Raw genomic sequence first — 55,459 nt, 5'->3', positions numbered from 1 at the left:
TGGCCGCACCGCTACCTCAACACCCTCTCCGCGGCCGGAGAGATCGACAGCAGCACGGCCATTGTCGTGCTGTCGCACGATCCCACCTTCGAGATCCCGCTCCTCACCGTGGCGCTACGACTACCCGAGCTCGGCTATCTCGGCGCCATGGGCTCGCGCCAGGTGCATATCCGGCGCATCGAGGATCTCCAGGCAGGCGGTTTCGGCCCGGAGACGCTCGCGCGGCTGCATTCGCCCGCCGGATTGGACATCGGCGCGCGCACCGCGCCAGAGATGGCCGTGGCGATCGCCGCCGAACTGCTGGCCGCCCGCGCCGCGCAACCGGCGCGACCGGCCGACCCATACAGCGGCGAGATCCCGATCACGCCGCGAACCGCTGTGGGACTTGGTATCTGATCACTTCAGGCCGGGATTCTCGGCGTAGACCTCGCGCAGCACGGACAGATCGAACAGCTGCGCGGCCTTGATGTCGATCTTCGCACTGCGGAGCGCGGCGACGTTCTGCTCGATCAGCGCGTCGGTCATGGAGAGCAAACCGTTGGCGGCCGTGTCCGCCGAGACCACCAGATCGTTCTGCGCGACAGCCTCTTTCGTCTGCTCGGCCAGGTCCAGCTTCTGATCCTTGCCGTACACCTCCACCGCGAGCCGCGCCGATTCGGCCGGATCCGCCACCGCGTCCTTCCACCCCTTGATCTCGGCGGCCAGGAACGCTTTGAGCTTGTCACGCTCCTTGTCGATGGTGGACTGCGCGACCGTGAGCGTCTCGGCGACCAGCGGCAGGTTGTAATCGGCGAACAAGAAGTGCGCCGTCGGAAAACCCTTCGCCGCGAGCGTGATCGGTTCGTTGGTCACGTAGCTGACCCATCCGTCGACCTCACCGTTGGCCAGCGGCGTGGGGTCGAATTGCGCGGGCACGATGGTGACGTCGCCCGGCTTCATCCCGTTGGCGGTGAGCAGCGCGGTGAAGATCAGCTGGTTGGTGTCCTGCACACCGATCTTGCGGCCCTTCATGTCCTCGGGCGTCTTGATCGGTTTCGCCGCGGAGGACACGATCGCGAACGGGTTCTTCTGATACGTGGTGGCGACGATCTTGGCGGGCAGGCCCTCCAGGATCGCCGGTGCGGTGGTCTGTGGCGCGGACAACCCCAGCCACACCTTCCCGGTGTCCAATCCGGCCTCCACCGACGTGCTCGCCGCGCCGCCCGCGATCAGGTCGACCGAGCCGAAACCCGCCTCTTTGAAATAGCCTTTCGAATCGGCGAAGTATTCGCCCGCGAATTCGATGTTCTTCAACCAGGACAGCTGAACCGCGACGCCGCCGTATTTCGAGCCGTCCGCGGTGGTGCCGCCGGACGAGTCGCCGGAGCTTCCGTCGCAGGCGGCCAGCGCCCCCGCGCCGCCGAGCGCTGCGCCGGCGAACGCGGAGTAACGGAGAAACGAGCGTCGGTTCAGGTGCCCGAACGTGGAGCGGTGCGCGGGTGTCATGGGCCGAATCTAGGGGCAGCGCGTTTCATTTTCTTTACTTTGGCGTTCCGGGCGAGGAATTCGCCGGTCTGTTCGCTCAGAGTCGTCCGGCTTCCGGGCCGAAGCGGGCGAGCACCAGGTTCTCGACCACGCCGACGATCGCGTAGAGCGCCACCGAGACCAGCGTGACGATGACGATCGAGGCCCACAACTTGCTGTACTGGAACGTCGGGATCGCCCGGATCAGACTGGCGCCCAACCCGGTGCCGCTGCCGAGCCATTCCCCCAGCAACGCGCCGATCAGCGCACCCGGCACCGAGATCCGCGCGGCGGCGAACACCGAAGGCAGCGCCGCGGGCACGGCCACCATGCGCAACCCGGTCCACCGTGAACCGCCGTACGCGGTCACCAGTTCCAGCGCCTGCCGCGGCGCGTTGCGCAAGCCCGCCATGATCATGACCAGGGCGGGGAAGAACACCACGATCGCGGCGAGCACGGCGACCCCCGCCAGACCACGGCCGAACACCAGCACGATGATCGGCGTGAGCGCCACCAGCGGCACCGAGCGCAGCAGCATCGCCACCGGGAGAAAGGTCTGCTCGACGGCGGCGAACGACACGAACAGCGCCGCGACCACCAGCGCGGCAAGCATGCCCGCGCCGAACCCGATGGCCGCGTCGCGCAGCGTGATCTGCAGATCGTCCAGGATCGCCTGCCGCGCGGCGGCGGCGTTTGGCGCGGTCACCAAGTAGCTCCAGATGTCGCCGGGCGTCTTGCCGACCCGCGGCCCGACCTGCGGGAACGCCCGCAGGAAGACGTACCAGATCACCAGCATCAACAGCAGCGAGGTGGCCAGCGGGAACAGGAAGATCCCGATGCGTCGCAGCAGTTTCATCGGGCGTCCTTCCCGTGCCGGCCCGGCCGGACGTTCATCGTGCTCCCTGCGCGGTCCACGGCGCGGCCAACCGTGCCGCCAGCGCCACCAGCGCGTAACCGAGCCCGGCCAGCGCCGCGGCGGCCAGCGCCATGCCCCAGGTGCGCGGCACGTTGTAGGAGGTCTGCGCGGCGGTGAGCGCCACCCCGATCCCGCTGTCCACGCCACCGAGGTACTCGCCGATGATCGCGCCGAGCACCGCCGACGGCGCGGCGATCTTCAACGCCGCGAACGTGCTGGGCAGCGCCGCGATCGCCCGCACCCGGTACAGCTGCTGCCAGCGTCCGCCGCCATAGGCGCGCACCAGATCCAGGCTGGTCCGGTCGGCCGAACGCAACCCGGCGACGGTGCCGACCATCGTGGTGAAGAAGCAGTACATCGCCGCCAAGAACACCGTGGGGGTGCGTCCGCCGAAGACCACCAGGATGATCGGGCCCAGCGCGAGCAGCGGCGTGCAGTAGCTCAGTATCGCCAGCTGGGTGGCCAGCGACTCGATCGGCGGCACCAGCACGATCAGGACGGCGAGCGCGATGGCCAGGCCGTTGCCCCAGACGAACCCTTGCAGCGCGCCGAGCGCGGTGATCCGGAAGTTGGGGCCGTACAGCTCCCATCCGTCGGTGTACATGGTGTGCAGCACCTGCCATGGGCTGGGTACGGTGCCGCCCGCGACCTCGAACGCCGCGAGCGCCCACCACACCGCGACCAGCCCGAGCACGCCGAGCACACCGCCGAAGCGCTTCATGCCGTGTCTCCCGTCCGTCGCACGCAGCGTGCGAAGAGATGCCGCCGCATCGGCCGGATGTGCGCGCTCGACCGCTGCCCGCCCGGTTTGCCGTGGCGCGGGCAGCGTTCGGGTCGGTGCTCGTTCATGCGACGCCTCCTTTGCCCGCGGTCCCGAACAGCAGCTCCGACAGATAGTCGTGCAGCTTGTGGAATTCCGGCGTCCGCATCATCTCCGGCAGCCGCGGGCGCGGAAGATCGATCTCGACCAGTTCCAGCACCCGCCCCGGCCGGGGACTCATGACGGCTACCACGTCGGAAAGGAACACCGCCTCCGCGATGCCGTGGGTGACCATCAACGTCGTCGCGGGCTTCTCGGTCCAGATCCGTAGCAACTCCAGATTGAGCCGCTGCCTGGTCATGTCGTCGAGCGCGCCGAAGGGTTCGTCCAGCAGCAGCACGGCAGGCCGCACCACCAGCGCCCGCGCGATCGAGACGCGCTGGCGCATGCCGCCCGACAGCTGCGCGGGCTTGGCCTTCTCGAAACCCTCCAGCCCCACCAGCCCGATCAGCTCGTCGATCTGCCCCGGCTCCGGCCTGATGCCCGCGACTTGCAAAGGCAACGCGATATTCGAGGCCACCGACCGCCAAGGCAGCAACGCCGAATCCTGGAACGCGATGCCGAGCGCATGCCTGCCGCGCAGCTCGCCGGGCGTCGCGCCGTCGATCAGCGCCGTGCCCGCGGTCGGCGTCTCCAGGCCCGCCAGGATGCGCAGCACTGTCGACTTGCCGCAGCCGGACGGGCCGAGCAGCGAGAGGAACGCGCCCTGTTCGGTGTGCAGATCGACACTCGCCAACGCCTGCACGGTCTTCCGCCCGACCCGGAAGGTCTTCGTCAATCCGCTGAGATGAATTCCGGTCCCCCCGGCGGTACCGCTCTCCGTGCTCATGACGGCCACGATAAGAGCACCCCGTTGCACGGACATTGCGAATCGCGCCGCCAGATTGCGCAATCGTTACGGTCCGCACCGCGGCTGCGAGGTGGATTTCGATCGCGGCGATCCGATCGGATGAGATACGCCCCGCGGCGGGTTACACGACAGGTGAACCCGATCATCACGCTGCTCGACGCCAAGCTGCACGTCGCGGGCTCGGAGATCCTCTGGCGCGAGGTGATCGGCAACGGCTTCGGTTTGGCGTCCGCGATCGGCGGCATGCGGCGGCGCGTGTGGGCCTGGCCGGTGGGCATCGCCGGGAACGCCCTGCTGTTCACCGTGTTCGTCGGCGGCGTGTTCCACACCCCGCAGCAGCTGAACATGGCGGGACAGGCCGGACGCCAGCTCATGTTCGTCGCGGTCAGCGTCTACGGCTGGTGGAGCTGGTACCGCCACGCGGCGCGGGAGACCGGTTCCACCCATCGCGGCGTCGACCCGCGCTGGGCGAGTACGCGCGAACGCGTGGTGCTCGTGGCCGCGATGCTCGCGGGCACGGCGGTGTTCGCTCAGATCTTCGCGTGGCTGGGTTCGTACGGTCCGTGGGCCGAGGCGTGGATCTTCACCGGCTCGGTCCTGGCCACCTACGGCATGGCACGGGGCCTGGCCGAGTTCTGGCTGATCTGGATCGCGGTAGACCTGGTCGGCGTTCCACTGCTGCTGCGGGCGGGCTACTACCCCTCCGCCGCCCTGTATCTCGTCTACGCGGGCTTCGTGGCCTGGGGATTCCTGGTCTGGCGGCGCGGCATCCGTCCCATCGCCGAGGCTTCGCGACCGCTGACGTCGGCCACGGCGAAGTAGGCCCGGGCGGCTACACCACGTCGACCCGCACGCCCGCCGCTCGGATGGCCTCCACGGCCGCCGGATCCGCGCCGGTATCGGTGACCAGCACCTGCACCTGCTCGATGCCGCAGATACGAGCCAGCGCGGTGCGCTCGAGTTTGTCCCCGGTGGCCACCACGATCACCCGGCCGGAACGCCGCACCATCTCGGTGGTGACCCCGGCCTCGTCGATGTGCCTGCACTGGGCGCCGCCCGCCACGGAGATCGCGTTCACGCCGAGCACGAGATCGTCGAGCCGCAGTTCGGCCAGCGCCCGTTCGGCCAGTGGCCCGTGCAACTCGTAGGATTCCCGCCGGGCCACACCGCCGAGGACGATCGTGCGCATGTGCGGCCGCAGCACCATCTCCCCCGCGATGTTCAGCGCATTCGTGACGATGGTGAGCTGCTCGTCACCAGCCGATCCGAGATCCGGGCGCCCGGCCAGCGATCTGGCCACCGCCGTGGTGGTCGTGCCGCCGTTCATCCCCACCACCGCGCACGGATCGACCAGGGACGCGGCGTGTTCGGCGATGCGCTGCTTGGCTTCGCCCGCACTCTGCCGATAACGGGCGGGCAGGTCATAGGCCACCGAGGTCGCCACCACACCGCCGTGCGTCCTGGTGGCCAGCTGCTGTTGGGCGAGCGCGGTGAAATCGCGGCGCACCGTCGCGGCGGACACGCCGAGCCGGTCGGCGGCCTCCTCCACCGAGAGCCGCCCGGATTCGGCGAGCAGTTCCAGCAACCGGCTCCACCGTTGCGGACGATCCGTGGGTCCGGTCATCTCACACCGGCCCGGTCGCGCGGGAAACCTGCTGTTTCGGCGAACACGCGAACAATATGACCACACCCCCGTGCCGGCCGTAGCGATCTCCCACGACCGGAGCCGGTCCGGTCCGGCTCAAGACACATCGGCCTCGACCGCGGGTCTCTCCCGAAGCACCGGTGTGGCGGGGAGATGTCCGGCCAGATCCCCCGTCGACGGATCGACCCGCGGGTGCGAAAGGCCGGAATGCACGAAATAGGCGATCTCCGAGCAGATTTCGTCCAGACTCACCGTCGAATCCGGCGCCGTGCTCTGCACCAGTTCCTGAGCGAGGGACGTGACCGCGCCGATCACCGCCAGCGCGAAAAGATCGAAGCGGCGCGGACCGGTCTCGCCGCGGCCGACGGCGCGCTCGGCCTCGCTGATCAGCAACGCCGACAGCAAGCGGCGCTGCTGCCTGCGCCACTCCTCCACTGCCGCGCTCACGCCGACCACCTCGACATAGCAGACTCGCGCCCGCCGGGCATCGGCACACGTGACACCCAGGTACGCGCGGAAACTCGCCACTATGCGCACGGGCAAGGGCTCGTTCTCGGTCGCCGCCAGGGCCGCGAGCGCGTACTCCAGCGCGCGGGAGGTGATGCGATTGCCCAAGGCGATGAGCAGGGCCTCGCGGCTGCCCATGTCCTCGTAGAAACTGCGCGTGGAGACGTTCGCCAGGGCACAGAGGCGTTCGATCGAGGTGGCCGCGTAGCCCTGGGTGCCGAATAGTTCGAGGGCGGCATCGATGAGGCGGGTCTGCCGCTGGGCAACCCGCTGCTCCTTGGACAGCCCGCCGTAGCTGCGACCGTCCTTGGGTCCGTGATCCCGCCGTGTCACCGTTCGATGCTACCGCGCGGCTACCTCCCGCCCGCGCGTGCGACGGTGCGGGCGTGGCGATTCCGTCCTCCGCGCGGTCCGGCGCGGGCACTATTTCACGCTACCCGCGGTCAGTCCCGCCACCAGGCGCTTCTCGATGACCGCGAACAGCAGCACCACCGGGATGATGCCGACGGTGGAAATCGCGAACACGTACTGCCACGCGGTGTCGTACTGACCGACGAACTTGGTCAGCGCCACCGACAGCGGTTGGTTCTCCGGCGTGGTCAGCACGACCAGGCTGGCGGCGAATTCGTTCCAGCACGCCACCAGCACGAAGATCGTCGCCGTCACGATGCCCGGCCAGACCAGCGGCAGACTCACCCGCAGCAGCGTCTGCGCGCGGCCGAGTCCGTCGAGCATGGCGGCCTCCTCGATCTCGACCGGGATCGCGGCGAAGAAACTGTGCAGGATCCACACCGCGAACGACAGGTTGAACGCGGCGTTCACCAGGATCATCGCCAGCCAGGTGTCGTTGATGCCGAGCGCGAAGAACTCCCGGATCAACCCGGTGACCAGCACCGTCGGCTGCAACATCTGGGTGACCAGCACCACCCCGAGAAACACTCCGCGCCCCGGAAAGCGGTGCCGCGCCGTGTAGTACCCCGCCGGGATCGCCACGGCCAGCACCAGCGCGGTGGCGCACACCGCGATGATGATCGTGCTGGCCAGGTTGAACGGCAGGGGCGTCTCCGGGGTGTCCCACATGGTGGCGTAGTTGTCCGGATGCCAGGAGCGCGGCAGATATGTCGGCGGAATGCGCAAGATCTCGGCCCTGCTCTTCAGCGAACCGAGCACCATCACGAGGAACGGCAGCAGGAACACCGCCGCGAGCACCACGCCGACCGCGGTGAGCTCCCAGCGGCGTCGCGCGGGCACCGCTTCGACGACCGGCGTCGCGGTTTCCCGTTCGAGCACCTCCACCTGCGCCGTCACCGGTCCACCTCGCGAGTCGGGCGGACCAGCTTCGCGTAGATCGCGATGACGACGATGATCAGCGCGAAGTTCAGCACGCTCATCGCGGCGGCCGTGTCGACCTGCTGGTTCTGCCGGATCAGTTTGAACGTCAGGGTAGTGGTGGTGTCCGCCGAGAACCCGGCGATGCTGCCGGTGATCACTTGCAGGATCGGCAGCGAGTTGAACACGTTGATGATGTTGACGACGGTCGCCACCGCGATCGCCGGACGCAGCTGCGGCAGGGTGAGATAGCGGTAACGCTGCCACGCGCTCGCGCCGTCGACCCGCCCCGCCTCGTCGATCTCCGCCGGAATGGATTGCAGCCCGGCCAGGATCGTGTAGGTGGTGAACGGCACCGACACGAACACCGCGACGCCCATCGCCACGAGGAACGCCTGCGTGGGCTGCTTGGTGAACCCGTAACCGCGGTCGAGCACACCGATGTCGACCAGGAACCGGTTCGCGATGCCGACGTCGGGGTCGAGCATGTAGTAGAAGATCGTCGTGGTCATCACCACCGACGCGGCCCACGGCACCAGGATCGCCATTCGCACGGCGGTGCGTCCGGGGAAGTCCTTGCTCAGGAACTGGGCCAGCGCCGCGGACAGCACCAAGGTGACCAGCACGACGCCGACCACCCAGACCACCGTGTGGACCAGCACCGAGCCGAGTTCCGAGATCCCGAACAGTGCCCGATAGTTGGCCAGCCCGGCGTTGCCGCGGTCCTGGCCGTAGGCGCTGAGGTCCCTGGTGCTGGTCCACACCATGTAGCAGGCCGGGAAGGCGACGACGGCCGCGATCAGGACCAGCGACGGCCCGATCCACGGCAGCGCCGCCGGCAATCCTCTGCGCCGCACGTCAGTTCGCGGCTTCCTGGATCCGGCGCAGCACCTGAGCCGGGTCCGCGCCCTGTGCGATGGTGCCCATCTGCTGACGAATGGCGCCCTGCGCCGCCGCCCATTTCGGGTTGTTGCTCGGATAGAACCGCGCCACCGGGAGCGTGGCGGCGAACGCCTTGGTCACCGGGTCCTCGGCGAGCGCGGCCGCGGCGCTCTGGGTGATCGGGATGAAGCCCTCGTGCTTGACGAAATCGGCGTACACCGCGGCCGAATAGAAGAAGTCGAGGAACTTCTTGATCGACTCGGCCTTCGCGCCGTCCTTCTTGAACGCCATCAGGTGATCGGCCACGCCGAGCGTGACCGGCGATCCGGACTTGGTCGGCGAGGGCGCGGTCGCGTACCGCAGGCCCGGGTTCTTCGCCAGGATCTGGCCGATGGTGGGCGGCAGCGCTTCGATCATGCCGATCTTGCCCTGGATGAAGGCGTTGATCACGTCCTTGCGGTCGGTCGCGCCCGGGTTCGGCTGGGTGGCACCGGCATCGATGAGCTCACGCATGGCTCGCACCCCCTCCAGGTTCGCGGGGGTGTCCACCGTGATCCGGTCGCCGTCGGCCCAGGAGCCGCCCGCGCCGAAGGTCCAGATGGAGGTTTCGCCCTGCGCCTCCTCGCTGCCCAGCGGCAGCCCGTACCCGGAGACGCCGCCGCCGAGCGCCTGGATCTTCTTCGCCGCGTCGGTCAGCTCGGCCCAGGTCTTCGGCGGCCGGGCGATGCCCGCCTTCTCGAACAGTTCGGCGTTGTAGAACAAGGTGCGGGTGGAGGCGAACAGCGGCAGCGCGTATTGCGTGCCGTTCAACGCCGCGTTCTGCGCGAAAGCGGGCTGGATGTCGGCGAGCACCGGCGCGGAGACGATGTCGGCGGCCGGGTAGAGCAGGCCGTCGCTCGCGAAACTGGCGTAGGCGTCGATGTTGAGCAGGTCCGGGGTGGTCGACGGCGACTGGAGCTTGGTGCGCACCACGTCGTTGATCGAATTCCAGGACTCCATCTGCACGTTGACGGTGATGCCCGGGTTCTGCTTCTGGAATTCGGCGACGATCCCGTCCCACAGCGCCTTGGTGCCCGTGGCGCCGTCGCTGTAGGCGGGGGCGAGGAAGTTGATCGTGGTGGCGGAGTCCGCGGCGGTTTTCGAACCGAACCCGCAGGAGGAGAGGGCCAGCGCGACGCCGGTGACCATCGCGACTCCGGCAAGCACGCGGTGAAACGGTCTTTTCACGAGCAGAACCTTTCAGATTTACCCACCCGGCGCCAGCGGAGCCGCCGATGATGGGAGGACGCACCGTCCGTGCACCTCAATGTAATCCGAATCGTGATCAAATGTGACCGATTTGATCGCATATTTGACATAAACGATCATCGGGATGAAGCTGTTCAGGTGCCTACGCCTGAGCCGCATCTGGCCACCGAAGTGGCGACCCAGCCGGACGACTGGACGCACGCCGCGACCATCGCAGCCGATCACCACGCCGCGCTACCGAGGCCGGGCGAGCGTGTCGCGGTGATCGGCTGCGGCACTTCGTATTTCATGGCACGCGCGATCGCGGCATTGCGCGAGGGCGCGGGCCGGGGGATCACCGACGCCTGGCCCGCCAGCGCCGTGCGCGCTCGCGACTACGACCGCTACCTGGTGATCTGCCGTTCGGGCACGACCACCGAGGTGGTGCGCGCCATGCGGGACATCCCCGCGCGCATCCCGCGCGCGGTGATCTGCTCCAGTCCCGGCACACCCGTCCTCGAACTGGGCGACCCGATTCTCATCGACCAGGTCGACGAGCGATCGGTGGTGCAGACCCGGTTCGCCACGACCACCCTCGCCATCCTGCGCAGCCATCTGGGCGAAGACCTCGCGCCGGTGATCGCCCAGGCGCGCGCGGTACTCGCCGAGGATCCCGCCGAATCGCTGCGGTCGGTCCGCGCTGCGGAGCAGATCAGTTTCGTCGGCATGGGATTCGCGGCGGCCATCGCCGACGAGGCGGCGCTCAAGCTGCGCGAATCCTGCCAATCGTGGACGGAGGCGTATCCGGCGACCGAGTACCGCCACGGCCCGATCGCCATCTCCGCACCGGGCCGCGCGGTCTGGGCCTTCGGACCCCTGGAGCCGGACTTCGCCGCCGACGTCACCGCCACCGGCGCGCACTTGGAACACCGCGATATCGATCCGATGGCCGACTTGATCCGGGTGCACCGGCTCTGCCTGCTGCGTTCCGCCGACCTGGGACTGGACCCGGACCACCCGCGCGGCCTGAATCGCTCGGTGGTGCTGAAGTCGTGACCGGGGGCGCGCGATGACGCCGCGGGCGGATACCGCGGTGCTGCCGAGCGACGCCCTGGTGCTCGGCGTGGACGTCGGCGGTACCACTATCAAAGGAGAGGTCACCGACGGCGCGGGCACGGTGCTGGCCGTGGGCGCCGTCGCCACGCCCCACGGCACCGCCGCCTTCGACGCCATGGGCGAATTGGGCGATCGGTTGCTGGCCGACCTGCCGGAATCCGACCGCCGCCGGGTGCGCCGGGCGGCCGTGGTGCTGCCCGGCATCGTCGACACCGCCCGATCGGTCGCGGTGTTCAGCAGCAATGTCGGCTGGCGGGACGTGCACGTGGGCGACCGCTTCACCGAGCGCTGGGGTGTGCCGACATTGATCGAACACGATGTGGCCGTCGCAGGTTGGGCGGAATGGCGGTACGGCGCCGGGCGGGGTTACGACAACGTGTGCGTCGTCGTTCTCGGCACGGGCATCTCGGGGACCCTGTCGGTCGGCGGACGATTGGTGCGCAGCAGCTACGGGCAGGTCGGCGAGTACGGGCACGTGCCGGTGCGGCGCGTGGGCGGCTTGCCCTGCGCTTGCGGCAATACCGGTTGCGTCGAGACGGTCGCCTCGGGCGCGGCCATCGCGCGGGCCTACACCCGGCGCACCGGGCGCGAGACGAGCGGCGCGGCGGAGATCTTCGCGCTCATGTCCACCGACCCCGACGCGGCCGCCGTGGTGGCGGACGCGGTCGACGCGCTCGCCGACGGGCTGGTCGGCATCGTGCACGCGGCCTGCCCCGAACTGGTCGTCCTCGGCGGCGGGCTCGCCGGCGCGGGCGCGGCGCTCACCGAACCACTGCACCGAGCCCTGTCCGACCGGCTCCGCCTGGTCCCCGCGCCCCGAGTGGTGCTGGGCGAATTCGGCGCCCGCGCCGGACTGGCGGGCGCCGCCCTGTTCGCCCGTCGCGGTGCGTTGACATGACGGGTCGCGCGGACGAGCCAGTGCTACCCCACACCGGAGAAACCGTCGCGCCGCGCCGACTTCCAGCGCGGTCCGAGGCCATTCGGCTGTTCACTCGATGCCTTCTGACCAGCACAGCCGAAACGCACGCCGACCGGTCCCGCCCGGCGGACGTCACCCACCTCGCGGGCCAGGGGGCACTGACATGACCGCACACACCGAGCTGATCATCCGAGGGCGAATCGTCTCGGCGAGCGTGGAACTCGACGACGGGGTGGTGCTGGTATCCGGAGACCGCATCGCGGCCGTGCGGTCGTTCGCGCAATGGCGAGCGGCGCATCCCGATTTACCTGAGCCGCCATTTTCTGGCACCGTGCTGCCGGGGCTTGTGGACATTCACAATCACGGCGGGTTCGGCTATCGGTTCGATACCGTACACGCCGCGGACGCGCGGGCCGCCGCACAATCGCACCATGCGCACGGCTCCACCACAGTGGTGGCGAGCGTGGTCACCGGGCCCGCCGCGGAGATGGTGGCGCAGACCGCCACCCTGCGCGAACTCGCCGAAGAAGGCGTGCTCGGCGGAATCCACGTCGAAGGGCCGTTCCTGGCGCAGGCGCGCTGCGGTGCACAGGATCCGCGATTCCTGTGTGATCCCGATCTCGGGCTGACCGACCGGCTGCTGGCCGCCGGAGGCGCGCATCTGCGCACGATGACGCTCGCGCCGGAGCGTCCCGGCTACACGGCCGTCGCGCGGCGGCTGACCGACAGCGGTGTGGTGGTCGCACTCGGCCACAGCGACACCGACTATGCCTCTTTCCGAAATGCTCTGCGGCCGCACGGATCAGGAAGCATCGTGACGCACTTGGCCAACGGCATGCCGCCGCTGCACCACCGGGGCCCGGGCCCGGTCGCCGCGGCACTGGTGGCCGCGGCGGCGGGGGACGTCGTCGTGGAGCTGATCGGCGACGGCGTGCACGTGGATCCGGGCTTCGCCGCGCTGGTGTTCGCGACCGCGCCGGGGCGCGTCGCGCTGGTCACCGATGCCATGCAGGCCGCGGGCCTCGGCGACGGCGAGTACCGGCTCGGCCCGCAGCCGGTGACCGTGCAAGACGGGGTGGCGCGCATCGCCGGCGGATCGATCGCGGGCGGGGTCAGCACCTTGCTGGAGTGCGTCGCGCGTGCCGTCCGCGAATCCGGTGTCCCGCTGCGGGACGCGGTGCGCGCGGCCACGTCGGTCCCGGCGGCGGCGCTCGGGCTCACCGACATCGGTGACCTGCGGCCCGGCCGATTCGCCGACATATTGACAGTCAGTGACAATCTCCACTTGCGCGGGGTGCTCAGACGTGGACAGTGGTTGACGTGATCCTCACCGTGTCAATGAATCCCGCGTACGACATGACCTATCGCGTCGAACGCTTCGAACGCGGGCAGGCCCATCGGGTGCGGTCGGTGGAGCAGCGCATCGGCGGCAAGGGCATCAACGTGACCCGGGTGCTGAATCAGCTCGGCAAATACGCGAGGGCCACCGGATTCTCCGACCACGCCTTCGCGGCCGCCGCCGAGCTGGAGATGCCGGTCGACTTCGTGCACGCGCTGCCCTGGGTGCGCCGCACGGTCGTGATCAGCGAGTCCGAGGACGGCACCGCCACCGCGCTGTGGGAGCCGGGCGCCAGGGTCTCCAATCCGCACGCCGCGGAGCAATTGGCCGTCCGGGTGGCGGGCCTGCTGCCCGAGATCGCCGGGTTGGTCATCTCCGGGTCGCTGCCGGGCGGCATCGAACCCTCGCTGCCCGCCGAGATCGCCCGCACCGCCATCGCGGCCGACGTGCCGACCATCTGCGACGTCGACGGCGAGGCACTGCGCTTGGCGGCGCAGGTGCCGGGCATCGTCCTCACCCCGAACAACGCGGAGTTGCGCCGCCTCACCGGCACGCAGCCGCAGACCGACGATGAGATCCGCGCCGCCGTGCAGCCGCTGATCGACAACGGGGTGCGCGCCGTGATCGCGACCCGCGGTCCCGAGGGGATCGCCGCGGTGACCGCCGACGGCGCGTGGTCGGCGGCGCTGGCCGAACCGCTCGCCGGGAATCCCACCGGCGCGGGCGATGCCGCGGTGGCGGCCGTGATCGCGGCCCTCTCGTCGGAACCGCGCCCGGACTGGCCCGCCCTGCTCACCGACGCCGTAGCCACCTCCGCGGCCGCCGTAGTCATCCCGGTGGCCGGTGAGATCGACCGCTGCCTGCGCACCCGCCTCGCCCCCACCGTCCGAGTCCGCGAACTGGACTTACCCACACCGCAGAAGGCTTCCCCATGACCGCCGCGCCCAGTAGCGCGCCGATCGCCCGTGGACCACTGCGCGCGGTCAGGCGGGACGCACGCCGCGAGGTCGTGCCTCCGTGGCCCTCAGTCCGTCTTGCGTGGCTCACCCGGCGCAGCGTCGACACGGTACGCGGTGAGCTCACCACGGACGCACCAGCCCCCGTTCCGCAGGACTGCGTCGAAGCGGCCCCGGGGTCGCAAGTACGCCGTTCGCTCTACCGAAAGCACGCACTATGCCGCTGACCTCGATACCCGACCTGATCGCCGTGGCCCGGCCTGGCGGGCTGGGCGCGTTCAACGTGATCACCCTCGAGCACGCCGAGGCGATCGCGGCCGCCGCGGAATCGGCGAAGCGGCCGGTGGTGCTGCAAGTTTCGGAGAACACCGCGCGCTATCACGGCGGCATCGCCCCGCTCGGGGCCGCCTGCCTGCGCATCGCCGCCGACAGCGACGCCGCGGTCGCGGTCCATCTCGACCACGCCACCAGCGCCGAATTGATCCGCCAGGCGGTCGATCTGGGCATCCGATCGGTCATGTACGACGGCTCCGCCCTCGACTACGCCGACAACGTCACCGCGACCACCTCGATCACCGCGTGGTGCCACCAACGCGGTGTGCACATCGAAGCCGAACTCGGGGAGGTGGGCGGCAAGGACGGCGTCCACGCGCCCGGCGCGCGCACCGATCCGGACGAGGCGGTCGAATTCGTGAGCGCCACCGGTGTCGACGCACTCGCGGTCGCCGTCGGCTCCTCGCACGCCATGCACACGCGCACCGCCGAACTCGACAACGACCTGATCGCTCATCTGGCCGCGAAGGTCCCCGTACCCCTGGTCCTGCACGGGTCCTCCGGCGTCCCCGACCACGGCCTGCGCGCCGCCGTCGACCACGGCATGACGAAAATCAACATCGCCACCCGCCTGAACATCCGCATGACGGCCGCCATCCGCGAGCGCCTCACGCAAGACCCCGGCCTCGCCGACCCGCGCGAGTATCTCACCCCCGGCCGCGCCGCCATCCGGTCGGAAGTCGAACACTTCCTCCGCCTCCTCGCCGTTTGACCCGCACGAGAACGCGTCCGAATGATTGGCTGGGGAGATGATCATTCGACACGTCACGGTCGACTGTTCCGACCCCTTCGCCCTCGCGTCGTTCTGGAGCGCCTTCACCGGATGGCCGGTAGCGGACGGCAACGGACCCGACGCCGACTGGGTCGTCCTGGAGGCGCCGGAAGGAACACCGGGACTCCTCTTCATCCGAGTACCGGAGACGAAGGTCGTGAAAAACCGCGTCCACCTGGACTGGATGCCCACCACCCGCACCCGCGACGAAGAAGTCGACCGCGCCCGCACCCTCGGCGCAACCCTCTACGAAGACCACCGAACCCCCGACGGCCTCGGCTGGGCCACCCTCCGCGACCCCGAAGGCAACGAATTCTGCATCGAACACCACCACTGACCCGCCACGAGTGGCATACCAACGAAAGGTTCTCTCGCCGGCTACACCCGCACCAGCGAGTGGCGGCGTAAGACCATCAGCTCCGGTGCGGTAAACCGCCCGAGGCTTCACCAGTCCGGGACCCCGTTGGACGGGAAGCACGATCACGGTCAAGTGAGTACCCCGACGGTGATCCGGCCCGTTTCGAGCATCCGATCGAACTTGTGCGTCTGACCCCAACGCCGACCACGAGTCGGTTCGCTCTGAAGGACCGAACTTGCTCACGTTCTGGGCCGTTGAAATGCTGCTGCTCACCTGCGATCCCGGGCGGCTCGGGCACAAGCCGGGGTCGACCTGCCCGACGATGGTGCTAGAGTCGGCGACGTGACTGCCGGGTCGGCTATACGCCGTGAGCGAGATGGGTTCCCGGCAGCTCCTTGATCGTGTGGCGGGCTCGAGGCCCGCCCCCTCCATGGCATCACCAGATCGAAGTCCATGGAGAAAGGAGTTACACATGCCGCATCCACAGGTGGATGTGCGTTTCGACCACACGATCATCGCCGCTCGAGACAAACACGAGTCCGCACGGTTCTTCACCGAGATCTTCGGCTTGCCCGAGCCGCAGGATGCAGGGTTTTTCGTCGCGGTGTATCTGACCGACGGACGGGTGCTCGATTTCGCCGAACCGCCCATCGATTTCCCCGGCCAGCACTACGCATTCCTGGTCAGTGACGACACGTTCGACCAGATCATGGAGCGCATCCGTGCGCGGGGTATCACGTACTGGGCCGATCCGCAGATGCGCAGACCCGGCGAGATCAACACCAACCACGGCGGCCGGGGCGTGTATTTCGACGATCCGGCCGGCCACCACCTCGAAGCGCTCACCGCCCGCTACGACGGCTACCCCAGCCTCACATGACGGGCCCGGGCTGCGCCAGACCTGTCCCCGGCGCAGCCCGGACCCCGGACTCCTACCGCTCGCGACAGCCGCTCGCATAAATGATCAGATGCGAGAGTTCTGCGACAACCCTGGACCGACCACCGAACCCGCAGGACGCCGCTCCTGGACTCCCCGCCACCAGCTCCCACACCTTATGCACTGAGGTAACCAAAAGAGATAACGACCAATGGTACGGACGTACCGTTGTGATCGGCCGGCGGCGCGTGCGAGGGGTTTGCGCGCCGTCGGCCGGTCGGGGTGGCGGGCAGGGCAGTTGCCCACCGGTGAGGCTGTCGATGGTCGCTTCGCATCGACGGGGCCACTCTTCCGGGTGGAGCTGTGTGTCGGATGTAGCGAAGCTGAGAGTCGGCTGGGAGATGCGTCAGGCGAGGTCGGTGGTGCGGAGTGCCGTGGTGAACGCATCCCACTCGGTCGGCGCGAACGCCAGCGTGGGTGACGCACCCGGCGCTCCTGCAAACTTGCTGTCGCGGACCTGAACTCGACCGCCGTCGAAGCAGACCTCTACGCAGGTCTGGCTGTCATTGGAATACGAGGATTTGAACCAACCGGTACTGCTCACTCGATCGACTGTAATTCAGCGGCGGTCGCTCGAATGAGCGCCAACGATTCGTCACGGGGCAATGCGGTCGATCGTGCCCGCTCGAAGACGAAACCTAAGTCGCGCACTTTGGTTTCCTTTCGGCTCTCGTCGTCAACGATGATCTGGCCGAATACCGCCGACTCGTGCCACGCGAGCGTCGGCAACCGCGGGCTGGCGAAGTCCAGTAGATGGTAAGTCGAACTTGCTGCGACGCTGTCTGCGGCGGTGAACGGAATAACCCGCAGTTCGATACTCTCGGAATGCGACTCGAGGACGTCGGCCAGGTGGATCAGTTGACGCCGTAGCACACCTGGACCGCCGATCTGCTGCCGGAGCGCTGCTTCGCCGACAACCGCCCGTAGGGAAACAGGTGCCTCGCCCGCCAGCCGTCGCTGCCGATGCAGTCTCGCTTCGACACGCTGATCGACTTCGATCGCTCGCACCGTCGCCCCTGCCGAAAGCATCAGTGCCCGAATGTATTCCTCACCTTGCAGCAGGCCAGGCATCATGAGGCCCTCATAGGTCCGGATCGATTCGGCGCCCCACTCCATCCCGTAGTAGCGAAGGATGTCGTCCCCGAACAAGGCCGAGTAACGGCTCCACCAGCCGCGTCCTCGTGCGGTTTCCCGCAGCGTCAACAGTTCCCGCTGCTCATCGGCATCGATCTCGAGGATGTCCAGCAGCCGTTCCAGCTTGTCCTTCGGGAGCAAGTTGCGCTCGTTCTCGATATGCGACCAGTACGCGGCCGAGACATCCAACGCTCTGGTGATCGACGCAGCGCCGATACCCAACTCCAGCCGTCGCTGCCGAAGCCGAAGCGCGAGCTCCCAACGCGCAACCGCAGGTGACAGCGCCATGTCAGCACGATACAGGCGGTAATGCCGTGCAATCACTTCCGTAAAGTGATTTGTATAGTTTACGATTCGAGTGTTGCGCATCACAGCGGGGGCTCTGCACGACTCCTCGCTCGGCGGGGATGGAGGGGGTTTCGATGTCTGTGCACGTCGTCGACCGGACGTGGATCGTGAGTGATCAGACGCCGCATCAGGCGCGGCGGGTCAGTGACGACGCGTGGGTCGTGTCCTATCTGCGTGGCCGGATGGTGACCACAGAGCAGGCGGCGGCGGCTATCCGAGCGGCGGAGATGGTTTCGGCGACGGAGGAACTGGCCCGCCGCGTCGGACTCACGGCGCTGGAAGCCGTGGGGCTCGTCGTCCTCGAATCGCCCTGGGACATCGAGCCATTGCGCAAACGCTACCGATTACCGCGTCCGGGCGGGCGGCATCGTCGATGATTCGCGTCTCGCGTGACGCCCGGCGCGACCATTCGATCCAGGGGGTTATCGCAGTGGAACCACTGCCGACCAAAGAGCTTGTCCTGCAAGCCTGCCGCACCGCGCCGCGTCGCGCCCACCCGATCCTGGAATCCGCCCACCTACTCGCGGGCTTGCACGAGCGCAGGCTGCGTTGCGACCTGGGCGGCACGAACGACATCGACCAGCACCGCGCCCGCCTCGTGCTCGCCATCGACCGCTGGGTCGCCACCGAGGCGCCGCCGCCGCACGGCGGCGCGCACATGCATACCGAAACCGTGGGGATGGTGGTCGACCGGCTCGCCCAGTTCTTCGCCTGCGCGCACGAAATCCTGTCCGGGGCGCCGGAATGGGCGGTACACAACGCCTGGGAGCGTCTCGCCGAACTGGCCATCGGCTACGAGGATCTCGCCTACGAAGTCGCGGCGGGCGTGCGCCGCCTGCCCTACCTCAGCGGCCCGCGCGAACAGACCTGACTCAGGCCGAGTCCGGGTCCGGCCAGGCGTTGGCCTCGACCCGGGCGCGCACCCGGGCCACGTCGGCTTCGGACGGCATGTCGTTGGTGATCTTGGTGATCATCACCTGGATGTCGGTCTGGTCGATGTCCGCGCCGCCGGAGCCGGTCAGCTCGGCGGCGATCCGGGCCACTTCTTCGTCGGACAGACGGCGGCGCAGCAGGGCGAGCAACGGGATGTAGTCGGCCTCCGGCACGCCATCGGGATATCCGGCCCGCAGCCAGCCGATGATCGCGCTGAGGAAGGGGTGCATCGGCGGCGGCTCGGTCAGTCGGAATCGGCGGGCGGATCGGCCAGCGGCCATCCCCCCGCGGCGAGGTGGGAGGCGACGCGTGCGACGTCGCCGTCGTCCGGTTGTTCCTTGGCGAACCGGGCGATGGCCTCCTCGATCTCCGCGTGCGTGATCTGGCTGGACGGATTGGACGCGACCAGTTCCTCGGCGATCGCCACCACCTCGTAGTCGGTGAGGTGCCGGTGCAGCACGGCGAACAGGGCTACGTAATCCGACTGCGGAACGCCCTGTGGGTAGCCTGCCCGCAGCCAGCCCACGACTTTGCCGAGCAACTTCGGCCGGACCGGGACCGGTTTCACTGGATCCGTCACGCTGGCACTCCTCACGCCTGGCCGAACAAATGGATGCCGAGTCTGGCGGCTATGAACGCTTTCGCGGTGTACAGGATCCCGCCGACGATCGCCACGACGACCAGCACGAAGCATGCCAGCGCGACCGCGAGCGCGGGATAGTTGCGCCGCACCGTGCCCGTACCCGCGTCGGTCGTCACGGTCATCGACCAGAACCGCACGCCGACCGCGAAGATCATCGGCAGACCCGCGCCGAGCACCACCCCGGCCAGGGTGACTTTCCACAGCGCGTTCAAATTCGTGACGAGAGTGTGCACGCTGATCCTCCTACACCTGTGATCGGTTCGAGTCCGCCGGTGCGGGCCGGTCCGGCGCGACCGCGGGCGAATCAGCCCCGTCACCTGGCCACTCGTTGACGTTGCCGGTGTGCACCGGGTCGCGCCGCGACCGCAGGTACATCAGCGCCGACAGCCCGATCAGGATGCCGAAGACCACGAGCACACCGGCCAGCCCGCCGATGAGATGGGCGATGGCCCAGCAGATCGCCCCGGCCACGGCGGCCAGCGGCAGCGTGAGCAACCACGCGACCACCATCCGCCCCATCACGGCCCAGCGCACTTCGGCGCCCTTGCCCAGGCCCGTGCCCAGGATGGAGCCGGTCGCGGTCTGCGTGGTGGACAGCGGCAACCCGAAGTGCGCCGAGGTCAGGATGATCGCGGCCGAGGCGGATTCCGCCGCGAGTCCCTGCGGTGAGTCGATCTCGACCAGGCCCTTACCCAGCGTGCGGATGATCCGCCAGCCGCCGAGGTAGGTGCCCGCCGCGATGGCGAGAGCGCACGCGGCCATCACCCACAGCGGCAGGTCGTCGTCCTTGGTGAGCGTGCCGTGCGCTACGAGCGCGAGGAAGATCACGCCCATCGTCTTCTGAGCGTCGTTGGTGCCGTGCGCCAGCGAGACCAGCGAGGCGGAGCCGATCTGCCCCCAGCGAAAGCCTTCGGTGACCTTCTCCTCCTCGGCGGCGCGGGTGATCCGGTACACCAGCCAGGTGCCGATCGCCGAGACCAGCGCGGCGACGACGGGTGCGAGCACCGCGGGCAGGATGATCTTGGCGAGCACGCCGTCGGACCCGGACGCCCAGATCACCCCGCTCCAGCCGAGCGCGGCCAGCGTCGCGCCGATCAGACCGCCGAACAGCGCGTGCGACGAACTCGACGGCAGTCCGAACAGCCAGGTGAGCAGGTTCCACAGGATCCCGCCGACCAGGCCGGCGAACACGATGACGATCAGGTCCTGGCCGCCGACGGCATCCAGCCGCACGATGCCCTTCGCCACGGTGGCCGCCACCGCCACCGACAGGAACGCGCCGACGAGGTTCAGCGCCGCCGAAAGCGCGACCGCCACTCTCGGCCGCAGCGCGCCGGTGGCGATCGAGGTCGCCATCGCGTTGGCGGTGTCGTGGAAACCGTTCGTGAAATCGAAGGCGAGTGCTGTGACGATGACGATCAGCAGAACCAGTAATTCGACGGTCACGCCTCCAGTGTGCTGCACCCCCGAACGCGATGGCCATGCCGGTTACCGGAAGTTCGTCCGACTCGCATGAACTAGTCTGGTTCGCCCCGCTCAGCCGGTTCGCGTGCAGTTCGGGGCGACCGGGCGACCGGCGAACCGATCGTCGATCCACGAGTTCGCGCCGGGGATGCCGCTGAGGCCGACCACGAAGTGTTCGCCGAGATAGACCTGGAAGTCCACCGGCGTCCCGGCGCCGCACCAGTCCGCGTAGAGCTTCTCCGCCCCAGCCAGCGGCACCCACGGGTCGTGCGTGCCGTGATAGAGGAACACCGGGACCGTCGGCGCGCTCGCGCCCAGCCGATTGGCGGCCAGGATCTCCCTGACCATCGGCAGCTCGGTGGGCGCGGCGGCATGGGTGAGCGCCTGCACCGGGATCGGCGCCACGACACCGCCGAACTCCTCCGCGACCATGCACAGGTCCTTGCCGATCTGGGCCAGCCGCCAGCCGTCGTCGTTCATCAGATCGAGCAGCTCCGGGTATTCCCGCGCAAGGCCGAGCGTCGCGGCGAGAAAGACTCCGGACGCCGCGTTGCGGCCGTTCATGGTGGACAGCAGCAGGTCGAAGTCGGCGGGGACACCGCCGAACGCCGCGCCCACCAGATTCAGCTCCGGCGCGTACCGCGGGGCCAGCTGGGCGGCCCACCCGCTCGCGATGGCCCCGCCGGAGTAGCCGGTGACCACGGTCGGAGCATCCGGTCGCAACCCGAACTCCGGCGTGTGCACCACGGCCCGGATCGAGTCGAGCACGGCGTGCCCGGCCATCAGCCCCGCCGCGTACGCCTGCCGCGGGCCCTGATGGTCTGGCACGAGCACGGCGTAGCCCTTGGACAGCGGAATCTGGGCGGCCCACAACTCGGCCCACAATTCGTTCCTGAGCTCGTACGACGGTGCGCAGCGATGCCCGAGCGAGTCGATCGCGGCATTCAGCGACAGCACCGGGCGCGGCCCCGGCCCGGGCCACGGCGCTCGTGGCACGAGCAACGTCGCGACCACGGGCACTGGACGATCCTTGGAATCGGTGGAACGGATCAGCAGTTCGGTCGACTGCAACGGCAACAGAGTCAGGCCGGTGCCGCCCCGGCGGGACGCCAGAATCGTTCCCGGCGGCAGACCCTCGAACCCTGGCGGCGGCGTGTAGAACGCATCGCCCAGGGGCGTGGGCAGGATCCCGGAATACTCCCGCGACGGGGTGAGGAACTGTTCGATCGGATTCGCCTGCGCGGGCGTGCCGACCGCGCTCACCGCCACGGCGCCCAACAGCGCCACGACCAGCCGGACAGACCGCCTGCACCGCAGAATTCGCATCATCCCACCCACCCGCCGATTCCTTGTCCGGAAGTACGAACCGGCCGGACCACTGCATTGTGGCGGCCATCCGGAACCTTGCGCTGCCCATACTTACAGTGGCTCGACGTGCTCGGCACGCCGACACGCGCCCGCTGCGGGAGCGTGCGCGCTTCACATCACGGCAGCAGCGCGCGAACGGTATCGATGGTGTCCGCTTCGGCCGGTTCTTTGTCGGGGCGGTACCGCACCACACGCGCGAACCGCAACGCGACACCGCCGGGATAGCGCGGGCTGACCTGCACGCCGTCCAGGGCGATCTCCACCACGAGTTCCGGCCACAGATACACCGTGTGCTGATCGCGCGAGCGCTCGTGGCGCGGGAATTCGGTGGTCTGCCACTGCAACAGCGCGTCGGTGAGTCCTTTGAACGTCTTGCCCACCATGACCGGCTCGCCGGTTTCCGGGTCACGCGCGCCGAGGTGCAGGTTCGACAAGTAGCCCGTGCGGCGGCCGTAACCCCATTCCGCGCCGAGCACGATCAGGTCGAGGGTGTGCGTCGGCTTGATCTTCTGCCAGGCCCGGCCCCGCCTGCCCGCCGCGTACGGCGCGGTCAACGACTTGATCATGACGCCCTCGTGGCCCGCGGCCAGCGCGGCGTCGAAGTACTCCGCGGCCGCCTCGGCATCCGGGCGCAGCAGTGCGGGGATGGTGTGCTCGCCCGCCACCCGCGTCAGCGCGGCGCGCCGCTCGGACAGCGGAGCGTCGAGCAGGTCCCGGCCGTCCAGGTGCAGGCAGTCGAAGAAGTACGGATGCAGCAGCAACTCCCGGGTGGAGCTCACCTCGGCGAAGCGGCTCATGGTCTCCTGGAACGGACGCGGCCGCCCGGCGTCGGTGAGCGCCAGCGTCTCCCCGTCCAGCACGACGCTCGTGCAGTCCAAGCCCGCGACCAGCTCGACCAGCTCGGGGACGCCCCCGGTGATCTCGCGCAGCGTCCTGGTGAAGATCCGCACCCGGTCGCCGTCCCGGTGCACTTGGATGCGGGCGCCGTCCAGCTTGTGCTCGACGCTCACCTCCCCCGCGAACTCGGTCATCGCCTCGTCCAGGGTCGCGCCGGGGGAGGCGAGCATGGGCTGGATCGGACGGCCGACTTCCAGCCGGAATTCCGCCAGCGCGGCGGCGCCGCCGGTCAGCGCGGCGACGGCGGTGACCGGTAATCGGCCCGACAGCATGTACGCCCGGCGCACCAGATCGGGCGGCACCTCGGCGGCGACCGCCACGGCCTCGGCGACCACGGCGGTGAGCGCTCCTTGGCGTAGTTCCCCGGTGAGCAGGCGCAGCAGGAAGCCCTGTTCGTCGGCCGTCGCCGCGGACCACAACGCCGCGAGCAACTCCTTGCGCCGGGCGGCGGACCCCGCGCCGGAGGTGCCGGCCAGTTCGGTCAACGCGGCGTGCACCGCCGCGACGGTCAGCGTCGCGACCGGCGCGGGCGGGTGGTCGAGCGTGGTGAGCGTGCGCCAGCCCGTGCCGATCCGCCCCTGCGGTAGCTCGCCGGACGCCCAGGCGACGACGGGCGCGAGCTCGTCCGGGGCGGCCGTGGTGAGCAGCCCGGCCAGCGCCGCGATCTTCGTCTTGCGTGACCTGGTCGCGCGCACGGTCTCCGAGGCCACGACGACGTCCGAGAACAACACCCTGCCGACGGTAGCCGCCGGGTCCGACACTTGTCCGCGAGGAGTGTTAATCGGAAATTGGCACGGATGCGAAAGCAGCCATAAGCTGGACGCATGGCCAAGACTTTCGTCGGCGCTCGGCTGCGTCAGCTGCGGACCGAACGCGGGCTGAGCCAGGTCGCGCTGGCCCAGCAGCTGGAGATCTCGGCGAGCTATCTCAACCAGATCGAGCACGACGTGCGCCCGCTCACCGTGCCGGTGCTGCTGAAGATCAGCGACGTGTTCGGCGTCGACGCGACCTTCTTCTCCGCCCAGGACGACACCCGGCTCATCGCGGAGCTCCAAGAGGTCGTGATGGACGAGGAGCTGGGCATCGAGGCCGACGCCCAGGAGATCGCGGATATGGTCTCGGCGCACCCGAGCATGGCCCGCGCGCTGGTCAACATGCACAACCGCTACCGCAACACCTCCGCCCAGCTGGCCGCGGCCACCGAGGACCGGTTCGCCGACGGCGCGGGCAGCGGCGCGATCAGCAAGCCGCACGAGGAGGTGCGCGACTACTTCTACCAGCGCCAGAACTACATCCACGAGCTGGACACCGCCGCCGAGGACCTCACTACCCGCATCCGTTTCCACGGCGGCGACGTGAACAGCGAAATCGCCAGGATGCTGCGCGGCCACGACGTGCGGATCACCGAACGCATCGACCTCGGCGAGGGCGTGCTGCACCGCTACGACCCGCAGACCCGCAACCTGGAGATCGCGCCGCATCTGTCCGGCGGGCAGCGGACCTTCAAGCTGGCCGCCGAGCTGGCCTACTTCGAGTGCGGCGAGCTGCTGGAGAAGCTGGTCGAGGAGGGCAATTTCGCGTCCGAGGACGCCCGCAAACTGGCGATGCTCGGGCTGGCCAACTACTTCGCCGCGGCGACGGTGCTGCCGTACACGCATTTCCACGAGGTCGCCGAGGATTTCCGCTACGACATCGAACGATTGTCGGCGTTCTTCACGCAGAGTTACGAGACCATCTGTCACCGGCTCTCCACGCTGCAACGACCGTCGCTGCGCGGCGTGCCGTTCTCGTTCGTGCGGGTCGACCGGGCGGGCAACATGTCCAAGCGCCAGTCCGCCACCGGTTTCCACTTCTCCTCCAGCGGCGGCACGTGCCCGCTGTGGAATGTCTACGAGACCTTCGCCTATCCCGGCAAGATCATGACGCAGATCGCGCAGATGCCCGACGGCCGCAAATATCTCTGGGTGGCTCGCACCGTCGAACGTCGCGCCACGCGTTTCGGACAGCCGAGCAAGACCTTCGCCATCGGCCTCGGCTGCGAGCTGCGCCACGCGGGCCGCGTGATCTACGCCGACGGCATCGATCTCGACGAAGTGCAGCCGACGCCGATCGGTGCGGGCTGCCGGGTCTGCGAACGCGCCAACTGCCCGCAGCGCGCGTTCCCGCCGTTGGGCAAGGTGCTCGACATCAGCGAGCACCGCAGCTCGGTTTCGCCTTACGTGCTGAAGTAGCAGGTTGTCGCGTGACCGGACCGGATGATTCGCGGTACCCCATGCCCGCCTCGATAGTGCTGATCGCGACGCCGGAGGGTTGGCGCCACAGCGTCCTGGACACGCGAGACGGACTGCTCTGCGGCCATCTGACGAGTGTCCCCGCCGATGCCGCGCCCGACCAGGCGCGGGCAGCCGCGGTCGCGATGCTGCGAGAGATGGCCCGGGAATTCCACGGCGTGGCGATCGAGGTCGCCTGGTACGGCCGGGAAGCGTTGAGCGGCGAAGTGATTGCGGTAGGTAGCTGGTCCTGAACACACGTCCGGCCGGTCTCGCGACAGCGAGACCGGCCGGATGCCATGGTCAGGCGGCTTGCGCCCGGCGTTGCATACGGAGACCGACCACCGTCATCCCCAGCGCTGCGACGAGCAGCAGTGCCAGCGTCCAGGCCAGAGCCGCGAAACCGTGGGGTGCGGCGGCGGCCGCGACCAAGGGACCGATGGTCGCGCCCACATAGAAGCTGAACATCGCGACCGACATGGCGGCGGCGCGGGATTCGCCGCCCAGCTCGCCCGCGCTCTGCAACACCGCCGGTGCGATGATGCCCAGACCGCCGACCAGAACGGCGAGCAAGACGGCCAGGACGACCGGATGGGCGCCCTCGAAGGTCGCGATGACCATCGCCGCGGCGGCGATCAGCACGCCCAGCACGATCTGCCCGTGCTTGGACAGCCTGGCCAGCGGCACCGCGAGCAGCGGAAGCGCGACCATCACCGGCAGCGCGCCCGCGCGCAACGCGAGCAGTTCACCGGAACCCCGGACCACGCCGGTCAGTTCCAGGCCGGTGTACACCCCGACCATCACCGCCATGCTCATCGCGCCCGCGATCAGCATCGGCACCAGCGCCCGGATGCGCAGCACCGCGGGAATCGCGGCGTAGCTGTGCCGCAGCGGTTTGTCCCGGCCGGTGGGCGCGTCGGCCAGCAGCGCGGACCACAGCACGAGCGCGAGCACGGCGAAGCCGAGCGCGGAGGCGACGAATACCGTGCGCCACGGGAACGCGCCGACCATCCATTGGGACACGATCTGCGCGACCACCGTCGCCGCGAGGAACGACGTGGCCACCGACATGGTGGCCACGGCTCGGTGCGCGGGCGCGATGCGCGTCGCCACATAGGCCATGATCGCGGGCGGAATCGAGCCGACCACCAGGCCCTGCGCCACGCGCAGACCGACGGCCAGCGGCGCGCTGAACGCCAAACCGGTCAACAGTGTGACCACTGCGGCGACCAGCATCCCGGTGACCAGCACCCGCCGGTGACCGTAGCGATCCGAGAGTGGGCCGAACAGGACGAACCCACCGGCGTATCCGAAGGCGAAGGCGCTGATGATCCAGGTCATCGCCGCCGAGCCGACGCCCCAGTCGGCCCGCATGGCGGTGAAAAGCGGGATCGGAACGTACATCTGGCCGGTGGCCAGCAGGGCTGCCAGGACGAAGAAGGGCAGGGTGCGCCCGGTGTGGGCACGCGCCGAGGGGTCGCCGGTGCGCGTCCGGGCCGGAGCCGCGGAGTGGAAGGTGGACATTGCCATGGGACGAAGGTAGGCCCGGAAGACTCATGTTGTCAACCAAATAGTTGGTTTAATGGAATGGTAAAGTGTCCGTCATGACGGCCACGATGAAACGCAGTGACGCGACCAGGCAGGCCCTGTTGCGCGCCGCCCGCGACGAATTCGCGCAGTACGGGCTGGCCGGCGCGCGGGTCGACCGGATCGCGGAGGCGGCGGGCGTCAACAAAGAGCGGATCTACGGGCTGTTCGGCAGCAAGGACAAGCTGTTCGACGTCATCCTGATCGAGACGCTGCGCGAGTTCATCGAGGTGGTGCAGCCGCTGGCCGACACCGAACCCGGCGCGTATGTCGGCAAGCTGTACGACTACCACCGGGACAACCCCCAGCTGTTGCGACTGATGCTCTGGGAGGCGCTGCATCGCGGCGCCGACGCCCACGACATCGACGGCTGGCGCGCCGCCCACTACGTGCGCAAATTCGACCGGGCCCAAGAGCAGTTCGACGTGGACTCCGCCGACGCGGGCCGCCTGCTGCTGGCCCTGTGCGGCCTGGCCAACTGGTCACTCGCCGTTCCACAGACCACCAAGCTCCTGCTCGGCGAGGCCGCCGCGGAGGACAGGGACGCCACCAGAGCGTTCCTGATGGAGTTCGCCAGGGCGGCGATGCGCCGCGACGCGGGTGCCGGCGAACGGGAAGCACGCCTGCCCGAGGTCGAACTGGTCAATGACTTGACCGCTGGCGACGAACCGTCCGGCGTCGATCGCGCCGCACAGCGACTACGCGACGCCCAAGCCGCCGCCGACGCCGCCCGCGAAGAACTCGCCACCGCCCTACGCGCCGCCCACGCCGCGGGCGCGAGCGCCAACCACCTCGCCCGCCAGGTCTCCGGCACCCTATCCCGCCCCGTAGTCCTGAAACTCCTATCCCAGCCCTAGGTCAGAACGCGGCTTCGTCCAGGTTCATGATGTCGTTGTCGAGCGCGGCGATGATTCCGCGGACCGCGGCCAGGGTGGGCAGCGCGTTCTTGGCGAAGAAGCTCGCGACGGCGACCTTCCCGGTGTAGAAGGCGCGATCCTTCTCCGGGGTGTCGGCGGCCAGGGCGGCGGCCGCGATCTCCGCCTGTACCAGCAGCCGCCAGCCGATGAGCAGGTCGCCGACCGCGAGCAGGAAGCGCACCGAGCCCAAGCCGACTTTGTACAGTTCGGCGGGATTCTGCTGGGCGGCCATCAGGTAGCCGGTGAGCGAGGCGGCCATCGCCTGCACGTCCTCCGCGGCCGTGCGCAGCAGTGCGCGCTCGGTGTCGAATCGCCCGGTCTTCGCGTCCAGGAACGCCGCGATCCGCGCGTTGAGGTGGCCGAGCGCCACACCCTGGTCGCGAATGATCTTGCGGAAGAAGAAGTCCTGCGCCTGGATGGCGGTGGTGCCCTCGTAGAGCGAGTCGATCTTCGCGTCGCGGATGTACTGCTCGATCGGATAGTCCTGCAGATAGCCGGAACCGCCCAGCGTCTGCAGCGACTCGGTCAGGTACTGGTAGGCCCGCTCCGAGCCGACGCCCTTGACGATCGGCAGCAGCAGATCGTCCACCCGGTGGGCCAGTTCGGGGTCGGCGCCCGAAACGAGTTGCGCCACATCGGCGTTCTGATGCGCGGCGGTGTAGAGGTATACCGCGCGCAGCCCTTCCGCGTAGGCCTTCTGCATCGCCAGCGAACGACGCACGTCCGGATGACGAACGATGGTCACGCGCGGCGCGGCTTTGTCGGTCATCTGGGTCAGATCCGCGCCCTGCACCCGCTCCTTGGCGAAATCGAGCGCGTTGAGGTAGCCGGTCGACAAGGTGCCGGAGGATTTGACGCCGACCATCATGCGCGCGTTCTCGATCACCTGGAACATCTGCGCGATGCCGTTGTGCACCTCGCCGACCAGCCAGCCCTTGGCCGGGGTGCCGTGGCCGCCGAACGTCAGCTCGCAGGTGGGCGAGGACTTCAGGCCCATCTTGTGCTCGACCCCGGTGACGTACACGCCGTTGCGCTCACCGAGTTCCAAGGTCTCGTGGTCGAAGAGGAATTTCGGCACGTAGAACAGCGACAGGCCCTTGGTGCCCGGTCCGGCGCCCTCCGGCCGGGCGAGCACCAGATGGAAGACGTTCTCGGCGGTGTCGCCGACCTCCGCACCGGAGATGAACCGCTTGACGCCCTCGATATGCCAGGAGCCGTCCTCCTGGCGGATCGCCTTGGTACGACCCGCGCCCACGTCGGAACCGGCGTCGGGCTCGGTCAGCACCATGGTGCCCTGCCAGCCCTTCTCGAAGCCGAGCGTGGCCCAATGCCGCTGCTGCTCGGTGCCCACGTTGTACAGCACGGACGCCATGACCGGGCCCATGTTGAAGAACGACGCCGAGGGATTGGCGCAGGTGATCATCTCGGCGACTGCCCAGACCAGCGCCGCGGGCGCGGGGGTGCCGCCCATGCCCTCCGGCATGCCGAGCCTGCTCCAGTCCGCCTCGCGCACGGCGGCGACAGTCTTGCGCAGCGGCTCCGGGACGGTGATCGAGAAGGTGGCGGGGTCGTAGCCGACCGGATCGCGATCGGCCGCGGCGAAGGAGTCCGCCACCGGCCCCTCGGCCAGCCGCCGAACCTCCGACAGGATCTCCCGGACGGTGTCGGAATCGAGGTCGCCGTAGGCGCCGGTATCGAGGAGCTTGTCCAGTTCGAGCACTTCGAACAGGTTGAATTCGATATCCCGCAGGTTCGCCTTGTAGTGGCCCACCTTGTCCTCCTCGACTCGGTCCGCAGTTCGCCGCCGCGGCATTGGGACGGTTCAGACGTCTACGAGTCGAAGCGTGCCGCATCGCGGCGACGCTACGCAACCGTAGCCAGATCCACCCTGGCCAGCGCGTTTGCCAGGACCTCACAACTGTTCGCCGCACGTTTACGGAAAAGGTTCACACGAGCGAAACAGACGAAACGGACTTGTCATCGAGAGATATTCCGGCGCAACAACTCCTGTCTACCGTTCGCATCACGAATACAGCCGTTGTATACAGCCCCGTCTACAGCCGTGACCGGGGCGAAGACGGCGGTGTTCGACGCGGCGCCTGCCGACGCCGCCGCAACACCTGATGAGGAGAGGGTTCGCCCCATGCCAGATTTCCGTGCCACCCGTCGCTCCCCGCGCTTGGCGCGAGCGATGGCGGTGCCCACCGCGATCGCGCTCGCCGGCCTGTTGCTGACCGCCTGCGGTGCCAAGGACGACGCCTCGACCACCGGCTCGGGCGCCGCGTCCTGCGTCGACACGTCGAAGGACACGATCAAGGTCGGTTCGCTGCACTCGCTGTCCGGCACGATGGCGATCTCCGAGGTCACCGTCGCCAACTCCACCAAGCTGGCCGTCGACCAGATCAACGCCGCGGGCGGCGTGCTCGGCAAGAAGATCGATCTGGTGCTCGAGGACGGCGCCTCGGACCCGAAGACCTTCGCGGAAAAGGCCGAGAAGCTGATCAGCTCCGACTGCGTGGCGGCGGTATTCGGCGGCTGGACCTCGTCGAGCCGCAAGGCGATGAAGCCGAAGTTCGAGAGCCTGAACTCGCTGCTCTACTACCCGGTGCAGTACGAGGGCCTGGAGGACAGCAAGAACATCTTCTACACCGGCGCGACCACCAATCAGCAGATCGTCCCGGCGCTGGATTACCTCAAGCAGAAGGGCATCACCTCCCTCTACCTGGTCGGCAGCGACTACGTCTTCCCGCAGACCGCCAATCGCGAGATCAAGGCCTACGCCGCCGCCAACGGCATCGAGATCAAGGGCGAGGACTACACCCCGCTCGGCTCGACCGACTTCTCCACCATCGTGAACAAGGTCCGCACGGCCAAGGCCGGCGCGGTGTTCAACACCCTGAACGGCGACTCCAACGTCGCCTTCTTCCGCGAGTACAGCAACGCGGGCCTGAAGGCCGCCGACATGCCGGTGGTCTCGGTGTCGATCGCCGAGGAAGAGGTCGCGGGCATCGGCGCCCAGCACATCGCCGGGCAGCTCACCGCGTGGAACTACTACCAGACCGTCGATACCCCGGTGAACAAGAAGTTCGTCGCCGACTACAAGGCCGCCTTCGGCGCCGACAAGCCGACCTCGGACCCGATGGAAGCCGCCTACGCGTCGGTCTACCTGTGGAAGAACACCGTCGAGAAGGCCAAGTCGTTCAAGGTGGAGGACATCCAGGCCGCCGCCGACGGCGTCAGCTTCGAAGCGCCCGAGGGCCTGGTCACCATCGACGGCTCCAACCACCACATCACCAAGACCGCCCGCATCGGCGAGATCCGTCCCGACGGCCTGATCTACACCGTGTGGGACTCCGGCAAGGCCGTCACGCCGGACCCCTACCTGAAGTCCTACGACTGGGCCAAGGGCCTGAAGTAGTCCGCGGCTGTCCGCGGCCCAGCTACCGGTGCCCGCCGAGCGACCAAGTCGCCACGGCGGACACGCGGAGCGCAATGAGGGGGGCCGCGGGCAGCATCGGACAGGCAGACATCAACGCGGCAAATCCAACACAGGAGCCTTCCCCATGGATGTTGTGATCGGACAGCTCTTCACCGGGTTGAGTCTGGGATCGATACTCTTGCTCGCCGCGCTCGGCTTGTCCCTGACCTTCGGGCAGATGGGCGTGATCAACATGGCGCACGGCGAGTTCATCATGGCCGGTTGTTACACGACCTACGTTGTGCAGAAGGTGATCTCGTCGGCGGGCGTCTCGCTCGTCGTGTCGCTGCTGATCGGTTTCCTCGTCGGCGGCCTGCTCGGCGCCGCGTTGGAGATGGGCCTGATCCGCTGGATGTACGACCGCCCGCTGGACACCCTGCTGGTCACCTTCGGCGTCGGGCTGGTGCTGCAACAGCTGGCCCGCGACATCTTCGGCGCGCCGGCCAAGAACGTCGTCGCGCCGGAGTGGCTCAGCGGCGGCGTCACGATCCTGGGCGCGGTGGTGCCGAAGACGCGCATCTTCATCCTGGTGCTGGCGGTCGTCGCGGTGACCGCGCTGGCCGCGGTCCTCAAGGCGACGCCGCTGGGCCGCCGGATCCGCGCGGTGGTGCAGAATCGCGGCCTGGCCGAAACCTCCGGCGTGTCGAGCCGTTTCACCGATATCAGCACGTTCTTCATCGGCTCGGGTCTGGCGGGTGTGGCCGGTGTCGCGCTCACCTTGATCGGCTCGACCAGCCCGACCATCGGTCAGAGCTATCTGATCGACGCGTTCCTCGTGGTGGTGATCGGCGGGCTCGGCCAGATCAAAGGCACGGTGATCGCGGCCTTCGCGCTGGGCCTGCTGAATTCCTACATCGAGTACTCGACCACCGCGTCCATCGCGAAGGTCATCGTCTTCGTCGTCATCGTGATCTTCCTGCAGGTGCGCCCGCAGGGCCTGTTCACCGTCCGGACAAGGAGCCTCGCATGACCACGCTCGTCCAGCGGTGGCGCGCGCACTCCGCGCTGAGCGCGCTCGCCGGATTCGCCGTCGCCGCCGTGCTGTTGTTCGCGGTCGCGCCCGCCGTGCTCAGCGATTTCCGGCTCAATCTGCTCGCGAAGTTCCTGTGCTTCGCGATCGTCGCGGTGGGCATCGGATTGGCCTGGGGCCGAGGCGGCATGCTCACCCTGGGGCAAGGCGTGTTCTTCGGCATCGGCGCCTACATCATGGCCATGCATCTGCAGATGGCCGACGCCGCCCGGCTCGGCAACGACGTGCCGGAGTTCATGGAGATCGCGGGCATTCGCGAATTGCCGTCGTTCTGGCAACCGTTCGCCTCGGCTCCGGTGGCGCTGCTCGGCATCCTGGTCCTGCCCGCGCTGGTCGCCGCGGCGCTCGGCTACGGCGTCTTCAAGCGCCGCGTGAAGGGCGCCTACTTCGCGATCCTCAGTCAGGCGCTGGCCGCCGCGCTGGCCATCCTGCTGACCGGTCAGCAGGCCATCGGCGGATTCACCGGCTTGTCGGATTTCCGCGCCTTCTTCGGCTTCAAGCTGTCCGACCCGGTCAACCGGCGCATGCTGTTCTTCTTCGCCGCGGGAACGCTGCTGGTGGTGGTCGCGCTGGTGCGGCAGCTGATGCGCAGTCGGTACGGCGAGTTGCTCGTCGCGGTGCGCGACCAGGAGGAGCGGGTGCGCTTCCTGGGATACGACCCGGCGAACGTCAAGATCGTGGCCTACGTGGTCGCCGCGTTCTTCGCGGGCATCGCCGGTGCGCTGTTCACGCCGATCGTCGGCATCATCTCCCCCGCCGACATCGGCGTAGTCCCCTCCATCGCGTTCCTCATCGGCGTCGCGATCGGCGGCCGGACCACGCTGCTCGGTCCGGTGCTCGGCGCGATCGGCGTCGCGTGGGCGCAGACGGCGCTGTCGGAGGAGTTCCCCTCGGGATGGACGTATTTGCAAGGCGTGCTGTTCATCGTGGTGGTCGGTTTCGTCCCGGCGGGCCTCGCCGGACTGTGGCCGTTGCTGAAGGGACTGCTGGAGAACAGATTCCGGCGAACCGCGCCGACCGCGACGGTGGTCGTCGAAAAGCTGCCGGAACCCGCGACGGAGAAGGTGGAATCGCGATGACCGAGACGACGCACGAACCGAAGCTCGGCGGCAACGCCGGAATGTCCAGCGAGTACCTCGAGATCCGCGGCCTCTCGGTGAGTTTCGACGGATTCAAGGCCGTCACCGATGTCGATCTGACGGTGTTGCAGGGCGATCTGCGCTTCCTCATCGGCCCCAACGGCGCGGGCAAGACGACGCTCATCGATGCGATCACCGGGCTGGTCCCGGCGACCGGTTCGGCGCAGAAGACCGGCGTGGAATTGCTCGGCAAGAAGGTGCACCGGATCGCCCGGCTCGGCGTCGGGCGGACATTCCAGACGGCCAGCGTGTTCGAGCAGCTCAGCGTGCTGCAGAATCTCGACATCGCCGCGGGCGCGGGCCGCTCCGCGCTCACCATGCTGCGCCGCCGCAGATCCGTGCTCCCGGCGATCGAGGAGGCGCTGGAGACCACCGGACTGGCCGACCTGCGCGACAAGCCCGCCGGGGTACTCGCGCACGGGCAGAAGCAATGGCTCGAGATCGGCATGCTCCTGGTGCAGAACGCGTCGGTGCTTCTCTTGGACGAGCCGGTGGCCGGGATGAGCGCGGAGGAGCGCGAGGAGACCGGGAACTTGCTGCGCCGGATCGGCGGCGACCGGGTGGTCGTAGTGGTCGAGCACGACATGGATTTCATGCGCGCCTTCGCCACCTCGGTCACCGTCCTCGCCGGCGGGAAGGTGCTCAGCGAGGGAACCGTCGAACAGGTGCAGGCGGACCCGAAAGTGCAGGAGGTCTACCTCGGCACCGCCGCGGCCGTCGGAACCGAGCTGGAGGACGCGTCGAGCGCGCCGAGCCCGGACTCGGCCCGGAAAGGGGACAGCGATGCTTGAACTCACCGATATCCACTCCGGCTACGGCCGCACCGAGGTGATCCACGGCGTCTCGATCACGGTCCCGGACGACAGCGTGGTGGCCGTCATGGGACACAACGGCGCGGGGAAGACCACGCTGCTGCGCACCGCTGTCGGCCTGATCGGCGCGAAGTCCGGCCGGATCGAGTTCGACGGCGAGGCCGTCACCAAACTGTCGCCGTCGCGGCGGGTACGCCGCGGGATCGCGTACGTGCCGCAGGGGCAGCAGAGTTTCCCGCAACTGACCACCGCGGAGAACATGCAGGTGGTCGCGGACGGCCGCAAACGCGGCAAGGCGCTGATCGACGAATCGCTCGACCTGTTCCCCGCGCTGCGCGAGCTGCTGACGCGCAAGGCGGGCCTGCTGTCCGGCGGGCAGCGCCAGCAACTGGCCATCGCGCGGGCGCTGATCACCGAGCCGAAACTGCTCATCCTGGACGAGCCGACCGAGGGCATCCAGCCGTCGGTGGTCGCCGAGATCGAGCGCACCATCATCGATCTCACCCGCCGCGGCGGGCTGAGCGTGCTGCTGGTCGAACAGCACATCGGCTTCGCGTTGCAGGCGGCGCAGCGCTACTACGTGCTGCGGTCCGGCCGGGTGACCGCCACGGGCGCGGGTGGGGCCGGCGCCGAGAGCGACGTCCGCTCGGCGATGGCGATCTGAGCACCGCCGTGGCCCACCACAGGGGCCGGATCCCGTTGCGCGAGCAGGTGTACGACTCGTTGCGCCGGGATCTGGCCACCGGAGCCATCGTGCCGACCGAGCGGCTTCGGGAAGAGCGCCTCGCCGAGGCCTACGGGGTGTCGCGCACCCCGGTGCGGGAGGCGTTGGCCCGCTTACAAGCCGACGGCCTGGTCGAGCGTCTCGCCGACGGCCTGTATCCGTACCGGCCGAGGCTCGACGAACTCGATCACCTCTACGAGTTGCGCCTCGTCCTGGAAACCAGGGGCATGCGACGCGTGGGGCCGCCCGGCACGGCGCCTGCGCACGATCTGGATCTCGTGCGCGCGGAGCTCGACGCCTGGCGCGCACTGCGCGACGACCCACCGGAACCGGGACCCGCGCTGGTGGCCGCCGACGAACGGTTCCACACCACCTTGCTGGCGGCCGCGGGCAACGCCGCACTCGCCGACGCGCTCACCGCCGTGCACGTCCGGGTGCGCCCGGTGCGCACGCTGGACGTGCCGACGCCGGAACGGATCGCCACGATGACCGCCGAGCACATCGCGGTCGCCGAGCATCTGATGTCCGGCGCCGTGGATGCGGCGCTGGACACGCTCACCGCCCACGTCACCACCTCGCGCACGCACGTGCTGGCCCGTGCGGAGCACGCGCTGCGCCTGACCAAACTGGGCCGAGCCGTGCGGGATTGACCGCTCAGCAGCTCTGTTGGAAGGGGAAGCACTGGGTGGGACGGTACGCGGGCGGCGACGGCGTCGGGCTCGTCGTGCCGGTCGCGGGGATCGGCTGCGCGGAGTCGTGCGCGAGCGCGGTGGCGATCACGCCGAGCACGAACAGGACGCCGACCACGGCGATGACGACGACGGACCACCCGGCATACGCCTGGCTCTTCGTCGCGACGCCGGGCGTCGGCTCGACTCGCGGCTTCGGTGTGCGCGCGATGGTGGTGACCGGCTCCGGCGCGTGCTCCTCGAAACCCGCTTCCAGGAGTTCCGCGCGGGACGGGGCGAGTTCCGCCAGACCGAGCGCGCCGCACGCGCCGATCACCCGGTCGGCGGTCCAGTCCCGCGGTCCCGCGGAGAACCCCTCCAGGTAGATACGCAGTTCCGTCGCGTCGGTGACGTTCCCGACGACCACGTCCAACCCCGGGCGCAGATTCGTGCGCGCCGGGCGCACCACGGCTCCGCGGAACGGGACGAGCACCACCGCGCCGCTGATGTGCCCTGGATCCTGCAGCGCCCGCTCGAGCATGCGCTTGACCGCGTACATCCCGTGCTCCACGCGCTCGGCGGGGCTCCCGGACTCCGGGTCGTCCAATTCCACCGGCGCGTCGCTGATCTTCCACGGCCCATCGGCCGGTGTGCTCAGAATGCCGCTCTGCCTGCGCTGGAATCCATGCACTTCCAGCACGGTCAGGCCACGCGGGGTCCACACCACCGCGTCGACGCGCCGATTGTCCGCCTCGATATCGACCACGGCGAGGCCGGTCGTCGGATACGACCGCAGGCACGCGACGAATTCCCGCTCGGCGCCGGAAAGCTCCGCTCCGGGCCTGATCCTCACCAGCATCTAATCCCCTGCCGACCTGTTGTCCACACCTGACGCCACGGTGACCAGCACCGGTACTGATGATGACGGGGTACCCCGCCGAAAACCACTCCGAAAGCAAAAGAATGGTGGCGCGCTGCACGGGATACTGCCAAGTAGGCTCTCTCTCGGTCGGCACCGACGCCGGCCACAGACCACGCGGAGGTGGCAACCGGCATGGTTTCAGCGCTGCAACCACGCATCTCACCCGGACGGCTCCGGGAACTCGGCCCGCTCAACTGGCTTGTCTGGCAGGTACTTTCCCGCGCCGCTGGCACCGGCGACGCCCATTTGTTCAGCACGCTCGGCCGTACCGGGGGACTGTTCCGCGGCTGGCTGCACTATTCGGGCAAACTCATGCCGGGCGGGCGGCTGCCCCGCCACGAGTCGGAACTGGTCATCCTCCGGGTCGCGCATCTGCGCGGCTGCGACTACGAGATGGACCATCACATCCGGCTCGGCCGGCGCGCCGGGGTGACGAGCGAGATCCTGGAGCGGCTGCGCGAGGGCCCGGCGGCGGCAGGCTGGTCGGACAAGCATCGGGCGCTGCTGGCCGCCGTGGACCAACTTGTCGAGACGCGCGACCTCGACGACGACACCTGGGCCGAGCTGGCGAAGCACTACGACGAGCGCAGCCTGATCGAAATCGTGCTGCTCATCAACCAATACGACGGCCTGGCCACGACCATCACCGCCCTGCGCATCCAGCGCGACGGCGTCTAGCGGTCGGCGGACGGCCCCTCGATGCGGCGCGCCAAACCGTCCAGCACCAGCGTCAAGCCGAACTCGTAGGCGTGCTCGGCGCTGTAGGCGGCGTCGTGCGCCTGGCCCGCCGCGGCGCCGACGCGCGCGGCCAGCGGGTAGCGCTCCGCGTCGAAGACCCGCGCGAGAACCGGCGCGGCCCGTTCCCACCACTGCCCGTCGGACATGGCGCTGTCGGCCGCCGCACGCGCGCTGTCGATGGCGATGCGGGCGACGGAGGTGACGAAGCCGAGCACGAACGTCAGTGCGGCGTCCATGGCGACGTCATCGAGGCCGAGTCCCGCGAACGCGGCCAGCTCGTGGTCGTATTTGGCGGCGAGACCGGGTCCGAGCGGCGGCCGGGTGGTCGGCAGATACGCCACCCACGGATGCCGGGCCAGCATGGCGCGGTTCTCGGCCGCGATCCGGATGACCCGCTCGCGCCAGGACAGGCCGGTGAGGTTTCCGCGCTCCATCTGCGCGTACACCGTGTCCAGCATCAGATCGATCAGCTCGGCCTTGCCCGGCACATACGTGTAGGTGGCCATGGGGGTCAGGCCGAGCCGGTTGGCGACCGCGCGCATCGTGAGCGCTCCGATGCCGTCCGCGTCGGCGATCTCGATCGCGGCGGCCACGACCGCCTCGACGCTGCTGCGCTGTTTCGGGCCCCGGCCCGACTCGGCCGGCACTCGCCATAGCAACTCCAGCGTGCGCACCGGGTCGCCCGCACCGCTGCGTTCCTTCGGCTGTCCCATTGCCGCCTCCTCCATTGCCGCGCCGCACCGATGGTATCGATGTGACGCAGCTCATAGTGACTCCCGGCCGCTTTTCCTCTACAAAGTATAATGTACTTAGTACAGCTTACCGAGGAGGGCCTATGAACATCACCGCTTCCGCCATCTCGCTCAATGTCCCCGATCCGGCCGCCTCGGCGAAGTTCCTCATCGACCACCTCGGCTTCGAGGAGAAGATGTCGGCCGACGGATTCGTCTCGCTGGATCGCGCCGACGCCGGCCTGAACGTGATCTACCTGCGCACCGGACTGGCGAGTTTCAAACCGAAGAGCGCGGCGGGCAGCGCGGGCGAAGGCCTGCTCGTCGTCTTCGTCGTCGACGACATCGATGCCGAGTACGCCCGGTTGCAAGGCGAGGGAGTGCCGATCGTGACGCCCATCGAGACCGAGGAATGGGGCGAGCGGTACTTCCAGATGAGCGACCCGAACGGGATCGTCGTCCAGTTGGTGCAGTGGGTGTGAGCTGTGTTCGATCGGCCGCGACTGCGTCGCGGCGTGTTCGCATGCTCGATCTCGCTTCGCTCGAAAGACGTAGTCGAGCTGGGCTGAGCACGTATCCGGCCGAACTCGGGACGCACAGCACGCGCAGACAGCAGTCGGGCGGCGATCGGCGCCCTCGGTTGGCACTACCTGCGATGGGCCAGGCGTGGGCAACGAAGTCACCACACCTGGCCCATCGTCCTTTGGCAGGAGAAGCCACCGGAGGGGTTCAGGCGAGCGCCGCGCGGAAGACCTCGACCGCCGGGGTGGCCGGTCGCCCGAGGAGTTTCTCCAGGTCACCGGAGCGCACATCGAGGATGCCGGTGGCGATGCCCGCGTCGGCGTCGGCGAGCGCCTTCGCGTAGACGTCGGGCAGGCCGGCCTGGCTCAGCACGGCGGCATAGTCCGCTTCGGGCAAGTTCTCGTAGCGCACCGGCTTGCCCGACGCCTCCGAAATCGCCTGTGCCAGCTCGGCATAAGTGAGCCGCTCGCCGCCACCGAGTTCGTACACCCGGCCCGCGTGACCATCGGTGGTGAGCACACGGGCGGCCGCTTCGGCGTAGTCGGCGCGCGCCGCGCCCGCCACGCGCCCCTCACCGGCAGCTCCGTGCAACACCCCCGACTCCACCGCGTGCGCGAGGCCGCCCACGTAGTTCTCCCAGTACCAGCCGTTGCGCAGCAAGACGTGCGGCACGGACGATTCGGCGAGCACCGCCTCGGTGCCCCGGTGTTCCTGGGCGAGGATCAGCGGGTTGTCGGCCGCGTTCGGAATGCTGGTGTAGGCGAGCAGTCGCACGCCCGCACGTTCGGCCGCGCGAATCACATTGGCGTGCTGGGCCACGCGCGCGCCGAACTCGTTGCCTGAGATCAGCAGCACCCGGTCGACGCCGTCGAGGGCACGCTCCAGCGCGGCCGAGTCGTCGTAGGCGGCCTGCCGGACGTCGACGCCGCGTTCGGCCAGATCGGCCACTTTCCGGGGATCACGCACGATCGCGACGGGCGTCGACCCCGCGCGCAACAACTCCTCCACTACAAGTCGGCCCAGCTGGCCGCTGGCTCCGGTGACGGCGACGGTCATGACTGCCTCCCAAGGTACGATTTGCATAGTACTAACTATTCGTAAGCACTATGCATTCCGCCGCCACTGCGGTCAAGTTCGCTACCATGACGGTCATGACCACCCAGCGCACCGTCTCGGCCGAGGCCGACGACCCCACGCTGGAAGCCGACGTCTTCGCGCGCAACTGCACCTCACGGCCGGTCCTGCAGAATGTCGCCAGCCGCTGGGGCACCTTGGCCCTGGTCGCGCTGCGCGAAGGCCCGTATCGGTTCAGCGCCCTGCGCAGGCGGGTCGACGGCGTGAGCGAGCGCATGCTGTCGCAGACCCTGCAAGCACTGGAACGTGACGGTATGGTGCATCGCGAGGTGCAGGAGACGATCCCACCGCGCGTGGAATACACCCTCACGGAACTGGGCGCCGAGGTGGCCGCACACCTGGAGGCACTGATCCAGGTGCTGGAAACCAACATGCCCCGCGTGCGAGCGGCCCAGGCGGCCTACCACCGCGACTGACCGGCCGCGACGGGGAAGAGACCCGCCACGCGATGGGTTACACGGGCATGGAACTCGCCGCCGCAGTCGATTTCGCCCGCGATCACCGCAGGTCCGTACTCACTACGATCCGCCGCAACGGACGCCCGCAATTGTCCAACGTGCTGCATGTCGTCGGCGACGACGGCCGCATCCGCATCTCGATCACCGCCGACCGCGCGAAGTATCACAACCTCGTCCGCGACCCTTGGGCGGCGCTGCATGTGACCCGTGAGGACTTCTTCGCCTATGCCGTGCTCGAAGGCCCGGTGGAACTCACCCCCGTCGCCACCGCGCCCGACGATCCCACCGTCGACGCGCTCGTCGACTACTACCGCACCGCGAACGGCGAGCATCCGGACTGGGACGAGTACCGCGACGCGATGGTCGCCGATCGCCGCGCCCTGGTGCTGTTCACGCCGACGCACGCCTACGGGATGCTTCCGGCCGCCGGTTAGCCGAATGGATTCCGCGCCGCCCCTTCCGAGTCTTCCGAGGTCCGCGATCGGGCAGTGGTCGGCGACGGCGGAATCGGCGCCGGAGGCGCCCACGGCGAGTCGACCCGGCGCGGATCAGCGCGACATCAGATCGGAGACCGTGACGAATTGGTAACCGGCGGCGCGTAATTCGGCGACGATGCGGGGAATGGCGGCGATCGACGGCTCGGCGTTCCCGTGCATGACGTGCAGCAGGACGATCGAGCCAGGACGGACCTTGCCGAGGGTCTCGGCGACGATGTCGTCCGCCGTGGCGCCCGCCTTGCCCGAATCGGGCTCCACGTCCCACGTCACGGTGACCCGGTCGTGCTCGGCCAGGTAGTGCGGCAGCACCCACAACTTCTTGCCGTAAGGCGGGCGGAACGTGATGGGGCCGACGTAGCCGGTCCGCATGATCTCGGCGTCGGTGCGCTCCACCTCGTCACGAACCGTAGCGGGCGTGACGAAGACCATCCGGCGATGCGAATAGGTGTGGTTGCCGATCTCGTGGCCCGCCGCGGCGATCGCCCTGCCGTACTCCGGGTGCGCGGCGAGATCGCGCCCGTTCAGGTAGAAGGTGGCCGGAACCTGCGCCTCGGCGAGCACTCGCAGCACTTCGGGGGCCCGGTCGGACGGTCCGTCGTCCAAGGTCAGCGCGACCACCCTGGCGTCGGTGTCCACCCTGCTCACGACGTGACCGGCCAGCTGGAAGGTGCGCGCCTTCGTCAGGTAGAAGGTGCCCGTCCCCAGCAGCACCACCACGACGAGCACCGGCACACTTCCGATCAGCCACCTGCGAAACATGCACGCTGTATAGCAGACCGCCGACGCCCGCGCCGACCGCCGACTTCCCTACCGGTGCGGAAACTCTTGCCGGACAGACGAAAAGGGCGCGCGATCAGCGACCGCACGCCCTTTCTCCGCGACCGGATCAGAAGTTGATCATGTGGCCGGCCAGGCCGTGGAAGGCTTCCTGGAGGGCCTCGCTGAGCGTCGGGTGGGTGTGCACGTTGCGGGTCAGCTCGTTGACCGTCAGATCCCACTTCTGCGCGAGGGTGAGCTCGGGCAGCAGCTCGGAGACGTCCGGGCCGATGAGGTGCCCGCCGATCAGTTCGCCGTACCTGGCGTCGGCGATCAGCTTGACGAAACCGGTCGGGTCGCCGAGACCGTGCGCCTTGCCGTTGGCGGTGAACGGGAAGGTCGCGACCTTCACGTCGTAGCCCTCGTCGCGGGCCTGCTGCTCGGTCAGGCCGAAGCTGGCGACCTGCGGCTGGCAGAAGGTGGCGCGCGGCATCATCCGGTAGTCGCCGAGGGTGACGGTCTCCGCACCCGCGATGGTCTCGGCCGCCACCACGCCCTGCGCCTCGGCGACGTGCGCGAGCTGCAGCTTGCCGGTGACGTCGCCGATCGCGTAGATGTGCGGCACGTTGGTGCGCATGTAGTCATCGATCCCGATCGCGCCGCGGTCGGTGACCACCACGCCGGTGGTCTCCAGGCCGTAGCCGTCGACGCGCGGGGCGAAGCCGACGGCCTGCAGCACCTTGTCGACGGTGACGGTCTCGATCGAGCCGGACTTGTTGTCCTTGATCGCGACGGTGACCTTGGCGCCGTCGTCCTCGATGGACTGCACGGCCGCACCGGTGGTGATGGTGATGCCGAGCTTCTTGTACTGCTTGGTGATCTCCTTGGAGACGTCCGCGTCCTCGTTCGGCAGCGCGCGATCGAGGAACTCGACGATGCGCACGTCGACGCCGTAGTTCTTCAGGACGTAACCGAACTCCATGCCGATCGCGCCCGCGCCGACGATGAGGATCGAGCCCGGCAGGTCACGGGTGAGGATCTGCTCCTCGTAGGTGACCACGTTGGCGCTGAGCCGGGTGCCGGGCAGCAACTTGGTGACAGTGCCCGCCGCGATGATCGCGTTGTCGAACGTGATCGACTCGGTGCCGCCCTTGCCGAGCTCGACCGAGAGCGAGTTCGGGCCGGTGAAGGTGCCCTTGCCGTCGAACTCGTCGATCTTGTTCTTCTTCATCAGGAAGTGGACGCCCTTGACCCGGCCGTCGGCGACCTTGCGGCTGCGGTCGAAGGCGACCCCGAAGTCGAAGTTCACCTCACCGGAGATGCCGAAGGTCTTCGCCTCCTTGGTGAAGATGTGGGCGAGCTCGGCGTTGCGCAGCAGCGCCTTGGACGGGATGCAGCCCACGTTCAGGCACACACCACCCCAGTATTTCTGCTCGACGATCGCTGTTCGCAAGCCGAGTTGAGCGGCGCGGATCGCGGCGACGTATCCGCCGGGACCAGCACCGAGAACGACGACATCGTAGTGGGAAGTCACGCCCCGAGCCTAACTCCGCGATGCAACCCGCACGCACCCGTACCCCACAACTGTGCGGCGTGGTTCACACCGATCGCGGAACTTCCCCCGATCGGGAAGAACGCGCCGGTCGCGCGGCGTTAGCATGCCGCGTGAGCAGCCGTTTCGATCCGATCGCGGCACCCGTTGCCAACGACGCGGGAACACTGTCGGATCCACTCGACGGGACCGCTTCCACCCATCTGACCCGGCTGGTCCGCGACACCGCCGCGGACGCGGGAGTCCGGCCCGAGGTGCTGGCAGCCGTTCCCGGAACCGATGACGCCACACTGACCGGCGAATTGAACCGGATTCCGCTGCGCTCGGTGCTCCGGCTGTGGGATCTGCTGGCGCACAGCACGACCGGTCCCGGCGCGGGACTCGCCGTGGCCGCCGCCGCACCACTCGGCACCCTCACCACCTGGGACTACCTGGTCACCAACGGGCCGACGCTGGCCGATGCCCTGCGCGCGGCTGAGCCCTACCACCGCCTGGTCACCGCGGCCGCGGAGGAGTTGACGCTGAACGATGACGGCGCGTTGCGCGTCGCCTTCCGCACCACCGCGCCCGACCCGGCGACGGCCGCGACGATCACCGAGTACGTACTCGCCTACTACCTGCGCCGCGCCCGCGAAGCCACCGGCCGTCCGGTAGTTCCCGAACGCGTTGTCTTCAGTGGTCCCGCGCCGGCCGACCACCGGGTGGTCATCGAGGCGTTCGGCACCGACCGCATCGAGTTCGGCGGGCCGGTCGACGCGGTTGTCTTCGCCGAAGCCGACGCGCGCGCGCCGCTGGTGCGCGCCGATCCTCGGCTGGCGGAGTTGCTGCGCAGTCACGCCGACCTCGTGCTGGCCACCGCCCGGCCGATCGCGGGACCGCTGGAGTCCTTCCGGATCGCGCTCGCGGCGGCGATCGATGACCGCGACGCCTCGCTCGGGGCCGTCGCACGCAGGTTGGCGGTGAGCACCCGCAGTTTGCAACGACGACTGTCCGAGCAGGACACCACGTGGCGCGCAGAATACGACCGCGCCCGCTACGAGCGGGCACGCGTCCTGCTCGCCGAGGGCCGGTCGACCACCGCGGCAATCGCCGGTCGGCTGGGATTCGCCGACGACCGGGCGCTGCGCAAGGCCTACCGGCGGTGGAGCGGCTCACCCCCGTCGGGAGCCGGAAAGCGCTGACGCCCGGAGGACTTCGCGCAGCGCGGCGGCGCGTCGGGACCGGTTGATGGCGGCGCGGGACCTGGGAGCGGAGCCGAAGCGCTCGTAGCGTCGTGGATGCCGGAGAGCCGACGCATTTCGGACACCCGGCCGCAGCGCAACCCGGACGGAAGGCACCACCATGACCGACGCGACCATCCCGAGCACCGCACGCGAGATCCACCTCGCCGCACGCCCGACCGGCGTGCCGACGGTGGCGAACTTCGCGCTGGTCGAACGACCGCTCCCCGCACTCGCCGACGGGCAGATCCTCGTCCGCAACACCTGGATGTCGGTCGACCCGTACATGCGCGGGCGGATGGACGACCGTCCGTCGTACATCGCACCGTTCCAGGTAGGGGAAGCCCTGGAGGGCTCGGCGGTCGGTGCGGTGATCGCGTCGGCGTCCAGCATCCCGGTGGGCGCGACGGTCACCCATTTCGCTGGCTGGCGCGACTATTCGGTGGTCGACGCCGACACCGCGACGCCGGTCGACACCTCGCTCGCCGCACCTCAGCACTACCTCGGCGCGCTCGGCACCACCGGTTTGACCGCGTACGCGGCACTCGTCGACGTAGCGCGGGTCGAGCCGGGCGACACCGTGTTCATCTCCGCGGCGGCGGGCGCGGTCGGCAGCGTGGCGGGGCAGATCGCCAAACGGCTCGGCGCGGCCCGGGTCGTCGGTTCGGCGGGCGGCGCGGTCAAGACGGCGCTGCTACTCGACGAGTTCGGCTTCGACGCCGCCATCGACTATCGGGAAGGCGATCTCGCGGGGCAGCTGGCGGCGGCCGCACCGGGCGGCATCGATGTGTACCTCGACAGCGTCGGCGGCGAACACCTGCGGGTCGCGGTCGAGGCCATGCGTCCCACCGGCCGCATCGCACTGGTCGGAGCGATCAGCGGCTACAACGGCGCCACCGGCGAGCCGGGCCCGGACCTCTACCTCGCCGCCGTCAAGGAACTCGCCCTCCGCGGGATGCTGGTCACCAGCTATCTCCCCCGCTTCGGCGAATACATCGCCAAGGCCGCCGGCTGGCTTGCCGACGGCACCCTGCGCACCCGGCAAACCGTGTACGACGGACTCGATCAAGCTCCCACCGCCTTCCTCGGCGTCCTTTCCGGCGCCAATACCGGCAAAATGCTGGTCCGCCTCCCGTGAGCAGCCGGGCACCAACGCGAAGGGCTCAGGTTCGCCAGACCTGGCGGGCGACGCGGCGGAAGTTCTCGCCGAAGACCGCGGCTCGGTCGGCGGGGGTGAAGCCGCGGGCGGCCAGGGCCTCGTCGAGGCCGGGGACGTCGGAGGCACCGGTCAGGTCTTCTGGTGGGACCCACTGCAACGGACCGTATTTGGTGTACGCCTCGGAGAAAGCGCCCGGGTTGTTCGCCATCTCGGCGTTGAAGTCCTCGGCGTCGAAGGAGTAGTCGGAGCCGATGCCGATGTGCTCGACGCCGACGAGTTCCGCGCCGTACTCGATGTGCCGCGCCATCGCCGCGATCCGCTCGGCGCGCTCGCCTGCCGCGTTGCGTCCGAGGAAGATGCCGACGCCGTTGATCCCGATCACGCCGCCGGTCGCGGCGCAGGCGCGCGCTTGGTCGTCGGTGATATTGCGCGGGTGGTCCCAGAGCGCGGCGAAGTTGGAGTGGCTGTAGATCATCGGGACGACGCTGAGCTCGGCCAGTTCCAGCCCGGTGCGCCGGGAGCAGTGCGAGCCGTCGGCGAAGACACCGGCTTCGTTGAGCGCGTGGACGAGGTCGCGCCCGTATCCGGTGAGGCCGGTGTCCTCGGTGTCCAGGCATCCACAACCCGCGGCGTTGGCGTGGTTGTAGGCGGGCAGCAGCGACCGCACGCCGAGTTCGGCGAAACGCGCGACGTTGTCCAGATCGCCGCCGAGCGGGCCGGAGTCCTCCAAATCGAACGCGAGCGCGATGGCGCCGGGCGCTCCGACGTCGTCGATGCTGTCGACCAGATGAAACCGCCCGTCCGCCACAGCGGCACGGCGAAATCGCTCCAGCAGCGCCAGCGAGTCGGCGGTCGACTGCCGGGAGTATCCGACGTTCACCGACAAATACGATCCGGCCGGGTAACGGGCGAGGTCGCCGATGCGTGCGGCAGGCGTCAGCGGCAGACAGCAGTGCTGCTCCCAGAGGAAGGGTGGCAACCTCGAACCTCCTGGTCGGATCGGCCTCGCCAGCAGCGATCCTACTGTCCGCACCGAGCGAGCATCGGCACGCGGCGAACGGTCGGCGGCTCCCGGCTCCGCGTAGCTACCGAGTTGCGATAGCGGCCAACATATTTCGACGCCATCGCCGGTAACAGGGCGCCCACCTGGACCGATGCATGAAGTACATCAATCCTCCCGTGCCCCGAAGGCGGTGCGACCATGCGTCGCTTGCTTCTGCTGTTGTTTTCCTTCGTGACATTCGCCGGTCTCTGGATCGCGCCCGCCCCGGCGTCCGCCGCCCCGGCGTGCGCGTCCGGTTGGGGGTCGATCCCCAAGACGAGCCAAGCCCGGTCGCTCGCGCCGCTGACCGGAGTCCGCGCCGGCCGGCACGACTGCTTCGACCGCCTGGTGTTCGACGTCGCCGGACCGGTGACCGGCTATCACGTCGGTTACGTCGAGCGGGTCGTCATGGACGGCTCCGGAGCGCTTGTCCCGCTGCGCGGCGGAGCGTTCCTGAGCATCACCCTCAACGCTCCCGCCTACGACGACTCGTTCACCCCCACCTACAACCCGTCGAACCGGACGGAGCTCGCCGACGTGCGGGACCACCGGACCTTCCGCCAAGTGGCCTGGGCCGGCTCCTTCGAGGGCCAGACCACGATCGGCGTCGGCACGCGCGCCCGGTTGCCGTTCCAGGTGTCCACCCTCACCGGGCCGGGCGGCGGATCGCGCGTCGTAGTCGACGTAGCGCACTCCTGGTGAACCCGCGCCGCGCCGCTCGGCCACAATGTGGGGATGAGCGGCGTTGAGCGGACTGTGACCGACCCCTACCTCTGGCTGGAAGAAGTGACCGACGAGCGCGCCCTCGACTGGGCTCGCGCGCACAACGCGGTGGTGCACGCCCGGTTCGCCGACTCCGAGCGCTTCCGCGACCTGGAGCGTCGCATCCTCGACATGCTTGACACCGACACCAAGATCGCCTACCCGGCGCGCCGCGGCCCGTGGCTGTACAACTTCTGGCGCGACGCCGAGCATCCGCGCGGCCTGTGGCGGCGCACCACGCTCGCGGAGTACGCCGAAGACTCGCCGGACTGGGACGTGCTGATCGACCTGGACGCGGTAGCCGCCGCCGAGGACGAGAACTGGGTGTGGGGCGGGGCGGCGGTGCTGCGCCCGGAGCAGTCCCGCGCGCTGATCAGCCTGTCACGGGGTGGTGCGGACGCGAAGGTGGTCCGCGAGTTCGACCTCGAGCGCAGGGTGTTCCTCGAGCCGGCCGACGGCGGCTTCTTCCTGCCGGAGGCGAAGTCGGAGATCCGCTGGATCGACATCGACTCGGTGTACGTCGGCACCGACTTCGGCCCCGGTTCGCTGACCGATTCGGGATACCCGCGGATCGCGAAACGCTGGCGCCGCGGCACCGCCCTGGCCGACGCGATCACTGTTTTCGAGGGCGAGAGCGGCGATGTCGCGGTGTCGGCGGGCTACGACCGCACCCCGGGTTACGAACGGCACTACGTCGGCCGCGCCACCGACTTCTTCAACGAAGAGGTCTACCTGCTGGAAGCCGGCGGCACACTGCGGTACCTGGACCTGCCCAGCGACGCCGATGAATCCTGGTACAAGGACTGGCTGCTGGTACGGCTGAAGTCGCCGTGGGAAGTCGGCGGCGCGAGCTATCCGGCGGGCGCGCTGCTGACCGCCGACTTCGAGAAGTTCCTGGCCGGCGACCGCGATTTCGAGGTTCTCTTCACCCCGGACGCGCACACCTCGCTGCACGGCTACGGCTGGACCGAGAACCACCTGTTGCTGGTCACGCTCGAAGACGTGCAGACCAAGCTCTACGTGCTGACGCCGGGGACGGACGGCTGGCGCCGCGAGCCGCTGGCCGACACCCCGCCGATGGCCACCACCAGCGTGCTGAACCTCGACCCGCTGGACAACGGCGACGAGTTCATGCTCAACACCAGCGGATTCACCACTCCGGCCACGCTGCTGACCGGCGCGGTCGGCGAGCGCACCGAGCGGCTCAAGCAGGAGCCCGGGTTCTTCGACGCCGACGGCGTGGTGACCGAGCAGTTCTTCGCCACGTCCGACGACGGCACCAAGGTGCCGTACTTCGTGATCCGCCATCGTGACCGCGAGGGCTCCCCCGGGCCGACCATGATGTCCGGCTACGGCGGTTTCGAGGTGTCGCGCACCCCCGCCTACAGCGGCGCGTCGGGCATGGGGTGGCTGGAGCGCGGCGGGACCTGGGTGATGACGAACATCCGCGGCGGCGGCGAGTACGGGCCGCAGTGGCACACCTCGGCGCAGAAGGCCAACCGGCACAAGGTGTACGAGGACTTCTCCTCGATCGCGAAGGACCTCGTCGCGCGCGGCATCACCACCGCGGATCAGCTCGGCGCGGTCGGGGGCAGCAACGGCGGACTGCTCATGGGCGTGATGCTGACCCGCTATCCCGAATTGTTCGGCGCGATCGTCTGCCAGGTGCCGCTGCTGGACATGAAGCGCTACCACTTGCTGCTCGCGGGCGCCTCCTGGATGGCCGAGTACGGCGACCCCGACAAGCCCGAGGACTGGGAGTACATCGGCAAGTACTCGCCCTACCAGAACGCCCGCGCCGACCGCGCCTACCCGCCGATCCTGCTCACCACCTCCACCAGGGACGACCGGGTGCACCCCGGCCACGCCCGCAAAATGGCGGCGCTGCTGGAGGAACAGGGCCACGAGGTCTGGTACCACGAGAACATCGAGGGCGGCCACGGCGGCGCGGCCGACAACAAGCAGTCGGCTTTCCAGGCGGCGCTGATCTACGAGTTCTTCACCCAGATGCTGATCGAACGCCGCGCCTGATCAACGGTCGCGCAGCCACTTCTCGATCTGGTCGACGGTGCTGGTGTACTGGCGGATCCAGCCGTTGTGCCCCAGTGGCTCGGGCTGCCGCCAGCGCGTCACCTCGGCGTTGGGCAGCTTCTCCAGCAGGTGCTCGGCGGAGCTGGGCGGGGTGAGGTCGTCGCCGGTCATCGTGATGGACAGCACCGGAAGCTTCAGCCGCGCGATGCGCTCCTCGTAGTCGATGTCCGCGCCGACCGGGACGAACCGGCCGGTGCGGGCCAGCCGGGCCCAGTCGGAGATCAGCACCTTGGACTGGCGGCCGAAACCCATCGAGACCCGGTCGCCGGGCCAGAAGCCGGCCAGGTTGGCCGTCAGCGAGATGGCCGTGGTGCCGACCAGCATCCCCGGACCCGAAAGTCCGCGATAGCCACGGTAATACGGCGTGCCGGACGCGACCAGGACGAGCCCGCCGAGCCTGCCGCGGATGCGCGCGGCGTACATGACGCCGAGCTGACCGCCCATGCTGTGCCCGAGCAGATACGGCGTGCTGTCCGGGAACTGCTCGCGGACCACCTCGAAGATCGCCGGGAAGTCCACCGAGACCAGCTCGTGGTAGCCGTACGTGCTGGCGGAACTCGGCTTCGGCCTGCTGTCGCCGTTGCCGCGCAGCTCACCGATGGCCACGTCGAACCCGCGCGCCGCCAGGCCCGCGGCGAACAGTTCGTAGTAACCCGCGGGGACGCCGAGGCCGGGCACGATGACCAGCACCGGGCGCGGCGTATCCGGGGTGACCGGGTGCCGGTGCGCGCCCCCGGCGGGGATCAACCGCACCGGGACCGTGGTGCCGTCCGGCATCTGGATCGGAACTGTCTGCATCCCCGCACGTTACCGCGCTCGTCACCGCCGATCCCGCGGACCGGAACGCTAGGCGCGCACCGCGCCGATGATCACCCTGCTCAGCACCCGGATCACGTCGTCGAGCGGCGGGCGCGGCTCCGCGCCGCTCCAGGAGTCCACCACATAGTTGACGCCGCCGATGATGGCGAGCATCCGCATCTCGTAGTCGCCGGCGGGAATCTCGCCGTGCAACGCGGCGTCTTCGGCGGCGCCGGCCAGCAGCGAACCCCATTCCCGGCGCACCGCGAGCCGGAATTTCTCCACCTTCGGGCCCGCGCCGACCACTTCCACCAAGGCGACGCGCGCCTTGCGCGGATCGGATCCGATCGATTCGACGTAGGCGCGGACGGCCGCGTCGATGACGTCCAGCGACTTCGCCCCGGACTTGGCGTCCAGCGCCTTCTTCACCGCGTCCCGCGACTCCCGGTCGATCTGCTCGTACAGCTCTAGGAGTAGGGACTCGCGACCGGTGAACTCCTCGTAGAACTGTCGCGAGGAGAGTCCGGCGTCCTTGCAGATGGCGCCGACCGAACTGTTGGCGTAGCCGTCCCGCGCGAAGACCGTCAGGCCTGACTCCAGAAAACGCGCACGCCGCTGACGCTGCCGGTCCTCCACGGGTTGCCCGGCATACATTCGACCCGTATTCGCATCCTGTGACATTGGGGCAGACAATACAGAAGGGCCCGAACTCATCGTCATGGATCGGGCCCTTCGTTACAACCCTCGGCCGACAATGCGTTAGCCGAAAGTTGGCTGAGCAGTTGCTACCTCATTGATCGGTCGCCGAGCCGAAGCCCGGCGACCATAGTAGTTTGCGCACAAGCACGCTCATCAGCGAATCGAGCATCCGGCAACTCCGATCTGTCCGTGAGACATTCCTTGTCACTGGCTATTTGCCGGAACAGACGATACCCAGCAGTGCCGCGATTGCGGGCAATTTTAGAGGGAAACTGTAGAATTTTTTGTTTCATTCCGATTCGTCGGTTACGGCGGGTTCGCCCGACCCCCTTGCCGGGCCAGCAATTCCGGCAGCGCGGCCACGGAATCGATCACGTGATCGGGCGGGCGATCGGCCGACGCCAGCACTCCCGACCGGAATTTACCGGTGCGCACCAGCACGCCGGTCAACCCGGCGTCTTGCGCCGCGAGCACGTCCGAATACAGGTCGTCACCGATCATCAGAACCTCCGCCGGGTCGAGCCGCATCAACGCCGCGGCGGTCCGGAAGCCGGGCGCGGCGGGCTTGCCGACCACCTCGATGCGCGCGTTGCCCGCCGCCTCCAGTCCGGGCAGGTACGCGCCCGCGTCGACGCGCAGTCCGTCCGCCGTCGCCCAGGTCAGCCCGCTGTGCATCGCGACGACGGGCACGCCGTCCAGCATCAGTTCCACCACCCGGCTCAGCGCCGCATGGCTGAATTCCGGTCCAGCGCCGCCGATCACCACCACGTCCGGATGATCGTCGTCGAGTGTGAGGCCCGCGAGGTCGGCCTCGATGTCGCCGTGGTTGAGCACCCAGACGGCGGCTCCGGGATAGCGGCCGCGCACGAACTCGGCGGTGAGCCGTGCGGCGGTGACGATCTCGGCGGGCTCGACGTCGATACCCGTGTCGCACAGACGCTTCGCGATCTCGTCACAGGTGCGCGAAGTGGTGTTGGTCAGGAAGGCGCGGCGCAGCCCGCTCTCCCGGATCCGGCGCACCGCGGCGGCCGCGCCCTCGATCTCCTGCCAGGAGGTCACCAGGACGCCGTCGATGTCGTAGAGCACACCTCCGATCCGGTCCGGCATGGCTTCAGCGTACGACCGGTCCGCTCGCCCGGCACGCCGACCGCCCCTCGGGACATCGGCGCTGTGCAGGCTGCGCGACGAACATCTGCCCGTCCGATCACTGATGCCGGGGGCCGACGGCGAGGCGGCCCGCGGGTCGATGCCCACGGCGGCAGGGTTTCTCGTGCGCCGCACCGGCCGGGGACGCGCCCGGCGGGCGGGTCAGCGCTGAGCGCCGGTGATGACCGCGTCCAGCAGGCCGGGGAAGCGCTGCTCCAGGTCGTCGCGCCGTAATTCGACCAGCCGATTGCGGCCGGAGACGAAGGTCGTCGTGATGCCCGCGTCGCGCAGCACCTTCCAGTGGTGCGAGGCGGTCGCCGCGGTGATCTCCACGTCGAACTCCCGGACATTGCAGCTCAGCGGTTCGCGCTCCCCGGCAAGCGCGCGCACCAGCTCCAGCCGGACCGGGTCGGCGAGGGCGCTGAGCACTCGGACCAGATCGATGTCGGCGGTGCTCGGCTGCGGCAGCGGGCGCATCTCCATTCTCCGATCGTTTGACAACAATCGAATCATACCCGACCCTCATTCCATGATGCTTCGACAACCATCGAACAATCTCTATCGGTCGCTCCTTCCGCTCGCCGTGGGCACTTTCGTGCTCGGCACCGACGGCTTCGTACTCAGCGGCCTGCTACCGCTGATCGCCGCCGACCTGCACGTCTCGGTGGCCACCGCCGGGCAGCTGACCACGATGTTCGCCTGGACCTATGCCCTCGCCTCCCCGGTGATCGCCGCGGCGACCGGCTCCTGGGATCGCCGCTGGGTACTCGGGGGCGGCGCCGCGCTCTTCGTCATCGGCATGATCGGGCAGGCCGCCGGGGAAAGCTTCGCCATCATGGCCGCGGCGCGCGTCGTGGCGGCGATCGGGGCGGCGGCGTTTCAGGCCAACGCGTTCGCCGTCGCGGGCGTCGTAGCCGATGACGCCCACCGGGGACGGGCGCTGTCGATCGTGACCGCGGGCATCACGCTGTCCAGCGTCGCGGGCGTGCCGATCGGCATCTTCGCCGAGCGCTGGGTCGGCTGGCGCGGCGTGCTGTGGGGGATCGCGCTGGGCGGGGCGGTAGCAGCGGTACTCGTGCTGCTCCTGCCGCGGGTGACGCTGCCGAGCACGAGCCTGCGCGACCGGATCGGCGTGCTGACCCGGCCGCCGGTGCTGCGCGTGCTGATCGTGACGACAACGCAGATCACCGCCGTCTACACCACCGTGGTCTACCTGCCGGTCGTGGTCTCGGCCTCGGTGCCGCAGACCATGCTCGCCTGGTTGCTGCTGGCCATGGGCATCGGCCAGGTGATCGGCAACGCGCAGGCCGGTCGGGCGGTCGACCGCTACGGCCCGCGGCGCACGCTGATCGTCGGGCTCGCGGGCGCGCTGGCCGGCCTGGCGCTGCTCGGCGTGGCCGTCCCTGCCGCATGGGCGGTGTTCGTCGTACTCGCCGTCACCGGGCTGTTCGGTTCGGCGATCCTGGTCCCGCAGCAGCACCGCCTCTTCGGCATCGCCCACGACGCGCCCACCGTCGCCCTCGGCCTGAACGGATCGGCCATCTACCTCGGCGCGGGCCTCGGGTCGATCATCGGTGCGACCGTGCTGGAATCCCACGGCGCCGAGTGGCTGCCGTGGACCTCAACACTCATCGCCTGCCTGGCGCTCGCGCTCGCCCTCGCGAAGATCAAGTCTCCGACCGCGATTCCGGTTCCCGCCTGACCCGACCCGAGAGGGGCGCGGCCCCCGGTCGCGCCGCTCTTCACTAGGCGGCGGGACCGGGGCGGATCGAGTCCAGCCGGTCCGCGCATCGAGTCAGCAAGTCCTGCAACGTAGCCCGTTCGGCGTCGGTGAACTCCTCGGCGAGGGCCCGTTCGACCCGGACCGCGCGGACGTCCGCGTCGCGCATCACCGCCGCGCCCTTGTCGGTCAGCGTGGTCTCCAGGACGTTCTTGTGCCACGGGTGCGGCGTGCGCTCGATGAGCCCCCGATCCTGCAGATTGCCCAGCACGGTGTTCATCGACGGCGGGGTGACGCCGCAGAGCCGGGCCAGGGCGGCGGCCGAGATGCCGGGATTCTCCGCGAGGAACAGCAGTGCGGCGTACTGCGGCACAGTGACTCCCGCCGGTTTCAACGCGGCGTTCTTGGCCGTGTTGAGGGCCTGCTCGGCACGTTTGAGATACGAGCCGATCCGTTGGGCGGCGGGCAACGACGTCATAACCGCATGGTATCCGTGCGTCACATCATATGAACCTTGACGGATATTAGAGTTCTAACTTAGATTCATAGACGTTTTCAAATGTGAATGCATTAGATAGAACGGACTCGTATCTCGATGCCCCACGCACTTCCCCACCGCCTGCTGTCGAGCCTGGCCGCGGCGAGCGCCTGCGTCACGCTCGCCGCGTGCGGCGCCGGTGACACGCCCAGCGCCGCCGTCCACACCGTGTACGAACTCCCCGGCGACCGCGTATACCCGGAAGGCATCGCGGTCGACGCGCGCACCGGCGACGTCTACGTCGGCTCGTACACCACCGGCGCCGTCTACCGAGCGACCCCGGACGCCCGGCGCGCCGAAGTCTTCCTGCCCGAAGGCGCAGGCAATCACAAGACCGCCAACGGCTTGAAAGTCGACGCCGCGGGGCGGCTGTGGGTGACCGACTCGACCACCGGTGTCGCGGTATACGACGTCGCGACCCGCGCTCTGCTCGCCGACTTCACCGTGCCCGGAAGCGATCCCCGCTTCGTGAACGATCTCGCCTTCACCCCGGACGGCACGGCGTATCTGACCGACAGCACGCGGGCGGTCGTCTATCGCGTCACCCAGGACCAACTGGCCGCGGCCAGAGCGCAGGGCGGGCGCGCAGAACTGAGCCCGCAGTTCGACCTACGCTCCGTGCTGCCGCCGATCGAGCCGGGCGGCTTCAGCCTCAACGGCATAGTCGCCGACCCGGCCGGCCGCTATCTGCTCACCGTCGACATGCCGCGCGGCGACCTGTACCGGATCGCGCTGTCGCCCGAAGCGAACCCGATCGGCAAGGTCACCCTGCGTGGCGGCGATCTCCGCCAGGGCGACGGACTCGACCTGCGCGACGGCACCCTGTGGGCCGCGCACAACACCACGAACACGATCAGCCGCTGGACCGTCTCCGGCGACGGGGCCACCGCGACGCTGGACCGCCAGCGCAGCGACGAGGCACTCGCCATCCCGACGACCCTGGCCCGCGCCGGCGACCGGACCCTGATCGTCTCCTCGCAGTTCGACAAGGGTGGTCCGATGGGCCCCGGCAGCCCGAAGACGCCGTTCGCCGTCGTCACCCTCGACGGGATCTGACGCCGGAAACGCCGGAAGCCGGCCCACCTCGCGGTGGGCCGGCTTCCGGCTGGTATAAAATTTGAACCCGCCCAGGTAGCCCAACGCCAGACCCCCG

General features: G+C 68.9%; 60 protein-coding genes (1 of these 60 cut by a window edge). 30 read left to right on the top strand and 30 right to left on the bottom strand.

Annotated elements, in window-relative coordinates; genetic code table 11:
- Nucleotides 1-396 carry the end of an XdhC/CoxI family protein gene (locus tag ABZ552_RS23090; protein ID WP_281875902.1) on the top strand. The gene continues 642 nt to the left of window position 1, outside the view, so only the last 396 of its 1,038 coding nucleotides appear in the window; the start codon falls outside the window, past its left edge; the stop codon is at nt 394-396.
- Here ABZ552_RS23090 and ABZ552_RS23085 read toward each other — a convergent pair whose 3' ends face one another.
- From ABZ552_RS23085 to ABZ552_RS23070, 4 genes are all read right to left on the bottom strand, one after another.
- Nucleotides 397-1,485 carry an ABC transporter substrate-binding protein gene (locus ABZ552_RS23085; protein ID WP_357439636.1) on the bottom strand — a complete coding sequence of 363 codons (1,089 nt, stop codon included), beginning with the start codon at nt 1,483-1,485 and terminating at the stop codon, nt 397-399.
- A gap of 76 nt (nt 1,486-1,561) precedes the next feature.
- Nucleotides 1,562-2,359, bottom strand: a complete 798-nt coding sequence (locus ABZ552_RS23080) for an ABC transporter permease subunit (protein WP_281875904.1) — start codon at nt 2,357-2,359, stop codon at nt 1,562-1,564.
- Between the two features lie 34 nt (nt 2,360-2,393).
- Nucleotides 2,394-3,140, bottom strand: a complete 747-nt coding sequence (locus ABZ552_RS23075; protein ID WP_281875906.1) for an ABC transporter permease subunit — start codon at nt 3,138-3,140, stop codon at nt 2,394-2,396.
- 124 nt (nt 3,141-3,264) lie between these two features.
- Nucleotides 3,265-4,068 carry an ABC transporter ATP-binding protein gene (locus ABZ552_RS23070; RefSeq protein ID WP_281875908.1) on the bottom strand — a complete coding sequence of 268 codons (804 nt, stop codon included), beginning with the start codon at nt 4,066-4,068 and terminating at the stop codon, nt 3,265-3,267.
- 153 nt (nt 4,069-4,221) lie between these two features.
- Between ABZ552_RS23070 and pnuC the strand changes: the two genes are divergently transcribed.
- Nucleotides 4,222-4,911 carry a nicotinamide riboside transporter PnuC gene (gene pnuC, locus ABZ552_RS23065; protein WP_281875910.1) on the top strand — a complete coding sequence of 230 codons (690 nt, stop codon included), beginning with the start codon at nt 4,222-4,224 and terminating at the stop codon, nt 4,909-4,911.
- Nucleotides 4,912-4,921: 10 nt separating this feature from the next.
- Here pnuC and ABZ552_RS23060 read toward each other — a convergent pair whose 3' ends face one another.
- The 5 genes from ABZ552_RS23060 to ABZ552_RS23040 form a co-directional block, all read right to left on the bottom strand.
- Nucleotides 4,922-5,713 (bottom strand): DeoR/GlpR family DNA-binding transcription regulator, encoded by a 792-nt coding sequence (locus ABZ552_RS23060; RefSeq protein WP_281875911.1) that lies wholly within the window; start codon nt 5,711-5,713, stop codon nt 4,922-4,924.
- A gap of 117 nt (nt 5,714-5,830) precedes the next feature.
- The gene (locus tag ABZ552_RS23055) at nt 5,831-6,574 is read right to left on the bottom strand and encodes a TetR/AcrR family transcriptional regulator (protein ID WP_281875912.1); all 744 of its coding nucleotides are present in this window, start codon (nt 6,572-6,574) and stop codon (nt 5,831-5,833) included.
- A 90-nt stretch (nt 6,575-6,664) separates the two neighbouring features.
- The gene (locus tag ABZ552_RS23050) at nt 6,665-7,549 is read right to left on the bottom strand and encodes a carbohydrate ABC transporter permease (RefSeq protein WP_281875914.1); all 885 of its coding nucleotides are present in this window, start codon (nt 7,547-7,549) and stop codon (nt 6,665-6,667) included.
- Nucleotides 7,546-8,427 carry a sugar ABC transporter permease gene (locus ABZ552_RS23045; RefSeq protein ID WP_281875915.1) on the bottom strand — a complete coding sequence of 294 codons (882 nt, stop codon included), beginning with the start codon at nt 8,425-8,427 and terminating at the stop codon, nt 7,546-7,548. The genes ABZ552_RS23050 and ABZ552_RS23045 overlap by 4 nt, the downstream gene beginning before the upstream one ends.
- Nucleotide 8,428: 1 nt before the next feature.
- On the bottom strand, nt 8,429-9,679 hold the full coding sequence (locus ABZ552_RS23040) for an extracellular solute-binding protein (RefSeq protein WP_281875916.1): 1,251 nt from the start codon (nt 9,677-9,679) through the stop codon (nt 8,429-8,431).
- Between the two features lie 159 nt (nt 9,680-9,838).
- On the opposite strand from ABZ552_RS23040, the gene ABZ552_RS23035 reads away from it, so the two are divergent.
- From ABZ552_RS23035 to ABZ552_RS23005, 7 genes are all read left to right on the top strand, one after another.
- The gene (locus ABZ552_RS23035; RefSeq protein ID WP_281875917.1) at nt 9,839-10,735 is read left to right on the top strand and encodes a sugar isomerase; all 897 of its coding nucleotides are present in this window, start codon (nt 9,839-9,841) and stop codon (nt 10,733-10,735) included.
- A 13-nt stretch (nt 10,736-10,748) separates the two neighbouring features.
- Nucleotides 10,749-11,693 (top strand): ROK family protein, encoded by a 945-nt coding sequence (locus ABZ552_RS23030; RefSeq protein ID WP_281875918.1) that lies wholly within the window; start codon nt 10,749-10,751, stop codon nt 11,691-11,693.
- 184 nt (nt 11,694-11,877) lie between these two features.
- Nucleotides 11,878-13,038 carry an amidohydrolase family protein gene (locus ABZ552_RS23025; RefSeq protein ID WP_357439627.1) on the top strand — a complete coding sequence of 387 codons (1,161 nt, stop codon included), beginning with the start codon at nt 11,878-11,880 and terminating at the stop codon, nt 13,036-13,038.
- A complete protein-coding gene (locus tag ABZ552_RS23020; protein ID WP_357439623.1) occupies nt 13,035-13,988 on the top strand; it encodes a hexose kinase in 954 nt (317 codons plus the stop codon). Before ABZ552_RS23025 ends, ABZ552_RS23020 begins: the two co-directional genes overlap by 4 nt.
- Nucleotides 13,989-14,226: 238 nt before the next feature.
- Nucleotides 14,227-15,054, top strand: a complete 828-nt coding sequence (locus tag ABZ552_RS23015) for a class II fructose-bisphosphate aldolase (RefSeq protein WP_357439620.1) — start codon at nt 14,227-14,229, stop codon at nt 15,052-15,054.
- A gap of 37 nt (nt 15,055-15,091) precedes the next feature.
- Nucleotides 15,092-15,451, top strand: a complete 360-nt coding sequence (locus tag ABZ552_RS23010) for a VOC family protein (protein ID WP_281875925.1) — start codon at nt 15,092-15,094, stop codon at nt 15,449-15,451.
- 508 nt (nt 15,452-15,959) lie between these two features.
- Nucleotides 15,960-16,352, top strand: a complete 393-nt coding sequence (locus tag ABZ552_RS23005) for a VOC family protein (protein WP_281881180.1) — start codon at nt 15,960-15,962, stop codon at nt 16,350-16,352.
- A gap of 403 nt (nt 16,353-16,755) precedes the next feature.
- On the opposite strand, the gene ABZ552_RS23000 is transcribed toward ABZ552_RS23005, so the two are convergent.
- Both ABZ552_RS23000 and ABZ552_RS22995 read right to left on the bottom strand, forming a co-directional pair.
- Nucleotides 16,756-16,953: a DUF397 domain-containing protein gene (locus tag ABZ552_RS23000; RefSeq protein WP_281875926.1), complete on the bottom strand. Its 198-nt coding sequence runs from the start codon at nt 16,951-16,953 to the stop codon at nt 16,756-16,758.
- Nucleotides 16,950-17,831 (bottom strand): Scr1 family TA system antitoxin-like transcriptional regulator, encoded by an 882-nt coding sequence (locus ABZ552_RS22995; RefSeq protein ID WP_357439616.1) that lies wholly within the window; start codon nt 17,829-17,831, stop codon nt 16,950-16,952. Before ABZ552_RS22995 ends, ABZ552_RS23000 begins: the two co-directional genes overlap by 4 nt.
- Before the next feature lie 134 nt (nt 17,832-17,965).
- Between ABZ552_RS22995 and ABZ552_RS22990 the strand changes: the two genes are divergently transcribed.
- Entirely contained in the window at nt 17,966-18,268 is a 303-nt protein-coding gene (locus tag ABZ552_RS22990; protein ID WP_357439613.1) for a hypothetical protein, read from the top strand.
- Nucleotides 18,269-18,321: 53 nt separating this feature from the next.
- Complete coding sequence (locus ABZ552_RS22985; protein ID WP_281875931.1) at nt 18,322-18,762, top strand: DUF4254 domain-containing protein; 441 nt, start codon at nt 18,322-18,324, stop codon at nt 18,760-18,762.
- A gap of 1 nt (nt 18,763) precedes the next feature.
- Here the strand turns inward: ABZ552_RS22985 and ABZ552_RS22980 are convergent, their stop codons facing one another.
- From ABZ552_RS22980 to ABZ552_RS22955, 6 genes are all read right to left on the bottom strand, one after another.
- Nucleotides 18,764-19,054 (bottom strand): DUF3349 domain-containing protein, encoded by a 291-nt coding sequence (locus tag ABZ552_RS22980; RefSeq protein WP_281875933.1) that lies wholly within the window; start codon nt 19,052-19,054, stop codon nt 18,764-18,766.
- A 14-nt stretch (nt 19,055-19,068) separates the two neighbouring features.
- Nucleotides 19,069-19,404, bottom strand: coding sequence for a DUF3349 domain-containing protein (locus ABZ552_RS22975; protein ID WP_281875934.1), 336 nt, complete (start codon nt 19,402-19,404; stop codon nt 19,069-19,071).
- 11 nt (nt 19,405-19,415) lie between these two features.
- Nucleotides 19,416-19,700, bottom strand: a complete 285-nt coding sequence (locus tag ABZ552_RS22970; protein WP_281875936.1) for a hypothetical protein — start codon at nt 19,698-19,700, stop codon at nt 19,416-19,418.
- Between the two features lie 10 nt (nt 19,701-19,710).
- Nucleotides 19,711-20,913, bottom strand: coding sequence for an inorganic phosphate transporter (locus ABZ552_RS22965; protein ID WP_281875937.1), 1,203 nt, complete (start codon nt 20,911-20,913; stop codon nt 19,711-19,713).
- A gap of 90 nt (nt 20,914-21,003) precedes the next feature.
- Nucleotides 21,004-22,260, bottom strand: a complete 1,257-nt coding sequence (locus tag ABZ552_RS22960; RefSeq protein ID WP_281916429.1) for a lipase family protein — start codon at nt 22,258-22,260, stop codon at nt 21,004-21,006.
- Nucleotides 22,261-22,415: 155 nt separating this feature from the next.
- Nucleotides 22,416-23,927, bottom strand: a complete 1,512-nt coding sequence (locus tag ABZ552_RS22955; RefSeq protein WP_357439609.1) for an ATP-dependent DNA ligase — start codon at nt 23,925-23,927, stop codon at nt 22,416-22,418.
- Nucleotides 23,928-24,020: 93 nt separating this feature from the next.
- Here ABZ552_RS22955 and ramB point away from each other — a divergent pair, with 93 nt between their 5' ends.
- Nucleotides 24,021-25,427, top strand: a complete 1,407-nt coding sequence (ramB, locus tag ABZ552_RS22950; protein ID WP_281875944.1) for an acetate metabolism transcriptional regulator RamB — start codon at nt 24,021-24,023, stop codon at nt 25,425-25,427.
- An 11-nt stretch (nt 25,428-25,438) separates the two neighbouring features.
- Nucleotides 25,439-25,720: a hypothetical protein gene (locus ABZ552_RS22945; protein WP_281875946.1), complete on the top strand. Its 282-nt coding sequence runs from the start codon at nt 25,439-25,441 to the stop codon at nt 25,718-25,720.
- A 49-nt stretch (nt 25,721-25,769) separates the two neighbouring features.
- Here the strand turns inward: ABZ552_RS22945 and ABZ552_RS22940 are convergent, their stop codons facing one another.
- Nucleotides 25,770-26,996 (bottom strand): MFS transporter, encoded by a 1,227-nt coding sequence (locus ABZ552_RS22940; RefSeq protein ID WP_357439605.1) that lies wholly within the window; start codon nt 26,994-26,996, stop codon nt 25,770-25,772.
- A 74-nt stretch (nt 26,997-27,070) separates the two neighbouring features.
- Here ABZ552_RS22940 and ABZ552_RS22935 point away from each other — a divergent pair, with 74 nt between their 5' ends.
- On the top strand, nt 27,071-27,910 hold the full coding sequence (locus ABZ552_RS22935) for a TetR family transcriptional regulator (RefSeq protein WP_281875948.1): 840 nt from the start codon (nt 27,071-27,073) through the stop codon (nt 27,908-27,910).
- 1 nt (nt 27,911) lies between these two features.
- On the opposite strand, the gene ABZ552_RS22930 is transcribed toward ABZ552_RS22935, so the two are convergent.
- Nucleotides 27,912-29,741: an acyl-CoA dehydrogenase gene (locus ABZ552_RS22930; protein ID WP_281875949.1), complete on the bottom strand. Its 1,830-nt coding sequence runs from the start codon at nt 29,739-29,741 to the stop codon at nt 27,912-27,914.
- Between the two features lie 372 nt (nt 29,742-30,113).
- On the opposite strand from ABZ552_RS22930, the gene urtA reads away from it, so the two are divergent.
- The 6 genes from urtA to ABZ552_RS22900 all read left to right on the top strand — a co-directional run bounded on the left by urtA (nt 30,114) and on the right by ABZ552_RS22900 (nt 35,803).
- A complete protein-coding gene (gene urtA, locus ABZ552_RS22925) occupies nt 30,114-31,388 on the top strand; it encodes an urea ABC transporter substrate-binding protein (protein WP_357439602.1) in 1,275 nt (424 codons plus the stop codon).
- 145 nt (nt 31,389-31,533) lie between these two features.
- The gene (gene urtB, locus ABZ552_RS22920; RefSeq protein ID WP_281875951.1) at nt 31,534-32,418 is read left to right on the top strand and encodes an urea ABC transporter permease subunit UrtB; all 885 of its coding nucleotides are present in this window, start codon (nt 31,534-31,536) and stop codon (nt 32,416-32,418) included.
- A complete protein-coding gene (gene urtC / locus ABZ552_RS22915; protein ID WP_281875952.1) occupies nt 32,415-33,557 on the top strand; it encodes an urea ABC transporter permease subunit UrtC in 1,143 nt (380 codons plus the stop codon). Before urtB ends, urtC begins: the two co-directional genes overlap by 4 nt.
- Nucleotides 33,554-34,408 (top strand): urea ABC transporter ATP-binding protein UrtD, encoded by an 855-nt coding sequence (gene urtD / locus ABZ552_RS22910; RefSeq protein ID WP_357439598.1) that lies wholly within the window; start codon nt 33,554-33,556, stop codon nt 34,406-34,408. The genes urtC and urtD overlap by 4 nt, the downstream gene beginning before the upstream one ends.
- The gene (gene urtE / locus ABZ552_RS22905) at nt 34,401-35,093 is read left to right on the top strand and encodes an urea ABC transporter ATP-binding subunit UrtE (RefSeq protein ID WP_281875954.1); all 693 of its coding nucleotides are present in this window, start codon (nt 34,401-34,403) and stop codon (nt 35,091-35,093) included. The genes urtD and urtE overlap by 8 nt, the downstream gene beginning before the upstream one ends.
- A gap of 8 nt (nt 35,094-35,101) precedes the next feature.
- Complete coding sequence (locus ABZ552_RS22900) at nt 35,102-35,803, top strand: GntR family transcriptional regulator (protein WP_281875955.1); 702 nt, start codon at nt 35,102-35,104, stop codon at nt 35,801-35,803.
- Between the two features lie 4 nt (nt 35,804-35,807).
- On the opposite strand, the gene ABZ552_RS22895 is transcribed toward ABZ552_RS22900, so the two are convergent.
- Complete coding sequence (locus ABZ552_RS22895; RefSeq protein ID WP_281875956.1) at nt 35,808-36,680, bottom strand: NERD domain-containing protein; 873 nt, start codon at nt 36,678-36,680, stop codon at nt 35,808-35,810.
- Nucleotides 36,681-36,887: 207 nt separating this feature from the next.
- Here ABZ552_RS22895 and ABZ552_RS22890 point away from each other — a divergent pair, with 207 nt between their 5' ends.
- Nucleotides 36,888-37,421: a carboxymuconolactone decarboxylase family protein gene (locus tag ABZ552_RS22890; protein ID WP_357439817.1), complete on the top strand. Its 534-nt coding sequence runs from the start codon at nt 36,888-36,890 to the stop codon at nt 37,419-37,421.
- Here the strand turns inward: ABZ552_RS22890 and ABZ552_RS22885 are convergent.
- Nucleotides 37,418-38,194: a TetR/AcrR family transcriptional regulator C-terminal domain-containing protein gene (locus ABZ552_RS22885; protein ID WP_357439595.1), complete on the bottom strand. Its 777-nt coding sequence runs from the start codon at nt 38,192-38,194 to the stop codon at nt 37,418-37,420. The genes ABZ552_RS22890 and ABZ552_RS22885 overlap by 4 nt on opposite strands.
- A 122-nt stretch (nt 38,195-38,316) precedes the next feature.
- On the opposite strand from ABZ552_RS22885, the gene ABZ552_RS22880 reads away from it, so the two are divergent.
- Nucleotides 38,317-38,694, top strand: coding sequence for a VOC family protein (locus ABZ552_RS22880; protein WP_357439592.1), 378 nt, complete (start codon nt 38,317-38,319; stop codon nt 38,692-38,694).
- 247 nt (nt 38,695-38,941) lie between these two features.
- On the opposite strand, the gene ABZ552_RS22875 is transcribed toward ABZ552_RS22880, so the two are convergent.
- Nucleotides 38,942-39,790 (bottom strand): SDR family oxidoreductase, encoded by an 849-nt coding sequence (locus ABZ552_RS22875; protein WP_281875961.1) that lies wholly within the window; start codon nt 39,788-39,790, stop codon nt 38,942-38,944.
- 95 nt (nt 39,791-39,885) lie between these two features.
- On the opposite strand from ABZ552_RS22875, the gene ABZ552_RS22870 reads away from it, so the two are divergent.
- On the top strand, nt 39,886-40,284 hold the full coding sequence (locus ABZ552_RS22870; protein ID WP_281875962.1) for a helix-turn-helix domain-containing protein: 399 nt from the start codon (nt 39,886-39,888) through the stop codon (nt 40,282-40,284).
- 47 nt (nt 40,285-40,331) lie between these two features.
- Nucleotides 40,332-40,760: a PPOX class F420-dependent oxidoreductase gene (locus ABZ552_RS22865; RefSeq protein ID WP_357439814.1), complete on the top strand. Its 429-nt coding sequence runs from the start codon at nt 40,332-40,334 to the stop codon at nt 40,758-40,760.
- Between the two features lie 114 nt (nt 40,761-40,874).
- On the opposite strand, the gene ABZ552_RS22860 is transcribed toward ABZ552_RS22865, so the two are convergent.
- Both ABZ552_RS22860 and lpdA read right to left on the bottom strand, forming a co-directional pair.
- The gene (locus tag ABZ552_RS22860; RefSeq protein ID WP_281875964.1) at nt 40,875-41,582 is read right to left on the bottom strand and encodes a polysaccharide deacetylase family protein; all 708 of its coding nucleotides are present in this window, start codon (nt 41,580-41,582) and stop codon (nt 40,875-40,877) included.
- Nucleotides 41,583-41,709: 127 nt separating this feature from the next.
- Nucleotides 41,710-43,113 (bottom strand): dihydrolipoyl dehydrogenase, encoded by a 1,404-nt coding sequence (lpdA, locus tag ABZ552_RS22855; protein WP_281875965.1) that lies wholly within the window; start codon nt 43,111-43,113, stop codon nt 41,710-41,712.
- 131 nt (nt 43,114-43,244) lie between these two features.
- On the opposite strand from lpdA, the gene ABZ552_RS22850 reads away from it, so the two are divergent.
- Entirely contained in the window at nt 43,245-44,312 is a 1,068-nt protein-coding gene (locus ABZ552_RS22850; protein WP_357439588.1) for an AraC family transcriptional regulator ligand-binding domain-containing protein, read from the top strand.
- Nucleotides 44,313-44,472: 160 nt separating this feature from the next.
- Complete coding sequence (locus tag ABZ552_RS22845) at nt 44,473-45,489, top strand: NADP-dependent oxidoreductase (RefSeq protein ID WP_357439585.1); 1,017 nt, start codon at nt 44,473-44,475, stop codon at nt 45,487-45,489.
- Between the two features lie 25 nt (nt 45,490-45,514).
- Here the strand turns inward: ABZ552_RS22845 and ABZ552_RS22840 are convergent, their stop codons facing one another.
- Nucleotides 45,515-46,489 carry a membrane dipeptidase gene (locus tag ABZ552_RS22840; protein WP_357439582.1) on the bottom strand — a complete coding sequence of 325 codons (975 nt, stop codon included), beginning with the start codon at nt 46,487-46,489 and terminating at the stop codon, nt 45,515-45,517.
- A gap of 222 nt (nt 46,490-46,711) precedes the next feature.
- Here ABZ552_RS22840 and ABZ552_RS22835 point away from each other — a divergent pair, with 222 nt between their 5' ends.
- Nucleotides 46,712-47,254: a hypothetical protein gene (locus ABZ552_RS22835; RefSeq protein WP_281875969.1), complete on the top strand. Its 543-nt coding sequence runs from the start codon at nt 46,712-46,714 to the stop codon at nt 47,252-47,254.
- Between the two features lie 33 nt (nt 47,255-47,287).
- On the top strand, nt 47,288-49,345 hold the full coding sequence (locus ABZ552_RS22830; RefSeq protein ID WP_281916419.1) for a prolyl oligopeptidase family serine peptidase: 2,058 nt from the start codon (nt 47,288-47,290) through the stop codon (nt 49,343-49,345).
- Here ABZ552_RS22830 and ABZ552_RS22825 read toward each other — a convergent pair whose 3' ends face one another.
- The 4 genes from ABZ552_RS22825 to ABZ552_RS22810 form a co-directional block, all read right to left on the bottom strand.
- On the bottom strand, nt 49,346-50,203 hold the full coding sequence (locus ABZ552_RS22825) for an alpha/beta fold hydrolase (RefSeq protein WP_281875972.1): 858 nt from the start codon (nt 50,201-50,203) through the stop codon (nt 49,346-49,348).
- Nucleotides 50,204-50,251: 48 nt separating this feature from the next.
- Nucleotides 50,252-50,857 carry a TetR/AcrR family transcriptional regulator gene (locus ABZ552_RS22820; RefSeq protein ID WP_281875974.1) on the bottom strand — a complete coding sequence of 202 codons (606 nt, stop codon included), beginning with the start codon at nt 50,855-50,857 and terminating at the stop codon, nt 50,252-50,254.
- A gap of 351 nt (nt 50,858-51,208) precedes the next feature.
- Nucleotides 51,209-52,009: an HAD-IIA family hydrolase gene (locus ABZ552_RS22815; protein ID WP_281875976.1), complete on the bottom strand. Its 801-nt coding sequence runs from the start codon at nt 52,007-52,009 to the stop codon at nt 51,209-51,211.
- A gap of 201 nt (nt 52,010-52,210) precedes the next feature.
- Nucleotides 52,211-52,531, bottom strand: coding sequence for a helix-turn-helix transcriptional regulator (locus tag ABZ552_RS22810; protein WP_201298008.1), 321 nt, complete (start codon nt 52,529-52,531; stop codon nt 52,211-52,213).
- A gap of 46 nt (nt 52,532-52,577) precedes the next feature.
- Here ABZ552_RS22810 and ABZ552_RS22805 point away from each other — a divergent pair, with 46 nt between their 5' ends.
- Entirely contained in the window at nt 52,578-53,750 is a 1,173-nt protein-coding gene (locus ABZ552_RS22805) for an MFS transporter (RefSeq protein WP_357439576.1), read from the top strand.
- A 43-nt stretch (nt 53,751-53,793) separates the two neighbouring features.
- Here ABZ552_RS22805 and ABZ552_RS22800 read toward each other — a convergent pair whose 3' ends face one another.
- On the bottom strand, nt 53,794-54,246 hold the full coding sequence (locus ABZ552_RS22800) for a MarR family transcriptional regulator (protein WP_357439574.1): 453 nt from the start codon (nt 54,244-54,246) through the stop codon (nt 53,794-53,796).
- 117 nt (nt 54,247-54,363) lie between these two features.
- Here ABZ552_RS22800 and ABZ552_RS22795 point away from each other — a divergent pair, with 117 nt between their 5' ends.
- Nucleotides 54,364-55,362: an SMP-30/gluconolactonase/LRE family protein gene (locus tag ABZ552_RS22795; protein ID WP_357439571.1), complete on the top strand. Its 999-nt coding sequence runs from the start codon at nt 54,364-54,366 to the stop codon at nt 55,360-55,362.
- Nucleotides 55,363-55,459 lie beyond the last annotated feature (97 nt).

The sequence above is a fragment of the Nocardia sp. NPDC019219 genome, assembly GCF_040632645.1.
Lineage (GTDB): Bacteria > Actinomycetota > Actinomycetes > Mycobacteriales > Mycobacteriaceae > Nocardia > Nocardia sputorum.
The sequence above is the reverse complement of the archived record's forward strand: the minus strand, read 5'-3'. Positions and strand labels throughout refer to the sequence as shown.

Bases quoted from the DNA above. Each gene is read 5' to 3' on its own strand.
- ABZ552_RS22835 (WP_281875969.1), top strand. From the start codon at position 46,712: ATGCGTCGCTTGCTTCTGCTGTTGTTTTCCTTCGTGACATTCGCCGGT.
- ABZ552_RS23015 (WP_357439620.1), top strand. From the start codon at position 14,227: ATGCCGCTGACCTCGATACCCGACCTGATCGCCGTGGCCCGGCCTGGC.
- ABZ552_RS22795 (WP_357439571.1), top strand. From the start codon at position 54,364: ATGCCCCACGCACTTCCCCACCGCCTGCTGTCGAGCCTGGCCGCGGCG.
- urtE (WP_281875954.1), top strand. From the start codon at position 34,401: ATGCTTGAACTCACCGATATCCACTCCGGCTACGGCCGCACCGAGGTG.
- ABZ552_RS22880 (WP_357439592.1), top strand. From the start codon at position 38,317: ATGAACATCACCGCTTCCGCCATCTCGCTCAATGTCCCCGATCCGGCC.
- ABZ552_RS22885 (WP_357439595.1), bottom strand. From the start codon at position 38,194: ATGGGACAGCCGAAGGAACGCAGCGGTGCGGGCGACCCGGTGCGCACG.
- urtD (WP_357439598.1), top strand. From the start codon at position 33,554: ATGACCGAGACGACGCACGAACCGAAGCTCGGCGGCAACGCCGGAATG.
- ABZ552_RS22825 (WP_281875972.1), bottom strand. From the start codon at position 50,203: ATGCAGACAGTTCCGATCCAGATGCCGGACGGCACCACGGTCCCGGTG.
- ABZ552_RS22875 (WP_281875961.1), bottom strand. From the start codon at position 39,790: ATGACCGTCGCCGTCACCGGAGCCAGCGGCCAGCTGGGCCGACTTGTA.
- ABZ552_RS22800 (WP_357439574.1), bottom strand. From the start codon at position 54,246: ATGACGTCGTTGCCCGCCGCCCAACGGATCGGCTCGTATCTCAAACGT.
- ABZ552_RS22940 (WP_357439605.1), bottom strand. From the start codon at position 26,996: ATGGCAATGTCCACCTTCCACTCCGCGGCTCCGGCCCGGACGCGCACC.
- ABZ552_RS22830 (WP_281916419.1), top strand. From the start codon at position 47,288: ATGAGCGGCGTTGAGCGGACTGTGACCGACCCCTACCTCTGGCTGGAA.
- ABZ552_RS22865 (WP_357439814.1), top strand. From the start codon at position 40,332: ATGGAACTCGCCGCCGCAGTCGATTTCGCCCGCGATCACCGCAGGTCC.
- ABZ552_RS22820 (WP_281875974.1), bottom strand. From the start codon at position 50,857: ATGTATGCCGGGCAACCCGTGGAGGACCGGCAGCGTCAGCGGCGTGCG.
- ABZ552_RS23075 (WP_281875906.1), bottom strand. From the start codon at position 3,140: ATGAAGCGCTTCGGCGGTGTGCTCGGCGTGCTCGGGCTGGTCGCGGTG.
- ABZ552_RS22810 (WP_201298008.1), bottom strand. From the start codon at position 52,531: ATGGAGATGCGCCCGCTGCCGCAGCCGAGCACCGCCGACATCGATCTG.
- ABZ552_RS22805 (WP_357439576.1), top strand. From the start codon at position 52,578: ATGATGCTTCGACAACCATCGAACAATCTCTATCGGTCGCTCCTTCCG.
- ABZ552_RS23030 (WP_281875918.1), top strand. From the start codon at position 10,749: ATGACGCCGCGGGCGGATACCGCGGTGCTGCCGAGCGACGCCCTGGTG.
- ABZ552_RS23085 (WP_357439636.1), bottom strand. From the start codon at position 1,485: ATGACACCCGCGCACCGCTCCACGTTCGGGCACCTGAACCGACGCTCG.
- urtB (WP_281875951.1), top strand. From the start codon at position 31,534: ATGGATGTTGTGATCGGACAGCTCTTCACCGGGTTGAGTCTGGGATCG.
- ABZ552_RS22870 (WP_281875962.1), top strand. From the start codon at position 39,886: ATGACCACCCAGCGCACCGTCTCGGCCGAGGCCGACGACCCCACGCTG.
- ABZ552_RS22995 (WP_357439616.1), bottom strand. From the start codon at position 17,831: ATGGCGCTGTCACCTGCGGTTGCGCGTTGGGAGCTCGCGCTTCGGCTT.
- ABZ552_RS23010 (WP_281875925.1), top strand. From the start codon at position 15,092: ATGATCATTCGACACGTCACGGTCGACTGTTCCGACCCCTTCGCCCTC.
- ramB (WP_281875944.1), top strand. From the start codon at position 24,021: ATGGCCAAGACTTTCGTCGGCGCTCGGCTGCGTCAGCTGCGGACCGAA.
- ABZ552_RS22990 (WP_357439613.1), top strand. From the start codon at position 17,966: ATGTCTGTGCACGTCGTCGACCGGACGTGGATCGTGAGTGATCAGACG.
- urtC (WP_281875952.1), top strand. From the start codon at position 32,415: ATGACCACGCTCGTCCAGCGGTGGCGCGCGCACTCCGCGCTGAGCGCG.
- ABZ552_RS22895 (WP_281875956.1), bottom strand. From the start codon at position 36,680: ATGCTGGTGAGGATCAGGCCCGGAGCGGAGCTTTCCGGCGCCGAGCGG.
- ABZ552_RS22815 (WP_281875976.1), bottom strand. From the start codon at position 52,009: ATGCCGGACCGGATCGGAGGTGTGCTCTACGACATCGACGGCGTCCTG.
- ABZ552_RS23060 (WP_281875911.1), bottom strand. From the start codon at position 5,713: ATGACCGGACCCACGGATCGTCCGCAACGGTGGAGCCGGTTGCTGGAA.
- ABZ552_RS23080 (WP_281875904.1), bottom strand. From the start codon at position 2,359: ATGAAACTGCTGCGACGCATCGGGATCTTCCTGTTCCCGCTGGCCACC.
- urtA (WP_357439602.1), top strand. From the start codon at position 30,114: ATGCCAGATTTCCGTGCCACCCGTCGCTCCCCGCGCTTGGCGCGAGCG.
- ABZ552_RS23070 (WP_281875908.1), bottom strand. From the start codon at position 4,068: ATGAGCACGGAGAGCGGTACCGCCGGGGGGACCGGAATTCATCTCAGC.
- ABZ552_RS22845 (WP_357439585.1), top strand. From the start codon at position 44,473: ATGACCGACGCGACCATCCCGAGCACCGCACGCGAGATCCACCTCGCC.
- ABZ552_RS22860 (WP_281875964.1), bottom strand. From the start codon at position 41,582: ATGTTTCGCAGGTGGCTGATCGGAAGTGTGCCGGTGCTCGTCGTGGTG.
- ABZ552_RS22980 (WP_281875933.1), bottom strand. From the start codon at position 19,054: ATGCACCCCTTCCTCAGCGCGATCATCGGCTGGCTGCGGGCCGGATAT.
- ABZ552_RS22960 (WP_281916429.1), bottom strand. From the start codon at position 22,260: ATGATGCGAATTCTGCGGTGCAGGCGGTCTGTCCGGCTGGTCGTGGCG.
- ABZ552_RS22935 (WP_281875948.1), top strand. From the start codon at position 27,071: ATGACGGCCACGATGAAACGCAGTGACGCGACCAGGCAGGCCCTGTTG.
- ABZ552_RS23025 (WP_357439627.1), top strand. From the start codon at position 11,878: ATGACCGCACACACCGAGCTGATCATCCGAGGGCGAATCGTCTCGGCG.